This window comes from Neobacillus sp. (assembly GCF_031988165.1).
Classification (GTDB): Bacteria; Bacillota; Bacilli; order Bacillales; family Cytobacillaceae; genus Neobacillus; species Neobacillus rhizosphaerae.
In genome coordinates this window covers 1-57,671 of the sequence record NZ_DALZYO010000037.1, presented here as the reverse complement: position 1 = coordinate 57,671, position 57,671 = coordinate 1, and the positions used below count along the sequence as shown (strand labels likewise).

The window sequence follows — 57,671 nt, the reverse complement described above, 5'->3', positions numbered from 1 at the left end:
CTTAATAATTGAATCACCAGCTGTCCCATTTGATCACCGAGCAGTAAATATGGCTGCAGCTTAGCCTGCGTTTCCCCAGACATTTGCGGCATATTGACCGCATTTTGAATCGACTGTGTTTCAAAAATCTCAATGATTTCCGCACTTACCTCCTGTGCCACCTTTTCCTGTGCTTCTACCGTTGAAGCACCAAGATGCGGGGTCACAATGATATTGGGGTTTTGCAGCAAATCAGGGTCAGAAACTGGCTCTTTTTCAAAAACATCAAGAGCAGCACCAGCTACATGCCCGGCTTGAATTGCCCTCACTAATGATTTTTCGTCAATGACACCGCCGCGAGCACAATTGACAAAGCGAACCCCTTTTTTTGTTTTTCGTAAATAATCATCATTCACAAGTCCGCGTGTATCATTGGTCAGCGGGGTATGAATTGTAATAAAATCGGATTCCGTGGCAATTAAATCAAGGCTTGCTTTTGTGATCCCCAATTTTTTCGCGCGGTCTTCGGTTAAGTAGGGGTCAAACCCTAATATGTTCATACCAAAGCTTTTGGCCCGTTTGGCTACTTCTGTGCCAATTTTACCCATGCCGATGACACCAAGCGTTTTTTTATACAATTCCACCCCCTTAAAGGAGTTACGATCCCATGCCCCAGCGGAAGTTTTTTGATGTGCCTGTGGAATTTTCCGCGCTAATGACAGCATCATAGCCAATGTATGCTCTGTTGCCGCAATTGTATTTGCACCAGGGGCATTAATAACAATAATCCCTTTTCGTGTAGCGGCATTCACATCAATATTATCGACCCCGACACCCGCTCTGGCAATGACTCTCAACTTTTCAGCGGCTTGAAGTAATTCAGCGGTTACCTTTGTTTGACTTCTCAAAATCAAGGCATCGTAATCCCCAATGATATTTTTTAACTCCTCAACAGGAAGTGTCGGCTGCCTTTCAACAACAAAATGGGGGTGCTCCATTAAACTCTTTAAGCCAGTACTACTAATTCCGTCGGTTACAAGTACTTTATACATGGTCCATCCATACCTCCTCAGCTCTTTTCACCGCTTTACCTAACACATTTGTTCCTTGTAAAAATTTCAAGGTCATTTCAATGCTTCCTAATACTTTTATGATGTCAAACGGCGTGCAATACCCCATATGGCCGATTCGGAAAATTTCACCTTTTAATTTTTTCTGTCCGCCACCAACCGTAATGGCAAACTTATCTTTTAACATTTTCTTCATTTGTTTCGAAGGTGCATCCAGCGTTCTTACTGCAGTTACAGTAGGTGACGCATCTTCATCAGATGTTAACAGTGGAATCTCAATCGCCTTCAAGCCTTCTCGGGTCATTGTTTTTAAAAGTTGATGCCGCTTAATGACGTTCTCAAAGCCTTCTTCTTCAAACATATTACAAACCTCTTGGGCCCCGTAAATGAGTGAGACGGCAGGGGTAAATGGTGTCGATTTTTCAGTTTCATATGATGCTAGATAGCGGTTTAAATCAAGATAAAACCGCTGTGCCTTACAGTTTCGAATCACTTCCCTTGCCATGTCGCTTATCGCCACAAAGGCCAATCCGGGAGGCAGCATCAATGCTTTTTGTGATCCGGCAACGAGAATATCGATATTCCATCCCTTCATATCTACTGGAACAGCTCCAATGCAGCTTACTCCGTCAACAATATATAGCGCATTAGTTAATCGCTTCACAACCGCACCTAAATCTTTTATCGGATTAAGGATGGATGTAGAAGTTTCACAATAAGTAGCAAATACGGCTTTTATATCGTTTGGAAGGGACTGCAAAAATTCCTCCAGCTGCTCGGGTTTACACGTGTTCCCCCATTCAATATTCAAGCGGTGGACATTCGCACCAAAGGTCTCGCAAATCGCGGCAAAACGATCTCCGAAAGCACCAGCGACAATGACAACAACATTATCATTTGCTTCGATTACGTTAGCTGCCGCTGCTTCTAAGGCGGAGGTACCACTCCCTGCAAGAACGGTAACAGGATTTTCTGAACCAAAAACGGGCATGAGGCGGGTAGAAACATCTTCTAGTAACTTAGGGAATTCTTGGCTGCGGTGGGCAATCATTGGCTGATTCATCGCAGATTTCACACGATCGGGAATCGGCGTTGGACCTGGGGCGAACAAGTAGTGCTGATCAAGTAACATCAAAATCATCCTCTCTTTTTTTGCTTGGTGTTAGCGACTATAAATAGTCACTTCTTTTTTTATAAAAGAAAACGTCCCTCATAACAGACTTATGGTCCTGTTATGAGGGACGTGAATAAACGCGTGGTGCCACCCTCTTTTGCTGCAGGAAAAATAACAGCAGCCTCAAACAATGTAACGGTTTTAACCGGGCTAACCTACTTAAAGCTTTCAGCAGCCAGTTCAGAAGGGCTGGGCACTATTTTAATCAGAATCTTTTTGGTTAAATTCTAATTAGCATAAATTAAGAATTTGCACCGGTTTGCAGCAGACACCGGCTCTCTGAAGCATTTTCTTAATGCCGTCTTCATCATCACTTTTCATCTATAGCATAACTCAAATTGATTGAAATTTCAAAAAGCAACTAAATATAGGGACTATTCTACAACGATACCTTCAGTATTGTAAAGGGATAAAGAAGAAAAAATTTTTCATAATATATTAAAAAATTTTACCTAAAAATCGTAATTCAAGTGTGACATGGTAGTAAGCGATTTCACAGCAATTTATGAAAATAAATCTATTGTAAAAAAATAAAGAGAATCATATAATGTCTACAACAGAAAAACATTTGTCCTTGTATGGTGGACATTAACAAGAGGGGGATACTAGTGAAAGCAATCTCAATTGGGTTACTAGGTTTAGGCACCGTTGGCTCAGGTGTTGTCAAAATCATAAAAAATCATCAGGATAAATTAATACACCAAGTGGGATGTCCGGTGGTAATCAAAAAAATCCTTGTTCAAGATTTACTTAAGAATAGACCGGTTGATGTGGAAACAGAGCTATTAACATCAAACGCCGACGAGATTCTTTTTGATGAGGAAATAGATGTGGTGATCGAGGTAATGGGCGGAGTTCAGGAAACAAAGAACTATTTGATTAGTGCCCTCCAGCAAGGCAAACATGTAGTGACGGCAAATAAAGATTTGATGGCGCTTCATGGTTCCGAGCTGTTAACGGTTGCTTCAGAGCATGGCTGCGACTTATTTTATGAAGCAAGTGTTGCCGGTGGTATTCCCATCTTAAGAGGGCTTGTTGACGGGCTTGCTTCCGATCGAATTACCCAAATGATGGGGATTGTAAACGGAACAACGAATTATATATTAACCAAAATGAGTGATGAAGGCCGATCCTATGAGGGAGTACTTAAAGAAGCGCAAGAGCTCGGGTTTGCCGAAGCCGATCCAACAGCTGATGTCGAAGGATTAGATGCAGCCCGCAAAATGACGATCCTGGCTACATTAGGATTTTCGATGCACATTGATTTAGATGATGTGAAGGTAAGCGGCATTTCAAACATTACCGAAGAAGATTTACGATACGGAAAACAATTAGGCTATACGATGAAACTCATCGGCTATGCCCATCGTGAGGGAGAAAAAGTCGAGGTAAGTGTTGCACCGACCTTCTTGTCCAACAACCATCCGCTTGCCTCTGTACAAAATGAATACAATGCTGTGTATGTATACGGAGAAGCAGTTGGCGAAACGATGTTCTATGGACCTGGTGCCGGCAGTCTGCCGACTGCAACAGCAGTTGTTTCAGACCTGGTCGGCGTCATGAAAAATCTAAGATTGGGTGTAAATGGCCGAAGTGCTGTGACACCGCAATATCAAAAGCGTTTAAAGGATAACGGTGAAAAGTATTCTAAATACTTCCTAAGAATTCATGTGCAGGACGAGGTGGGTGTTTTTGCTGATATTACCTCTATTTTTGCGAAACATGGCGTCAGCTTTGAAAAAATACTGCAGCTGCCAATCAAGAAAAATGAAACGTCAGAAATCGTTTTAGTAACACACCGAGCGTCGTTAACAAATTATGATCTAATTTTACAAGAATTAAACCACTTGAATGCGGTGAAGGAAGTAAAAAGTGCCTATCGTGTGGTGAGGAAATCGTTATGAGATGGCTAGGATTATTAGAAACCTATAAAGCGTATTTACCAATCAACAATCAAACTCCAAGACTTACACTGAATGAAGGAAATACCCCGCTAGTAAAGCTTGAACGATTGTCTCAAGAATGGGACGTTGAGCTTTATGTGAAAATGGAAGGAGCGAATCCGACAGGATCCTTTAAGGATCGGGGAATGGTCATGGCTGTCGCTAAAGCAGTGGAGGAGGGTAGTAAAACGGTCATTTGTGCCTCAACAGGCAATACTTCCGCATCCGCTGCAGCCTATGCGGCACGGGCCGGGATAAAATGTATCATTGTCATTCCTGAAGGGAAAATTGCGCTCGGCAAACTGGCTCAGGCGATGATGTACGGGGCTGAAATAATCTCGATTGAGGGCAATTTTGACCAAGCGCTGAAAATGGTTCGAAATATTAGTGAAGTAGAACCGATTACACTTGTCAATTCAGTGAATCCGTTCCGGTTAGAAGGGCAAAAAACAGCGGCCTTTGAGGTATGCGACCAGCTAGGGGATGCCCCTGACATTTTAGCAATCCCAGTTGGAAACGCTGGAAATATTAGTGCCTATTGGAAAGGGTTTAAGGAATTTGCTGAGAAAAAGGCTACGAGCTTACCGCGCATGTTTGGCTTTCAAGCTGCAGGGGCTGCTGCCCTTGTTCATAACCGGGTCTTTGAAAATCCAGAAACGATTGCCACGGCCATTCGGATTGGGAATCCGGCAAGCTGGGACCTAGCTGTTTCCGCTGTTCAAGAATCAAAGGGGCTGTTCGATGAAATCACCGATGAAGAAATTGTCGCTGCCTATAAAAAATTAGCTTCAGCTGAAGGTGTTTTTGCCGAACCGGCTTCCTGTGCTTCCATTGCTGGTGTTTTTAAGAGTATCCAAAATGGAAAAATCGAAAAAGGCACGAAAATTGTCTGTGTGCTGACAGGAAACGGTTTGAAGGATCCAGACACAGCTATCCAAAGCAGCCTGGTTAAGCCGTTACATTTACCGAATGATGAAAAAGAAGTGACAGAACATATTCGAGGGGTTGTCGTTAATGCCTCTAATTAACCGCTTCATTATCAAGGTCCCGGCAAGCTCCGCTAATCTTGGACCTGGTTTTGATTCCATGGGACTAGCTGTAAATTTATATTTAACGTTAGAGGTTGAGGAGAGCAGCCACTGGGAATTCTCCTCTACCACAGATGAACTAATGCATCTCCCTACGGATGACACCCATTTTATCGGCCAAATTGCTTTACAAATTGCTGAAAAGTATGGAAAAGTCTTACCTCCTTGTAAGGTGAAAATGGAAAGTGAGATTCCTCTAGCTCGCGGGCTAGGGTCAAGTGCTGCGGCGATTGTTGCTGGGATTGAGCTTGCTGATACGGTGGGAAATTTGGGTCTAACACAAAAAGAGAAGCTTTTTCTCGCTACAGAGCTAGAAGGTCATCCTGATAATGTCGGGGCCTCACTCTTAGGCGGGTTAGTAATTGGCTGTTATTGTAAAAATGAGGTGGATATGCTTTCATTCACGAATCTTCCGTTTGAAATGACTGCGGTCATTCCGCAGGAAATCCTTCTGACGAAGGATTCACGGGATGTACTCCCGACCGCATTTTCCCAAAGTGGAGCCATTCAAGCATCGGCAACAGCCAATCTTTTAGTTGCGGCCCTTTTAAGTGAAAACTGGGACGTAGCAGGCAAAATGATGGAGCGAGACCTTTTCCACCAGCCATACAGGAAACCATTGATCCACGGTTATCAGGAAATCGAAAATATGGCTAAATTGAGCGGTGCATTCGGAGTTGCCTTGAGTGGTGCTGGACCAACCGTCATTTGCTTTACCGAAAAAGGAAAAGGAACAAGGTTGGCTCAGGACTTACAAGCTGCATTTCCAGAAATGACCGTGAGATCACTTCAGATCGACTATACTGGTAGTCGTTTACAAGTAATTGAATCAGAAAACTTTATTAATCCAATCAAGCAGCCATAGCATAGGGCTGTTTTTTTTGTTATTGTCCGAGGGATTATCTAATAGTTACACAAATTAGATGGGGAACTTCGATATATTATAGAGATTATTGGCACCCATTACATAAATTGGCTAAATCAAATCACTAGCACTTTCAATAAATAATTTTGATACAATCGATTGCGTTTTATTAATGTTGTAAACAAGGTAGAAATATCTTTCATCATTGAATCCTTCTAAATTATGCATTTTAAGCATCTTTTTACAGACGTATTCCTTTGCTGCTATTTCTGAAATAATTGAAATCCCAATATCCTGCATCACAAACTGAATTAAACTCTGGCCATCCTCTATATAGGAAATAATATTTAATTGGTCTTTAGCAATATTATTTTTTTTCAAATATCTTTCAAGCATCGAATTCGTTCCTGAATCAGAAGTTCGCATCAAAAAAGGGAACTGTAATATATCCTGGAAGCTCACCGTTCCTGATAAATCTACCTCATTCGAAGTAATAAGTACTAACTTTTCTTTTAATAAGGGAATATAGCGAAGTCTATCATCCTCGTATTTTTCCCCTAAGATACCGATATCAACTGAACCGTTAAGCACCTTCTCGGCAACAGCTTTTGATGAAGATTGGTTAATATGAAACATGACATCAGGATAGTGCCTTCTAAATTGATTGACCATCTTTGGTAACATAAACTGCCCTGGTACAGAACTTGCTGCAATTCGAATCATTCCTCGAAGCTCTGTCATCCCCTGCTTTAAGTCGAGCAATGCCTGATCCTTCATGAGTAGAAGTTTAAGTGCCCATTGATATAACCGTTCCCCAGATGGTGTAAGAATGCTTTCCCGACCAACACGATCAAATAGCTTAATGCCCAGCATTTTTTCCAATGCTTGAATGTGAGAGCTAACGGTTGATTGACTTAGGAAGATATCTTCAGCCGCCTTAGAAAAGCTTTTATGCTCGACCACCTTTGAAAAAACGTAGAGTTGATGTAAATCCATAGGAATCTTCTCCTTATATATTCATATACTCGATTAATAGTGATTGGTAAAATAGATAAATTGAATTTATTTAAGCGTAACACTTTTTTATAATGGAAGAGACCTACCAATTTGAAATGTTTATGACAGTTGTAAAGGAGAGGAATACATGGCATTTCAATCTATTCCTGATTTTATCTATGACGCCGGTCCAACTGGATGCGGGGAATTGATTATGAATTTATTTTTAACCATGAAAAAGATGGAACGCGGGCAAATTATTGAGGTAATTTCCTATGACCCCGGTGCTAGAGAGGACCTGCCTGCTTGGTGCCGAATGCAAAAGCATACTCTTCTTGAACGTAAAGATTTGGGCAAGACAAACCATTACTATATTGAAAAAGGCTAATTTCAGCCTTTTACATAAACAACAAAATAACGGAGGAATGAAAAATGGCTGGCAAATTTTTAGTGAGTTTAACAAATGCAAAGAACGATGCTGACAAAGCAACGGTTGGTTTCGTGGTTGCAAACGCTGCAGTTGCATCAGGACAAGAAACAGTTGTGTTTCTAAATGTTGAAGGCGCTTACCTAGCTTTGAAAGGGTATGCAAATGAGATTCACGAAGAAGGCTTTGCGCCATTAAAGCAGTTAATGGATCAATTTGTTGAAGCAGGCGGAATCCTTTGGGTGTGCAGTCCATGCTATAAAAAGCGCGGCTTAGATGAAGAGAATTTAATCGAAGGTGCAACGATTGTCGGTGGAGCTAAATTAGTTGAGTTCCTTAGCCAAGGTGCTGCATCGATTACTTATTAATTTAGGTGGAAAATATGCAAAATCCTCAGGCGGTATGTGACGGCGGAGATTTAGATTGCGGCTCAGGCCTGCTGCTAATCATAAAAAAAGCAATGGACCCTCTGTTGGGTGGGCAGATTCTTGAAGTCCGCAGTAGGGAAAGAACGGTGGCTGAGGACCTGCCTGCATGGTGCCGAATGGTTAATCATGAATTTCTTGTCTCAGAGCCTGGTGAAAATACAACCAGATATTTTATCAGAAAAGGCTCCTCTCAAGCAGAACTTGAGCAGGATTTACAGGCAGCAAAAGGCTATCAATGGTGTGTTCGTGTTCGTGGGGAAAAGGATCTCTCCGCAAAAATTTATTCTAGAAACCATACTTTTTTAGCGGGACAGCCAGCTGATTTCAGTCCAAAGGTGAATGCGCCAAGTGCCATCGATTATCTGCTTGCCTCGCTTGCCTCTTGTTTGACAGTTGGCTTTAAGGCTCAAGCCTCAAAGCGTAATCTTGAGATTGATAATCTTGAGCTAGCTTTAAAAGGTGGCTTGGATAATGTGTTGTACCATTTGGAATTAGAAGATGAAGGCAGTCCGAAAATGGAACAAATTTCGGGAACCTTTTATGTATCATCGCCCGAATCGGAAGTTGAGCTCGAGGAAATATGGAACAATACTCTTTCACGTTCGCCAATCTATCAAACTCTTAAACAAACAGTAAAAATTGAAATTAAGCTCTCAATTGTATTTTAACAGGGGGTCTTGCAATCGTGAATTTACCTAAGTTTCCAACGACCGTTATTGGCAGCTGGCCGAGGGCGACAGAAGTGAAAAAGGCAATGCGTGACAAACGTGCAGGAAGAATAAGTGAGGAAGAGTTCCAATCAATTGCTGATACAGCAATAATACATTGCTTGAAATGGCAAGAAGAAGCAGGGATTGATATTGTCTCTGATGGAGAACAACGGCGCGATAATTTTATCTCTTTTGTGGCGGAGCATCTAAATAATGTCCGGATGCTGATGGTGTCGGAATTACTTGAATATGTCGAAGATAAAGCTAGCTTTGAGGAGATCCTAGGTACATTAGATGTCCCGGCTTTCTCAATGTCCAATCCGGCAGCTACTGGAAAAATCAGCCGCAAAAAGCCGCTTGCCTTAAATGACTATTTATTTTTAAAAAAGCATACGGACAAAGCTATTAAAATGACATTACCTGGTCCATACCTGTTAACTCGTGCAATGTGGGTAGAAGGACTATCCAAGGAAGCTTACCCGACAAAAGAGGATTTAGCAGTAGATATTATTAAAGTTTTGCGTGAAGAACTGGAAGAGTTAATTGCGGCTGGAGTTGATTTTATTCAATTCGATGAGCCAGTGTTAACGGAGCTTGTTTTCACACAAAAAAATGCGAATCGTACATTCATGTGCGGAGCGTTGACTGCGAAGGCTGACGCGGAAGAAGAAATTGCGTTTGCATTAGATTTGATGAACCAGGTAACAAAAGGGATGTTAGGAAGGGGCACACGAATTGGTGTTCATGTCTGCCGCGGAAACTGGAGCACGCAGGAGCAGGTTCTGCTTCGTGGTCCTTATTATCCGTTAATTCCGTATCTCGCTCATGTAAATGTTGACCAGCTTATCCTTGAATATGCTACCCCACGTGCTGGTGAGATTGATGCGATTCGTGATTTTGGAGGTAAAGAGCTAGGATTTGGAATTGTAAATCCACGAACAGAAACCGTGGAAACGGTGGAAGCAATCGTTGAACGTGTTCAAGATGCTAGAGAATATATAGAGGATGAAAAAATCTTCTTAAATCCAGATTGCGGCTTTGGGACGTTTGCGCAGCGGCCAATGAATAGTGACGAGATTGCTTTTGAAAAATTAAAGGTTATGTCTGAAGCAGCGAAGAAGCTGCGGGAAATGGTTTTGGCATAGTTTGTGATAGAATGGAGGAATTTCAATGGGACATTTGATGAACTTTAAAGTAGAAGGTAAAGGAACTGGAATGCGCCTCGATGGGGTTGCCGGCAAGCATACCATCGCTATTGATGAACCAGTATCGTTTGGCGGAAAGGACTCGGCGATTGATCCGCTATCAACGTTTTTATCCTCACTGATTGCTTGTGAAAATGTAATGGCACAACTAATCGCTAAGGAAATGAAGTTTGACCTTCAGGGAATTACATTTGCTGTGGAAGGAAGCTTAGATTTGGCTGGGCTAATGGGCGACTTAACGGTAAAACCTTATTTCCAGCAAGTCAAAGTCAAAGCGGTTGTAGAAACTTCCGAACCGCAAGAAAGAATTGATGAATTGCAAAAAGCAGTTGACCAAAGGTGCCCTGTTTTTAGAACAATGAAGGATGCCGGAATTCCTGTTGAAAATCAATGGGTGAAAGCAACGGTAAGAGCTTAATAAACGGAGGAGTGATGTTTTTGCATCACTCCTTTTCAATTAAATAGATTGAACCATCTTTTCGGAATTAAGGCATACATCCAGAATCCATGGCCATTTCCCATGCCCAGAATTGGTATTAATGTGACCTGCATTAGGTAATATGATAGAAGGGAGACCTAAGCCTAGAAAGGTTTTTGCATCCTCGTTACTGCAAAAAGGATCATTAGATGAATGGACAAACTGTGTCTCCTCAGCCACTACTGATAACTGATTTTTATTCAAAGGAACCGGATAAAAATTTTTCGCTTCTGAGAGAATAATTTTTGGAGAGGGCGGCGCAACAAGAATAGCTTGTTTGGCGAGCCGTTTGTTTTGGCTAGCGGCGTAATGAAGCCATAATAAGCAGCCCAGACTATGCGTAATAACGGTAAGACTATTATTTTCAGGGGTATTTTCAATGGCAGCAGCTAACTCCTCCATCCACACCTCTTTATTGGGTGAATCGACGTTTGTAAAGGTTGGGTAACTTACATGATAATTTCTAAGTGTTAATTCATGGGCTAACCAAGTTTGCCAATGATCAGGTCCGCTACCCCCTAATCCATGAATAAAAAGAAAACTCTGTTGGTTCATAAAATCACCTCTTTTAATTTTATTATTCCGATAGATTAAATGGGTTTTAATGAATTATATCGTCTTTATAAACGAATGGCAATCGGAGAATACTTTTTTAACACCAAATAATTGAAGCTGATATTTGCAATTGTAATGATAAACACGCAATATTAATGGAATAGGTTAGGTAATGTAGAAAGTAGGGGTATTTTTGTCAGATTTTTTATCAATAGGTATTTCGGAAACATTAGTGGATAAATTACGTGACTATGGTATTGCAAAGCCAACGCCAATTCAAGAGCAAGCAATTCCATTTGTGATGGATGGTAACGATATTATTGCTCAGGCGCAAACCGGAACAGGGAAGACATTTGCGTTTATCCTGCCGATTCTTGAAAAAATTAATCGGAATGCAGGACATGTTCAAGCACTCATCGTTACTCCAACAAGAGAACTAGCTTTGCAAATTACAGAAGAAATTGAAAAATTGATCGCTAATATTGAGGGTGTTGATGTCTTGGCTGTCTATGGCGGGCAGGATGTTGTTAAACAGCTAAAAAAATTAAAGAGGAATCCGCAAATTGTCGTTGGGACACCTGGACGGCTGTTAGATCATATAAGGAGAGAGACGGTTCGATTATCAGAAATTTCCTTCCTTGTTTTGGATGAAGCGGATCAAATGCTTCATATTGGCTTTCTTAATGAAGTGGAAGATATTATCAGAGAAACTCCTGAGAATCGGCAGACGATGTTGTTCTCGGCAACGATTCCGCCAGAAATTCGCAAATTAGCAAAAAAGCATATGCGTGAACCGGAATATATTCAAGTGGAAAAGACACAAGGACCGGCTGACAATGTCAAGCAGATAGCCATTCATACAACTGACCGGGCGAAACAAGCAACGCTCATTCAGTTAGTGGAAACGCATCGGCCTTTTTTAGCGGTAATTTTTTGCCGAACGAAACGAAGAGTAAGCAAACTTTATGATGTACTTAAAGCAAACGGCTTTTCTTGTGACGAATTGCACGGTGATTTGTCACAAGCCAAAAGAGAGCGAGTGATGAAAAGCTTCAGGGATGCGGAAATTCAATTATTGATTGCGACGGATGTGGCAGCTAGAGGGCTTGATGTCGAAGGTGTCACCCATGTCTTTAATTACGATATTCCACAGGATGCTGAAAGCTTTGTTCATCGAATTGGCCGAACGGGCAGGGCGGGAATGACCGGATTGGCCATCACTTTTTACTCTTCTGCAGATCGTCCTATGCTCGATACGATTGAAAAAGAATTAAACATAACGATTCAAAAACAAAACATCGGAAATACAGAAGAGGAAAAAGAGAATACGAGAGACGTCAAAAAAGTGCATCCCAATGTTAAAAAGGAAAAACGTGGGATAGGAAAGGACGAATACAAAAAAACAAGGAGATCCCATAATCGAAATGGTACGGATACAAAAGAAGGCCGGCCTGAGCGAAGAGGGAAATTCCAAAGCATGTCTGAGAAACCAGGCAAACCAAAAGGAAATTCGAGCTCAAAAAGACAAAGCACAAATGCTGCCGCAGAAAACGGAATCAAGCAAAGACCCATTAATGGAAAACAAACGAATTCAAATTCCCAATCCTTATCGTCTAGAAGAAGCAGTACTAAAACAGGAACAGGAAGAAATAAGCAAAGGTAAATAGCATATTTAGAACCACCAAAAGTGTGTCTAAATGAAAGAAAGAATGAGGCTGATTCAAAAGATCGTGAAAAACGACTTTTTGAGGTCAGCTTTTCTTTTTCTGCATTCTTTTTGTCATATTCTTTTGCAACAGCTTTTTGGTGCTTTAGTTTGTTTATTCTATACGATTATTTGAGAAATGGCACCATGCAAGGAGTGAAAAAAACCCCAAGTGAATAATCTTCACATGGGGTAGAATTAGTCGAATTAGCACTTACTAAAAACGATCGAGAGGGGTTTGTTTACTGATCGAACCATTCTAGTCCATTAAATCCTCTAGCTATTTACTGGGGGGGCTCATAAAACTCGCTTCTTCAAAATTTATTTTTAGTGCTTTAAATAAGAATGTATATAAATCTGTTTCCTCTTCAATAATTTTAGATGTTGGTTTTCCATGCCCATGGCCGGCATTTTTTTCAACTCTTAATAGAATTGGTTGGTCCCCTTCCTGTGCAGCTTGTAATGTGGCTGCAAACTTCATCGCATGAAGTGGGACGACACGGTCGTCAGTATCCGCTGTGGTGATAAGCGTAGGTGGATACTTTGTCCCTTCTTTTACATTGTGGAGAGGTGAATATTTGTACATGAATTGAAAATGCGAAGGGTTTAATTCAGCATTTCCGAATTCAGTGGTCCAAAAACGACCTACAGTAAAATGATGAAATCTTAGCATATCTGTTACTGGTACAAGACATAAGGCTGCACCAAATAACTCAGGTCGTTGAGTAATACACGCCCCAACAAGAAGACCGCCGTTACTGCCGCCCATAATTGCTAGTCTTTGTGAACTTGTATATTTTTTCTGAATCAACCAATCAGCAGCAGTAATAAAATCATCAAAAGAGTTTTGCTTCTTTTCAAGGATTCCTGCTAAATGCCATTCGTCCCCAAATTCTCCGCCCCCTCGGATATTAGCTACTGCATAAATTCCACCCGATTGTATCCAAAGTCTTTGCGAAGCGGAAAAGGAGGGGGTTAAAGTGACATTATAGCCGCCATATCCATATAAAAGAACTGGATTATCACCGGTCATGGCCAATCCCTTTTTATGGGTCAGAAACATTGGAATCATCGTTCCATCTTTTGAAGGATAAAAAACTTGAGTAGTTTCATAATCGTTGGCTTCAAATTCAAATTCATTTTCCCAGATTCGTATTAATTGATCTTTTTCAAAATCATAACTCACTATCTTTGTAGGATGAAGAAAGGAAGAATATCCAATATACATTACGGAGTCTGACTTCTTTCCAGATATATCATTAATTGTTATAAAGGATGGTAACGATACATTTTTTTGCGGTATACCATTAAGATCATATATTTTCAACTGATTATATGCATTGTGCGTGTAACTTATAACAAAATGTTGATGAATGATTTTTACGATAGAAATAGGATCATTTTGTTCTGGGATAATCTCTTTCCAATTTTCCTTATTTGGTTTGTTAAGGTCAACAGCAATGACTCTCCCTTTTGGAGCATTATTGTTTGTATACAAATAGAAAGTAGATCCTTCGTTTCCTAAAAACGAATAGTACGCTTCACCATCATTTATAAGAGGGATGAAGGCACCGGGATTTTCAATATCTTGATAGTGAATTCTGCTTTTTGGTTCGGTACCATTCAATACTTTCAAAACCAAGTATCTCTGATCATCCGAATATTGCGGAGTATAAGAAAGCTCTTTTCGATCAGATATTTCGTAAATTAAATTATCATCATCTTGTGTGGAATCAATAGAATGCCAAAAAATACGATTATAGTTACTCTCATCTTCAGGAGCAACAGTTATTGGATTTGGATAGCGATCATAATAAAAGCCAGAATTATCATCTTTCCATGCAATACTACAAAATTTACACCACTTCAAAACTTCAGGGTAATCTAGGCCTGTTTTCAGATTCTTAATTTTTACATCCTGCCAATCACTTCCATTATAAGATATTGCATAAGCCATCATTGAGCCATCATTACTAAAGGTTATATTTGTTAACGCAGCTGTACCTTCCTCATTTAAAGTGTTTGGATTAATAACGATATCTAGTTCATTGGGAATTAATGATTTACCACGATAAAAAACAGGTTGTTTTTGCAAACCTGTATTTAGGTGATAATAAAAAAAGTCTCCTTCCTTTTGAGGTAATGAATATTTAGGATAATTACTTAAGCTGATTAATGTTTCTTTAATTTTTTGTCTCTCAGGGAAAGCATTCAAGTATTGTTTTGTTTTTTCGTTTTGTTCATCTGTCCATTGTTTCGATTCAGGTGAATTTGAATCTTCCAGCCAACGATATGGGTCAGGTACTAACACCCCGTGAAAGTTATCAACCGCATCTTCTTTTTTTGTGAGTATTTCCATTTAAGCCCCTCCATAAATATTCCTATTAAAATTTCGGATTAGAATAAAAAAATAGTTTTTTAAGATTTGAAGAATCTAAAAGATAAGTATTTACATTACTACTTCCATTCTTATTGAAAGTAGTATGCAAGTTTCAAGCCAAAAATTAAACGGATTAAAAAACCCCCCTTCTGATGGTGTGGATTCTTTCCCGACCTCATAATTTTTTCTATTGGGAGTTGAGAACTGTAAAAAAATTTTGAATAATGTATAAATTTCTTTACATAAATTATTCGAAAAATGAAAATATTTTAGACAGAAGGAAGACTAAGGCTAATGTTATATCTTGGCATAATTCTTGCATTCAAATAACAAAACACCGATATTATTCGGAGGAATAGGAGGTGCAATGATGCTCAAAAAATATTTCTAAGAAGAATCACATCAGATTTAAAGGGTGCTTACCTTTTATATTAAAAAATGTAACAGGGGGAAATTTAATGAAAAGATTGAGGTTCTTATTATTAGGATTGGCCATGATACTGGTGATAGCTGCATGTTCTCCATCTAGTAATTCGACAACAACTGGAAGTACTGAGAAAAAAGGAAAAAAAACAGTTGTAATAGCTTTAGGGTCAGATCCTGTTACTTTTAATCCCAATGGAGGAGATGGGGGTTCTGGATATATTACAGCTAATGTAATGAGTTCTTTAGTAAGACAAGATGATGGATATAATATTTTGCCTGATTTAGCAAAGAATTGGGATATTTCTAATGATGGTAAAACTTACACTTTTCATCTAAGAGAAGGAGTTAAATGGCATGATGGAAAGCCATTTACAGCTAAGGATGTTAAGTGGACAATAGATACAATAATAGAGAAAAAGGGATTTATTGTTAACCAATTAGGTTTAGTAAAAGATATTACTACACCAGATGAAAATACTGCAGTTCTGGAACTAAAAGAACCCAATGCTGCTATTTTAAGTGTTCTATCAGGAGCCATAATAATGCCTGCTCATTTATACGAAGGAACGGATTGGATAACTAATCCTACCAATCAGAAACCAGTAGGAACAGGGCCATTTAAATTTGTAGAACATAAACGTGGCGTGAGTGTTACTTTAGAAGCAAACAAGGATTACTTTAAAGGTGCTCCGAAAATAGATGAATTGGTTTTTTCTGTGATTCCAGATGAAAACACGGTAGTGCAATCCTTTTTAAATGGTGAAGTAGATGTAATTGACTATAGTTCTGCCTTAACTCCTGCTGCCGTTCCTCAGCTTGAGAAAACAAAAGGGGTAAAAGTTGTAAAAACATTATCTAATTCACGACAATATATGATTGCTAATATGGCGAAAAAACCTTGGGATGATGTTAGAGTCAGAAAGGCCTTAGCGTATGCAATAGATAGAGATGAGTTGGTTAAAAAAGCGCATAAAGGTTATGCATGGAAGGCTGAAGGCTTTTATACTCCTGCAGTTAAATGGGCTTATAATGATAAAGATTTAATGCCGGAAAGAGATGTTGAAAAAGCAAAGAAATTACTCGACGAGGCCGGATTAAAACCTGATAAAAATGGGGTAAGAATAAAAGACCTTGAGCTATTAATATTCCAATTCCCAGTATTCACTGATATTGCTAAAGTCGTCCAATCAAATCTAAAAGAAATTGGAATTGAAACAAAAATAACCACTCTTGAATATTCAGCATGGGATGAAAAAGTGAGAAGTGGAAAATATGATATTACCATTCTAGGCGGAAACCATGGGATAGATCCTGAGGGATTATTTGTAAGGGTAGGCACTAAAGGTTCAATGAACTTGATGCATTATAGTAATCCTGAACTAGATAAACTTTTAGAAGAGGGATTAAATGTTTCAGATCAAGAAAAGCGGGCAGTTATTTACAAGAAAGTTCAAAAAATTATGTCTGAGGAATTGCCAGTATTGCCTCTTACAGAATGGATGTATCTTTTCGCTATGAAGGATTACATCTCCGGTCACCCAATTGACGATGGAATTGGTAAAGTCGGCGGTGCAGAGTATTCCATTCTAGATACTAAAAAATAATGAATGAAACCAATTCATCAAAGGTAATACCTTGTATTGCCTTTGATGAATAGTAAGAGTGGGGGGGGCAGTTCTTGAAAAACTACATATATAAACGAACAATGACAGGCTTATTGGCCGTAATCATTGTGTTGATCCTAAACTTTTTTATTATTCATTTAGCACCTGGAGATCCTATTAGAATTTTAGCGGGCAGGGATAATCCTTCAGAGGAAATGATTATTGAACTTCAAAAGAAATATGGCTTGGATCAACCAATATATATTCAATTAGTATCCTATTTAAAAAGTACAATTAAAGGCGATTTTGGGCAGTCCATTCTTTATAATGAGCCTGTCATGAATTTAATAGGCCACACGATGGGGCCGTCTTTATTGCTTGCTTTAACTGGAGCTGTATTGGCCTTAGTAGTCGGCACAGGCCTTGGTATCTATGCCGCACAGCATCATGGGTCGAGAAGAGATTCCTTTTTTTCAGCAATAGCTTACCTATTTAATTCGATGCCCTCATTTTGGTTAGGATTAATGTTTATTATGCTTTTTGCCTCTTGGCTAAACATACTTCCTACCTCAGGAATGATGGATTTACGGAGCAATTATACAGGCCTTCCCTATTATGCGGATGTCCTGAAACACTTGATTTTGCCAGTAACCACGCTATCACTAATACAAGTACCTACTTATTTCAAGCTAGCCCAAACTACGGTTTTACAAGTGACATCCGAGGACTTTGTGACTACCTTTAGGGCAACAGGTATGAGTAATAAGAAAATATTTAATAAGTATGTACTTAAAAATGTATTGCTACCTACCGTTACTGTTTTTGGGATATCCCTTGCTTATATTGTGACAGGCTCTGCTTTAATTGAAACGGTTTTTGCCTGGCCGGGAACAGGAAGACTAATGTTAGATGCAATTATGCGGAGAGATTATCCATTGTTGATGGGGATTTATCTTATTATGTCTATTTCAATAGCTGTAATGATGGTAGTAACTGATATCGTCTATGCATTTATTGATCCAAGAATTAGATACAAATAGTTACAAATATATATAGGAGAGGAGGAAGAGATGGCTATGGTTTTAGTTAAAAAGAAAATTCTGTTTAGAAATATGTTTGAAACAATCAGATCGAATAGGTTGCTAAAATATGGATGTATCATATTAGCTTTTATTTTGATAGTAGTAGCTTTTGCTCCTTGGCTTGCAACCTATAATCCTTATAAATTGGAAGGGGAATTATTAGCCCCTCCAAGCAAAGAGCATTGGTTAGGAACTGATGGATTAGGAAGAGATGTATATAGCATGCTCCTTTACGGGGCAAGAACTTCCCTTTTGATTGGTATAGTATCAGCCCTAATCTCAGGCATTATTGGTATTTTGATAGGTGGAGTAGCCGGTTATTTTGGAGGGAAAATAGACCGTATTATCTCAGAGATTATCAATATTTTCCTCATGATCCCCACCTTTTTCCTAATATTAATCATTATTGCCCTCTTTGGGAGTAGCTTATTTAACGTCATGTTAATTATTGGTTTAACATCGTGGCCTAGTAATGCAAGATTGATGAGAGTTCAGGCTATGAGTCTTAAAAAGCGGGTTTTTGTACAAAGTGTAGAGGCAATTGGTGAAAATCACCTGGCAATACTCTTTAAGTATATTATCCCAAATGGGATTTTCCCGGTTATTGCTAATACAACCTTAAGCGTAGCAGGTGCGATATTGACTGAAGCTGGCCTAAGTTTTTTAGGGTTAGGAGATCCAAATTTAATTAGTTGGGGCCAGATGATTTTTGAAGGAAAAGCGTATATGATTTCAGCATGGTGGATTTCGACTTTTTCTGGATTTGCGACTGTTATTCTAGTCGTCAGCTTTTATTTAATAGGTGATGGTTTAAATATTGTGCTTAACCCTAAATTTAAGGCGAAACAATAGGAGGGAAACTGGTGGCGGTTTTAGACATCAAAAACTTAAACGTAGCCTACAAAAGTAGAAACGAAAAAGTCTTCGCTGTTGATAATGTTTCGCTTTCTATATCTGAGGGAGATTCTGTAGGGATAGTAGGTGAGAGCGGATCGGGAAAATCTACTCTGGCAATGGCTATATTAAGACTTTTATCCGAAAATGATACTGAAATAACAGGTGAGATTGATTTTAAAGGCAAAGATTTATTAAAAATGGATATAAATGAGTTTAATAAAATAAGATGGAAAGAACTTGCGGTTGTTTTTCAAAAATCTATGAACGCATTAAGTCCTATTCATAAGATTGGAAGTCAGCTAGAAGATATTTATAGGGTTCATGAACCTAAAATCGCAAAACAAAAATTAAAAGAAAAAATACTTTCTTTGTTTAAATTAGTAAACTTATCTGACAGAGTATATAATCTCTATCCGCATGAATTGTCAGGTGGAATGCTGCAAAGGGTATCAATCGCGCTGAGTCTTATTCATAAGCCCCCATTACTAATATTAGATGAAGCAACAACGGCTTTGGATGTTGTAACACAAGGTCAAATTTTAAGTGAAATTCAAAAATTAGAACAAGATATAAAGATGACTAGAATAATGATTACTCACGATATGTCTGTAGTTGCTAATTCTTGTAAAAAGGTTGTTGTAATGTATGCAGGGAAAATTATGGAAGTCGGCAATGTAGAAGATGTTTTGATCAAGCCTACACATCCTTATACCCAAGGTCTAATGAAATCCTTTCCAACCCTAAAAGGTGAAAAAAAGGAGCTTAGTGGAATAAAAGGATTTTTACCCAATATGTCAGAGAAAAACAAAGGGTGCATTTTTGCCCCAAGATGTAGTTTTGTTCAAGAGGTATGTCATAAGGTGGCACCAAAAGAGTTTGAAATAAAGTCTGGTCACCTTTCTGCCTGTCACTTACATGGGAGTGAAATCAATTGACTGTAAACAAAAATATAGTATTAGAAGTTAATAGTATTAGTAAATGGTTTGAGCAAAGAACTTCAATATTAAATTTAGGTGTGAAAAATTGGGTTAAATCAGTCGATAAAGTTAGCTTTAAATTACATGAAGGAGAAGTTCTAGGAGTCATCGGAGAAAGTGGATGCGGTAAATCAACTCTTGGTAAGGTTCTTATTCAGTTAGAAAGCCAAACTGATGGAGAAATATTATTAAAAGGCGAGTCGGTTTCTGGATTGATCAAAAAGGATAAAAAGTTATTTAAAAGAAATTCACAAATGATATTTCAAAACCCATTTGATACCTTCCCTCCTCGGCACACAATTGCAAAAATAATGATGAGACCGCTTGAAATACATAAAATTGGTTCATCAGAAGAGGAACGGTATGATATTTGCAAAACTACATTGGAAAAAGCCGGGTTAAAACCTGGAGAGGACTTTTTAGCAAGATATCCGCACGAACTATCTGGAGGGCAATTACAAAGAATTTCAATTTTAAGATCCATGCTCCTGCAGCCGTCACTGCTTGTAGCAGATGAACCAATATCGATGCTAGATGTTTCAGTTAGAGCAGATATCATAAATATGCTTATCAAGCTAACAAAGGAAAATAATACAGCAGTAGTTTTTATTAGTCATGATATTGCTGCTGCAAGATATATATCTGACCGTATTGCTGTTATGTATTTAGGAAGAATAGTTGAAATGGGTAATACAGATGAGGTAATACAGAATCCTCAACACCCTTATACTCAAGCATTAATTTCAAATTGCGCATCAATAGACATAAGTGAAAATGAGGAACCTATCGTGATTACTGGAGAACCTCCTACTCCAATAAATCCTGGTCCAGGCTGCTATTTTGCAAGTAGGTGTTTTAAGGCCACGAGCAAATGTTTGGAATCATACCCAGAGTATGTGGAAAAAGAAAATGATCATATTTATAGTTGCCATTATTAAAGTAACGATAAAAAAATCAGCGCCCAATGGGCAGCTGATTTTTTAAATTATCCAATTTTTTTTGGACTGTTCATTGGTATTTACGTAGAGACCCTCCCAAAGTTGGTTCATCTTACTTCTGCCGCTATCGATATCAGGATTGAATTGGATAGCAGTATGCTTCCGGACGTTACGGACGTTTTTTACAGCATGTTGCAGCTGATGGTCGATTGTGCCCGCTCCTTTTCCGGCGTGTTTGGCAATGGATAGGCCTGCGGTTGTTCCTTGGGCCATGGCGATTTTTCCACTCTCGATACCGGTAATATTGCCGGCTACAAAAAGCCCATTGAGAGGGGTTTCCATTGTTTCTGAATGGTGTGGGACATGGCCGCCAAGTTCCGGTATGTATTGAAACGGGCATCCAGCAACAGCGGTCAGTTCCGCGAGCGGATACAAGCCCCCCGCGATACAAACAAAGTCTGCTTCGTAAATCGTTTCAGAACCAGCAACAATATGACCATTCGCTTCAATATCGGCTACTCGTACCCCTTCTACTTGTTCTTTACCGATGATTTCTAAGGCAGCTTTGCGAAGTTGGAGCGGTGTACCATTTACCTTCACGCCATTTTTTGGATAAAAGTTTAACCCAATTTTTCTTATCCAGTCCTGTTTCATGAAATGGCTTCCAAAACGTAATAGCGGTGATGGGGCAAGGTGGGCAGCATTTAACAGCGATTTCATGACCTCTTCAGGCGCGCCCGCTTTTTGGCTGATTGCGTTTTTTTCAGGGAGAACGATGCGATCGACGGTTATCCCTGCCAGCTGTAATTCATTTAAAATTGCAAAGGCTAAAATATTCGCCCCAATAATGATCCCTTTTTTACCGACCTGGACGCGGTGAACATTTGTCATCACTTGAGCAGCCCCAATCGACATCACTCCGGGAAGAGTCCAGCCGGGGAGAGGTATCGGATATTCAGCGGCACCCGTTGCCACTAACACAAATGGTGCCGTCAATGTTCCTGAATTTGTGTACACATGCCAGAGGTCATTTTCTTTTTCTAGATTGTAAACAGAAACACCGCATCGGATTTCGACCGATAATTTCCATGCTTCCTGATGAAGACGTTCTGACTCTTTCATTCCATTCCACCATTCACCGGAAGGCTCTTGATGAAGTTGGCCGAGCAATCTGCCGCCTGGCTTGATAAATTCATCAAGGATGGTTACCTTGAGCCCAAAACTGGCACAGGCAATGGCTCCAGCTAATCCTGCAGGTCCGCCGCCGATCACGATAACCTCACTCATTGCTGCTCCACCATCCTTTTGACGATGTTTGGATGCTGCTTGCCGCTTTCAACAACCATGTTTTTCTTTACAACCGTTAGACAGGCTCTTACGTTCGCTTGATCATTGACCGTTACACGGCATTCCATGCAGTGGCCGATGTTGCAATAAATCCCCCGAGGTGTCCCGGATCCTTCATGAACACGCAGTTTTCTGATGCCATTGACTAAAAGAGCGGCTGCAATTGTTTCACTTTCATATGCCTCATATGTATTTCCGTCAAACTGAAGGGTAATGATTTCTCGGTCATCTAGTTTCCCTAAGATTGGATGGTCAATGATTCTGGTCATTGGTTTTCACCCATCGTTCCAAACGTCACCGGCCGGATAGGGGGCTGGTATTTTAACGGAATTTCACCCAGAGCTGTGTTTGGGATAACATTTTCTATGATTCTGTCCAATGAAGGCCTGCATGTACGACCGCCGCAAAAGCCCATACCCGCCCTTGTTCTTAGTTTTAATTCTCGCGCTGTGCATTTATGTTTATCTGCTGTTGATTGAAGTTGTCCGTAAGTAACTTCTTCACAACGGCAAATAACAAAGTCACTGTTCGCCATTCCCTTTCCTCCTCTAATTTTTCTTATAATAAACTACTATGCAAAAATCGTGCCAACTTAGAGGGGGAGAAGGATTAATTTACGCCGAGACGCTTCAAACGGTTGTATAAAGTGGCCCTGGTAATGCCAAGATGTTTAGCGCACTCCAATTTGTTCCCCTTAACAATGCGCAACGCTCTTTCAATTACTTTTTTCTCGTGCTGATCCATTTCTTCCTGCAGCGATAAAATGGTTTCATCTCTTTCTTCGGGAGCATTGGAAGAAATCATCCTGTTTTTTTCAAGGTCGACGTTGCCAGCGGAAAACGGTAAATACTCCTTTTTAATTACTCCATCTGTCGCAAAAACCACGAGCCGTTCAGCAATATTGCGAAGTTCACGAATATTACCTGGCCAATGGTAATGGAGTAGTTCCTGCATAACATCAGGTGAAAATTCATAAATCGGGCGTTGATAGCGCTGCGAAAAATCATTTAAAAAGAAATGGGTCAATTCAATAATATCCTCCTGCCGCTCTCTTAGCGGAGGAATATGGAGACTGACAACGTTTAAGCGATAATATAAATCTTCACGAAATTGACCTTCTTGCATTAATTCATGCAAATCACGGTTTGTAGCCGCAATCACCCGAAAATCAGCCTTGATTTCCTTTTCGCCGCCGACACGGTAGTATTTCCGCTCCTGTAATACTCGCAGCAGCTTTACTTGCATTTCAAGCGGCATTTCGCCTACTTCATCAAGAAACAAAGTGCCTCCTTTTGCCAGTTCAATTTTCCCCTTTTTTCCTTTTATGTCTGCACCGGAGAAGGCGCCACGCTCATATCCAAATAACTCACTTTCAAATAAAGAGGCCGGTATTGCACCGCAATTAATAGAAATAAAGGGAGCATTCGGCTCTTCGCTACCATCATGAATGGCCTTGGCAAACACTTCTTTTCCAACACCACTTTCGCCTAAAATCAGTACCGTTGATTTAACTGAACACACTTTTCTTGCAAGATGAACCGTTCTTTGAATGGAGGTACTTTTTCCTTTGATGGTATTAAACGGATCGGAAGAGTCCTTATATTTTGCTACTTCTTGCTCTAATCGGTGGACTTCGGTGGTCATGTTAAATAATTTTTCGTTGAGTACAACTTGATTGGTAACATCTGTTTCTGAAACCACTGCGCCGATAATGCGGTTGTTAAAGTAAACGGGGTTAGAATTAATTAATACAAACAGATCTGACCGGGGCTGATGGTACTGACCTGTAATCCTTTTTCCTTTATATAGTGTTTGCAAGATTTCTAGCTTATTAGGATCAAAGAAGTCGGAAATGTGTTGGCCGATAATCTCTTGTTTTTTGACGGAGAAAATTTTTTCAGCACCTTCCGTCCATGTAAGTACTCGTGCAGTGTCATCAATGACCGTAATGGAGGAATCAGTCGTTAGAATGACAGTTTCATAAAATGCCTTCAATTGTTTATAAGCGTTTGTTAGGAAATCGACCATTTGTGCAGCGGTAATACAACCGGAAGGTAGGTCGTTTTTATCAAGAATAACAACCGCAGAATGACAACTAAAAGACTGAATCAGGGTATCGAAGGAATCGTCCTCATTGATAACTTTGCAGGGAATTGCTGCTGTCTCTTCTGAAAATCGATAAAAAAATTCTCCATTATTCTGTTCAATGATGTGTCCTTCAATCGATGTTTTCGTCATTAGTTTCACCGGTGGTAATGAAAATCCCATGACAAACCTCCTTTAGTGTAAAAATTTATAAACACTGTAAAAATAATTATACACAAGATTATAAAATATTTAAAATATTTTTACTATTATATCTTCTACACAAGGATTTTTGTTTGGCACACTACTTGCACTATTAGAAAGTAGACTATCGAACGAAGGGAAGAAGGTTATGTGAGGCATTGCGACGTTTTAGTGATTGGCGGGGGGATTATTGGTTGTTCAATTGCCTATTATGCTTCTAAGTATGGAAGAGATGTAACCATCATTGAAAAAGGGGAATTTGTCAGCGGCACGTCTTCCCGTTGTGACGGTAATATTTTGGCGATTGATAAAGATCCCGGCTTTGACAGTCAGATGTCATTATCCAGCCAGCGGTTAGTTGATGAATTGAGCAAAGACTTGGAACACTCTTTTGAGTATCGGGCCCCGGGAAGCATTCTTGTTTGCGAGTCAGATGAAGAGATGGAAGCGGCCAAGCGATGGGTCGACCGTCAGAAAGCTGCTGGCCTTCCATTCAGAATGCTGGACCGCCAAGATATCCGACTGGAATCTCCCTACTTTGCAGATGACTTGTTAGGGGGATTGGAATGTGCGACAGATTCAACAGTCAATCCCTATCTGCTTGCTTTTTCGCTGCTAGAGGAAGCGAAAAGACAAGGAGCAAAGGCATGGAAGCAAACTGAAGTAAAACAAGTGAAAAAAGAAGAAAATGGTCCATTCACTGTGGATACGTCAAATGGAGTTTTTACTGCCGATCATGTAGTCAATGCGGCTGGCGTATGGGCACCAAGAATCGGAGAGATGATTGACCTTCCAATACCAATCAAACCAAGAAAAGGGCATATTATTGTAGCTTCTAGGCAGCAGCATGTCGGATCGCGCAAAGTCATGGAGTTTGGTTACTTGATTTCTAAATTCGGCGGGGAGCGCCGTGTCGACCCATTAACAGAAAAATACGGAGTAGCCCTTGTTTTCGAACCAACGGAAAGCCAAAACTTTTTGATTGGGAGCAGTCGAGAATTTGTCGGCTTCAACACGAAGGTAAACCATGAGGTCATTAAATGCATCGCTAATCGCGCCATCCGTTTTTATCCAAAAATGGCGGATATGATAGTGATCCGTTCGTATGCGGGCTTAAGGCCGTGGACAGAAGACCATTTACCTATCATTTCCCGTGTTGAGAAAATCCCGAATTATTACATTGCGGCCGGTCATGAAGGGGATGGAATTAGCTTAGCCGCGGTCACGGGGAAAATTATCGAAGAACTGATCAATGAAAAAGAAACTTCTATACCGATTGAACCACTTCGTTTTGATCGGTTTAAAGAAAAGGTGATAAAAGAGTGAAGGCACATAAAGTATTTACAACGATTGATACACATACAGGCGGGAACCCGACGAGGACTGTCATTAGCGGCCTCCCGGAATTGGTGGGAGCAACGATGTCTGAAAAAATGCTCTATATGAAAGCGGAGTATGACTGGATTCGCAAACTGTTAATGAACGAACCGCGTGGCCATGATGTAATGTCTGGAGCCCTGCTCACGGCTCCGTGTCATCCGGAAGCGGATATTGGGGTGATTTACATAGAAACTGGAGGCTATTTGCCGATGTGTGGGCATGACACAATTGGTGTATGCACGGCTTTAGTGGAGTCAGGGCTGATTCACATTCAAGAGCCAGTCACTTCATTAAAATTGGATACACCTGCTGGGCTTGTGGAAGTAAATATTGCAGTGGCAGGAGGAAAAGCAAAAGAGGTGTCATTTTGCAATGTGCCTGCCTTCCTATTAAAAAGCGTTTCCGTTGATGTCGAAGGAATTGGACTCGTAGATGCGGACATTGCCTACGGCGGAAATTTTTACGCGATAATCGATGCTAAATCGCTGGGGTTGGAATTAATACCGGAGAATGCCTCCATGATCATCGAGAAAGCGATCACTATCAGAAACACCATTAATGAAAAAACGGATATTGTTCATCCGACCTATCCATTCATTCGTGGGCTAACCCATGTTGAATTTTTTACCGACCCCACACATAAAGATGCGGATGTAAAAAATACAGTCATTGTCCCTCCAGGTGGTATTGACCGTTCGCCGTGTGGAACTGGTACGTCAGCAAAACTTGCCGTGCTTTATGCCAATCAAGAAATTTCCATTGGCGAAGAATTTGTTCATGAAAGCATTGTCGGCTCTTTATTTCGAGGAACCATACTTGAAACAACCAGTGTGGAGAGTGTAGAGGCAGTGGTGACAAAAATTACGGGTTCCGCTTGGCTAATGGGAATGCACCGGTTCTTTTACCATGAGGAAGATCCGCTTAAAGAAGGATTTCTGCTCATTCCCCCGATGGAACATGAAACGGAGGACGTGAATTGAAGATTCATAAAGTTTACTCAACAACGGATGTACATGTAGCCGGTGAGGCGTTTCGCATTATTCATCACGTGCCATTCATCCATTATCGGAGCCTGGAGCAGCTGTATGAAAAGTTTCCACTAATGTATGAAGAGGAGAAAAACCTTGTATTAAACGAGCCGCGTGGATTCGCTGGACTAAATGGCTGCCTTGCCCTTCCGCCGATTAGCCCTTCAGCGGATGTAGCTGTTCTCTTTTTTAACCATGAGGGAACCGTCCCTGTTCATTACGGCGGCATCGTTGCCGTTATTACCGCTTTACTAGAATGCGGTCATTTGCCATCAAACGAATCAGGTGAATACAAAATCGAAACGGTCACCGGTTTGATTTCTGTTACCGCCGTCATGGAAAAGGAAGAAGTGGTTTCTGTGAAACTGGAAAGTGGTCCGTGTCGAGTAATCCAAACTGATGTCCCATTCTCTCATACACAATTCAATACAAAGTTTTCGCTAGTACAAGCAGACCAACTATATGCGGTGTTTGAGAGGCGCGATTTTCCTTTCGAGATTCGTGTTGAGGATCTGTCTGAATTAAAAAGATGGGGACGGACTGTATTTCAGGGACTTGATTCAGACATCCCCGTAAAAGTTGCTATTTTACTGGATGATTCTGCACTTGGAGAGGAGCGAATTAGATCTGTTACCTTCCGTGATGATCAGTTTATCGTGCGTTCGCCCGGCTTTGGACCGACACTAGCTTGTTATACAAGTTTACTCTCAAAAGGAGCATTGCGTATGGAGCAGGGACTTGTGAATGAAAGTATTTTTGACAGCCGGTTGGCGGTGCAAATAGTTGAACAAACAGAGGATGGTTATCAGATTAAGGTGACAAGCCGCGGTTTCATTACGGGATTGCAAACATTCGTATTAGATCCAACAGATCCTTTAGACGCTGGGTTTTTATTAAAGTAATCAGGAATTTTTTCGAAATAAATCGAATCAAAAAAAAACTTCTTAGCGGCAATTCCGGTAAAGAAAAAACTTTGAGGAGGAAATGAAAATGACAACCATTAGAGGGGCGTATCCCGTTTTGATCACACCAATGACTGTGACACAGGAGATTGACTGGGACGGAGTAAAAAATAATGTAAACTACTTCGTAAATCAAGGGGTCGCAGGCATTGTGATCAACGGCAGTACCGGAGAATTCGTTAGTTTATCAAAAGAAGAAAAATTCCAGATGGTGGAATTGGTCATGAAGGAAGTGAATGGCCGTATTCCTGTTATTGTTGGAACGGCTGCGGAAACAACGAAAGAAACAATTGAGTACTCGAAGCAAGCGGAGGCACATGGTGCTGATTGTGCACTGATCATTAACCCTTACTATTGCAAACCGAAGGAAGAAGAAATTTACTTCCATTTTAAAGAAGTGTCTAATGCGGTGAATGTGCCGATTATGCTCTACAACAACCCTTTTACATCTGGTGTGGATATGAACACAGAGCTGATGCTTAAAATTGGAAAAGAGTGTGAAAGTGTCACTCACATTAAAGAATCTAGCGGGGATATCCGTAAAGCTAGAGATTTGGCGAGACATGGGAAAGGGGAGTTTGAAGTTTTCTGTGGTTCAGAAGAATTGGTCATGGAGTCTTATTTGGTTGGGGCTACGGGCTGGATTTCCGTCGCCGGGAACATTGTACCCAAACTCGTGACTGACATGTTTGACCATTTCCAAAAAGGTGAGCTAAATGAAGCATGGGCAATCAATGATCGTATTTTGCCTCTTTGTAACTTCCTTGAAGGTTCAGGGAAATACGTACAAATCGTCAAGCGTGCAATGGAGTTGAACGGCCAAGCAGGAGGACCATCCCGTTACCCTCGATTAGGGTTAACACCTGATGAAGATCAAAAACTTAAAGACATTTTATCGAGCTTAACGGCCGTTTCGCGAGCATAAAAACACAATATTTCCGTGCCGCGGGGACAATCTCCCGGTACATGGAAAAAGTTTGAAGTTCAAGGGGGAATGAACCATGTTAACAGCAGAGGTAGAACTAAAACCAAAGGTGAAGGCGTTTTTAGAAGGTAAAATTGAACTTTTTATCGACGGCAAATTTATACCGGCTGTAAGTGGAAAAACGTTTGAAACCGTTAATCCGGCAACGGAAGAAGTGCTTGCCTTAGTAAGTGAAGCGCAGGAAGAAGACGTTCATTTAGCTGTAGATGCCGCTCGCCGGGCATTTGAAAAAGGAAGATGGCCTGAACTTAGCGCGGCCGAAAGAGCACGCTTAATTTACAAACTTGCAGATTTGATTGAGGAAAATAAGGAAGAGCTCGCGCAATTAGAAGCTTTGGATAACGGAAAGCCCTACCAAGTGGCACTAGCAGATGATATTCCGGCAACAGTAGAACAATTCCGCTATTATGCTGGCTGGGCAACGAAAATTTTAGGTCAGACAGTTCCGATTTCAAAAGATTATTTAAACTATACAAGGCATGAACCGGTTGGTGTTGTTGGTCAAATTATCCCTTGGAACTTTCCGTTGACCATGGCTTCGTGGAAAATGGGTGCGGCCCTTGCGACAGGCTGTACAATTGTCCTAAAACCTGCCGAGCAAACCCCATTAACTCTATTATATACGGCCCAGCTTTTTCTGGAGGCCGGCTTCCCTGATGGTGTTGTCAACTTCGTCCCTGGATTCGGTCAAACAGCAGGGGCAGCGATTGTTAACCATCACGATGTTGATAAAGTGGCCTTTAGGGGTTCTACGGTTACGGGTAAGTATATTATGCGCCAAGCAGCCGAAACGATTAAAAATATCACGTTAGAACTAGGCGGGAAGTCACCGAACATTATTTTAGAGGATGCAGATGTTGAAGAAGCCATTATTGGGGCCTTTAACGGAATTATGTATAACCATGGACAAAATTGCAGTGCAGGCTCCCGTGTGTTCGTCCATAGAAAACACTATGAACATGTCATTGAGGAACTAGCAAAGCTAGCAAATAAGGTAAAACTGGGTCCAGGAATGGATAAAGAATCCGATATGGGACCGCTTGTTTCGAAAAGACAACTAGAACGTGTCCTTAATTACATCGAAAAAGGAAAAGCAGAAGGAGCAAGGCTGGCTGCTGGGGGCGAAAAAGCATTAGATAAAGGATATTACGTACAGCCTACGGTATTTGCGGATGTCACGGATGAAATGGTGATTGCCAAAGAAGAAATATTTGGTCCAGTTGTGGTCGTCTTGCCGTTTGATACGGTTGAAGAAGTGATTGAGAGAGCAAATAACTCTGCATTTGGACTTGCTGCAGGTGTATGGACAAAAGATATTAAAACAGCTCTCAAAGTATCAAACAAGTTAAAAGCAGGTACAGTCTGGATCAATGATTACAACCTAGAAGATCCTGCCGCAGCCTTCGGTGGTTATAAACAATCTGGCATCGGACGTGAAATGGGCTCCTATGCACTTGACAATTATACAGAAGTGAAGAGTGTTTGGGTAAACCTGAAATAAAATTAAGGCGCTTTAGAACATTTAGTGAATCTTTTCAAAGGTCTAAAACCAAACGGACAGCTTCATAATCATGGAGCTGCCCCTTTTTTCAGTAATGGGGGTGCAGAAATTGGGAAAGTATATTTTCAGTAGACTCGGGTATATGCTGGTCACTTTTTTTGTAATTGCAACTTTTACTTTTTTTCTCATGCAAACATTGCCTGGGTCACCATTTAATGATGAAAGATTATCAGAATCACAGAAAGAAAGATTGAATGAAAGATATGGGTTGGATGAACCTGTCCCTCTTCAATACATTACCTACATGAAAAATATCTTCAAAGGTGATTTTGGTGTTTCGTTTCAATATGATGGACGGTCAGTGTCAAATATTATCGGCGAACGGATTGGGGCATCTGCGGTGTTAGGGACACAATCATTAATAGTTGGGACCATTTTGGGGATTATTCTAGGTATTATTGCTGCACTTAGGCATAATACCTCGATTGATTATGGGGCAATGGTGATTTCGGTTATCGGAATATCGGTACCGAATTTTGTGTTTGCAGGATTACTGCAATATTGGGTAGGTGTTCGTTTGCAATGGCTGCCTGTTGCCTTTTGGGAAGGCTTTGAATACTCAATTTTACCAACGATTTCGTTATCTGTTTTTGTGATTGCAACAATAGCTAGATTTATGCGCACCGAAATGCTTGAAGTATTAGGACAAGATTATATTGTTACGGCACGGGCAAAAGGGTTGAACGGCTTTTCCATAATCATAAGACATAGTTTGCGTAATGCAGCAATCCCGATTGTTACGATATTGGGACCAATGACGGTATCGTTGCTAACTGGAACATTGGTGATTGAGAAAATTTTTAGTGTTCCGGGACTTGGTGAGCAATTCGTTAAATCCATTATGACTAATGACTTTCCTGTGATTATGGGGGTAACCTTGTTTTATAGCATCCTATTTATTGGAATTGTTTTGATTGTTGACATCCTGTACGGAATTATCGACCCAAGGATTAGATTATCAGGAGGGGTCAAATAATGATTATTAAAAATAAAGAGCTTACAGATGAAATGTTTCTACCAGCAAAAAACAGGAGTTCTACCGAGCATATTTCACGTCCTGCGAACACATACTGGAAGGATGTTTGGAGGCGCTTTCGTAAAAATAAAGCCGCATTTACAGGGTTAATTCTCATTACTCTCATATTACTTTTAGCCATATTTGGACCTTATGCAAATCATTACGGCTACGACGAGCAAAATTTATCACGGGCCAATTTACCAGCCAAAATACCAATCTTAGAAAGTTTTCCATGGATAGGTTTTAACGGTGTAGATATTCATGGAGTGGACAAATATAAGGAAAGTAAAGTTTCAGGTTATTACTGGTTTGGTACGGACAATTTAGGAAGAGATTTATGGACACGAATTTGGAAAGGAACGCGCATTTCTTTATATATCGCTTTTTTAGCAGCGATCATTGATTTAATTATCGGTGTTGCCTATGGCGGCATTTCAGCTTACTATGGCGGCCGTATTGATAATATGATGCAAAGGATTATTGAAGTTTTAGTAGGAATTCCACACCTTATAGTTGTTATTCTCCTAATCTTGGTGTTGCAGCCAGGGATCATATCTATTACGTTAGCGATGGTAATAACTGGATGGGTCGGAATGGCACGAATTGTCCGTGGGCAAGTGCTGAAGCTAAAGGAACATGAATATATTCTAGCTTCAAAAACGCTAGGGGCAAAGAATGCGAGGATGATTTGGAAACATTTAATCCCAAATTCAATGGGACCAATTATCATTACAACCATGTTCACTATTCCAACGGCCATTTTTACTGAGGCATTTTTGAGCTTTATCGGTCTTGGGCTTCAGCCGCCCATCGCTTCCTTAGGAACATTAATAAATGATGGATATAAATTATTACGGCTTTATCCGCATATGCTCGCTTTTTCCGCAATCATTATTAGCTTGATTATGATCAGCTTTAACTTGGTAGGCGATGGTCTTAGAGATGCCTTAGACCCCAAAATGCGCAAATAGGAGGCAAGGTTGTGGAAAAAATTTTGGATGTGAAAAATTTACAAGTGTCCTTTGACACATATGCCGGGGAAGTCAAAGCAGTTAGGGGAGTTTCTTTCCATCTTAATAAAGGAGAAACTCTTGCCATTGTTGGAGAATCGGGATCAGGAAAATCGGTTACCTCTAAAAGTTTAATGAAATTAATACCTAATCCTCCAGGACGAATTACAAGTGGTGAAATTCTATTTGACGGGAAAAACCTCGTCACATTAACAGAGAAACAAATGCAAAATATCCGAGGTTCTGACATTTCGATGATTTTTCAAGACCCTATGACTTCCCTAAATCCAACTATGCCTATTGGGAAGCAAATCATGGAAAGTATTATAAAGCATCAAAAACTGCCAAAGAAAAAAGCAAAAGAAAAAACCATTGAGCTACTTGAAATGGTCGGAATCCCCAATGCAGTATTGAGACTTTCTAACTATCCACACCAGTTTTCAGGTGGAATGAGGCAGCGTGTCGTCATTGCAATGGCCATTTCTTGTAATCCCCAAATACTAATCGCAGATGAACCAACAACCGCACTCGACGTGACGATTCAATCTCAGATTTTAGAGCTATTAAAGAATCTTCAGAAAAAAATGGAGACCTCGATCATTTTTATTACTCATGATTTAGGAGTGGTTGCGAATATTGCGGATCGTGTAGCGGTTATGTATGCCGGGAAAATTATTGAAATCGGCACAGTGAATGAAATATTTTATAACCCGCAACATCCATATACTTGGGGCCTTCTTGGCGCGATGCCAAATGTAATTTATCGTGGTGAAGAACTTATTACTATACCAGGAACCCCTCCAGACCTTTTGAATCCGCCAAAGGGTGATGCCTTTGCGGCGCGAAACAAATATGCGATGGAAATAGATTTTCGTTTAGAACCACCGATGTTTAAAGTATCGGACACCCATTATGCTGCAACATGGCTATTGCATGAAAAGGCTCCTAAAGTCATCCTTCCGGAAAGTTTAAAAAAACAAGGTCAGTCTTTGCCTAATGAGAAATCTAGAGAAAGATTATTGAAAAAAACGGATAAAAAAGAAAAGCTCCTCGAAATAAAAAATTTGAAGCAATATTTTCCGATTAGTAAAAAACAATCCGTAAAGGCAGTGGATGGGCTAAGCTTTGATATTTATAAAGGAGAAACCTTTGGCCTTGTCGGAGAATCTGGATGTGGAAAATCGACAACAGGAAGGACCATTAGCCGTATATATAATGCTACAGACGGAGAAATTCTCTACAATAATGAAAGTATTTTTGGAAGAAAATCAGGCAGTGAATTACAAAAACTTAATCAGAAAATCCAAATGATTTTTCAAGACCCGTACTCATCGTTAAATCCCCGTTTGACCGTGGCAGATATTATTGCGGAGGGGATGGATATTCACGAGCTTTATACGAATAAAAAGGAAAGAATGGAAAGAGTATATGAATTGCTTGAAACAGTTGGCTTAAACCGGGAACACGCTAATCGGTATCCTCATGAATTTAGTGGGGGACAGCGTCAGCGTATAGGTATTGCAAGAGCGTTAGCGGTCAATCCGGAATTTATTATTGCAGATGAACCAATCTCTGCTCTTGATGTCTCCATTCAGGCGCAAGTCGTCAATTTACTAAAAAGGCTGCAGAAGGAGAAAGGACTGACATATCTATTTATCGCACATGACCTTTCAATGGTGAAATATATTAGTGATCGGATTGGTGTTATGTATAAAGGAAGAATTGTTGAACTGGCTGAAAGTGATGAGCTTTATCAAAATCCGTTGCATCCTTACACAAAATCGCTCTTATCTGCCATACCAATTCCAGATCCAAATACAGAACGTACCCGCAGGCGAATTATGTTTGATGACAAGCTTTCGCGTAATGGGGAAGAAGAACCTGTACTACGGGAAGTTAAAAAAGGCCACTGGGTGGCATGCACTGAACAGGAATATCGTAAATTCAAAAACAAAGATTCGGAAGTCATATAGATTTACAGTAGATAAAGGAGGAGAGGCTTATTATTAGCAATACGAGTAAATTGATTCTTTCTTCCATGGCTTTGTCGGCAATAGCTTCTTTGATGTTAGATCAAGGGTCATGGACAAAATTTATCTACTATTTGTTTTTCATCTCGCTTCTTTTTCTTATGTTGGGTGGCAGCTTAATCGTTTTAAAAGGGGGAATGTTTAACGGGATCATCTATAGTTTTACTATCTTTTATAGGAAAATCTCAAAAGTGGAAGAGTATGTTTCCCAGCAAACTGGCAACTTGCAAGGACCTCCGGTTAAAAAAACTAGCCATTTTTCTATCACTTACTCTCTGCTAATTTCCGGAGGGATTATGTTTCTTTTTACCCTTATTGCTTCAATCTAATAAACAGCGCCTGGGGTTTTTTATACCCCTGGCGCTTTATTATAATACCAGAATATATATCATTGGACTTTGAGAATTGGACGCCCAGCAGCTAGTGTACTTCGCGCTTCTCCCTACGATAAGTCAACATCGGATCGTTTCGCTCTCCGTGTTTCCTTTATCTCAGTCGAAGCGCTCCAGTCCATACGCTGCTAAACGGGCGCTTGCGCTTTTCCTATTTACCTTCAATATAGGTCCATTTATAGCTGTAGGTTGAATTAGGGTGTGAAAGAATTCCTTTTACATATGGCTTGACAAGGTAGGCGTCACTTGCTTGATACATAGGTGAAATTGCCGTATCTTTTTCGATTAGAATTCGCTCTGCTTCTTGTAAATCGGCAAAACGTCTGGCTATATCAGAAAAATCAACTTGCGCTTTTTTTACTAGCTGATCAAATTCAGCATTTTTATAGCTTTGCCAGTTGTATGGTCCGTCGGAAAGGTGAATAGACATAAAATCACTTGGGTCGGCAATATCACTTCGCCATCCGGAATGGCTCATATCATACTCTTGCTTTCCTTCTAATGCGAGCTTTTGTTTGTTCGGCTGCTGATTAATTTTAATCGTTAGACCAGGTAAGTTTTTCTCGAGCTGGTTTTTAATATATTCTGCAACGGACTTTCGCTGCCCGTCATCATAGCTTAAGAATTCAAGTTCAATCTTGTCAGTCCTCAATTCCTGTAGTCCTTTTTTCCAATATTCTTTAGCTTTTTCAATACCTTCAGCATTAAAGTTGCCGTATTTGCTTCTGAAATCTTTTCCGTCCGAAGACGTTACCATTTTCTCAGGAATTAAAAAGTAGGCGGGAAGTGATCCATTTTTAAGAATTTTCTCAGCGGCTTCCTTCTTGTCCCATCCCATATCAATTGCTTTTCGGATATTGGGATTGCTTAAATACTTATTCTTTAGGTTAAAGCGGATAAAATAGATTTCTCTTTTCATCGTTGTATGGAAGTCTGGATGATTATGATATAAATCAACAAATTCAGATGACAAATTTGTGACATCTACAGCATTGGAATCATAAAGGTTTACACCTGAAGAAACATCCTTTACCACTTTATAGTTAATTTTTTCAAGCTTTACATTTTGAGCATCCCAATAGGTTGAATTTTTCTTAAGTACCCAGCCTTCTTCGTGTTTCCATGAATCAAGTACAAATGGTCCATTATAAATTAAGTTTTCTGGCTCTAAAGCATATTTGTCGCTCTGCGATTTAATATACTCTTCATTTTGAGGGTAGAAAACAACATTTGTTAATGTTTCAAGGAAATATGGAATGGCATTATTTAGCTTTACTTCTAGCGTGTAGTCATCAAGGGCTTTTACACCTAGGGCATCGACCTTTCCATAAAGTTTATTGTCTTTGTCCTGGATTTCAGTTGCATTTACTATATTATCTAATTCATATGCGTGCGGTGAAAGAGTATCTGGGTGAAGTACTCTTTGCCATGCAAAGACAAAGTCATGCGCAGTTACAGGTGTTCCATTACTCCATTTTGCATCTTTTCGCAAATGGAAGGAATAAGTTTTGCCATCCTTACTTACTTCATGGTCTATTGCCATTCCAGGGGTAAGCTTCTGATCAGGATTAGCTCGGTATAGACCTTCCATAATATTCATCATCATGGTTGCCGATAACCCATCAATGATTCCATTTGTTTTTAATGTTGGAATTTCATTAGAGGCATATAAATTTAGAGTTTGGGATTCAGGATTTGACGTTTGACCTTTTTCTTTTCCATTTGATGCTGCCGGCTGAGACGTATCCTTGGTTTTTCCATAACAGCCTGCCAGTCCAAAAGCAATGATAAGAGAAAACAGTATCGCTAAAGCAACTTTCTTTTTCATCAATTGCATTCCTCCTTTTTTGAAATATTCAGATATTTACTTTGCAAGAAGTATGCCAAGCTTTGTTATATAAGGAATCCAAAGAACTTTTTTAAATTTGACTTGTAAATTAAATATTTGAAAGTAATTAGGAAGCAGTAGTAAATTGGTGTACAAATATTTTGACAATAGTTGTCTAAATATTTTGAAAGTGTATAACAAAATGAGACGATCCTAAATCCTAATTCCTTCTATTTAATTTGAACCGTGAGATATTTTTCATGGCACAAAAATTGCATAATATAGCCTGAAATAAAAATGTGAGGTGGATACCAATGGAGCGAATTAGAAAGCTGAGAGAAAGGTTTCATGATTTAGGTGTGGACGGGATGATGATTATCAATCCATGGAACAGATTATACATGTCCGGCTTTACAGGAAGCAATGGTGTTATTCTCATCTCGGAAACTGAAGCAAAACTTATTACCGATTATCGCTATATTGAGCAGGCCCAAAACCAAACTGAGGATTATGATATTGTTTTACACGCTGGACATACAGGTCATAAAGGGAAAATCTTCGAAGAAGTCGCTGTACAAGTAAAAGAAATGAAGATTAGCAAGCTTGGTTTTGAACAAGAACATTTATCGTTTGGATTATTTAGCAGAAATAAAGACCGTCTTTCGAAAGAATTAATTCCTACAAGCGGTGTTGTTGAAAAACTCCGAATGATTAAATCAAAAGATGAAATTGAGAAATTAAGGGCCGCAGCAGATGTTACTGATAAAGCGTTCCTCCATGTCTTAAACTTTGTCCGATCCGGTATATCTGAATTGGATGTAGCGGAAGAACTTGAATTGTTTATTAGGAGGCACGGTTGTACAACCACGGGTTTTTCTCCGATTGTAGTCTCAGGATTTCGTGCCTCATTGCCGCATGGCCGTGCAAGTGAAAAAGTAATTGAAAAAGGGGAAATGATAACAATTGATTTCGGTGCCAATTATCAAGGCTATTGGGCAGATATTTCAAGAGTCATTGCGGTTGGAGAACCTGCACCTGAATTAAGGAAACTCCATGATATTGTTCTTACCTCTTTCGAAACTTGTGTTGCTGGCTTAAGACCAGGGCTAACCGATCAAGAGGTCGATGCTCTAATGAGGAAAAATATTATAAAGCACGGTTTTAACGATCGTTCTGGTACCGGAACGGGACATGGAATAGGACTGGAAGTACATGAAGACCCATTTTTCTCTGTTGTAAAAGACAAAGTATTAGAAGAAAACATGGTGATAACAGTCGAACCTGGCATCTATTTAAATGGCCTTGGCGGAGCCAGGGTTGAGGACGTTATCCTCATCACAGAAAATGGACGTGAAGTTTTGACACCCTCGACTAAGGAATTAGTAATTTTATAGTGGTAACTTGTAATAACCTTAAATCTCATTCGGAGGTTTTTAATAAGAATAACTTCGCTATGTCTAAAGTCCACGAGACTTACATAAAAAATAAGACAGAGTATTCTTAGAAATATAAAGAAAGTAGAGAAAAATTTGGAGGGAGAAAGAATATGAACTTTACTAAAATGTACACTACAGTTGATATGCATGTATACGGTGAGCCATTACGTATTATTACCGGAGGTTTGCCAGAAATAAAAGGCAGCACTCAATTGGAAAGACGAGCATACTGCATGGAGCATTTGGATCATCTACGAGAGATTCTTATGTATGAACCACGGGGGCACCATGGCATGTACGGTTGTATCATAACACCTCCTGCAAGTCCGCATGCCGATTTCGGAGTCTTGTTTATGCATAATGAAGGATGGAGCACCATGTGCGGCCATGGAATCGTTGCTGTTGTAACATATGGAATTGAAACGGGTATGTTCGATATGACAAATGGCAAACAAAAGTTTGTCATTGATAGCCCTGCGGGAGAGGTCATTGCCTATGCCAAATACAATGGAAACCAAGTGGAATCCGTTTCATTTGAAAATGTTCCTTCCTTTGTTTTTAAAAAGGATATTCCGGTGAAAATTGACGGACATGAATTTCAGGTAGATATTGCTTTTGGCGGAGCTTTTTATGCAGTAGTGAACAGTAAGGAAGTTGGTTTAAAAGTGAATTTCAATGATTTACCTGCTATTCAAACATGGGGTGGGAAAATCAAACAATATATTGAAAGCAATATGGAAGTGAAGCACCCGCTTGAACATGATTTAAAAGGAATATATGGTGTTATATTTTCCGATGAGCCAAAGGGAGAAGGCGCTGACTTACGGAATGTGACCATCTTCGCAGATGAGCAAGTCGATCGATCCCCATGTGGAACAGGAACGTCAGCCAGACTAGCTACATTAGTAGAACAAGGAGTTTTAAAAGAAGGTAAGTGTTTTGTCCATGAGTGTATTACCGAGGGGCAATTCATTGGTGAAGTGCTGTCGAGGACAAAGGTAGACAAGTTTGAAGCCATTGTTCCAAAGGTTACGGGCCAGGCGTTTATCACAGGATTCCACCAATTTGTTTTCGATCCAAGAGACCCATTGAAACAAGGGTTCTTATTGGCTTGAGTTTTTGTAAAGTGAATGGCCCAGTTCCAGAAAAACAGAGAGGGATGGGGAAATATGCTGGTTATTAATGCGGAAGAACAGAAGAGTTTAATAGATATGAATGATGTGGTTGATCATGCGGCTAGTGCTCTAAAGGAGTTTTCGGCGTCAAGAACGGTGACCCCAATCCGAGCGGCATTGCCATTCTTTGATGCTCAAAATATAGCGTTAGTGATGCCTTCAGTAGCTGAAGGGCTTGGAACAGTTGGGCTAAAAGTCGTAACAGTAGCTCCAAATAATACAAAAATAGGAAAGAAAACAATAAATGGACTTGTCGTGCTATCAGACTTTGAAACAGGAGAGCCGCTTGCACTTTTGGAAGGGTCATATCTAACGATGGTCAGAACTGGCGCTTTGACTGGTGTAGCGACAAAATATTTAGCAAGGCAAGATTCAAAAACATTATCTGTTATTGGCACAGGGGGACAAAGTGAAGGGTTGGTAGAATCTGTACTCGCTGTTCGGGATATTGAAAGAATTATCGTTTCTAACCGAACTGTACAAAAAGCTGTCGAGTTTGCTGAATACATTACCAAGAAGTTCAATAAGAATGTTCAAGTATATTCAGACCCAAATGAAGCAGTTTGTGAAGCGGATATTATTGTCACTGCAACAAACTCTTCTTCTCCTGTTTTTTCAGAATCATTACAAGCGGGCGTTCACGTGAATGCAATAGGTTCGTTCAAACCAACAATGCAAGAACTTCCGTCCCATGCCATTTCCACAGCTGATAAAGTAGTGGTGGAATCAAAAGAAGCAGCATTAGAGGAGACAGGTGACTTGCAAATCCCGATTAAAGAAGGGGTTTATAAGGAAAGTGATATTTATGCGGAGCTTGGTCAAATCGTTAGTGGAGAATTAAGCGGAAGAGAAAGCAAACAAGAAATAACGATTTTTAAATCAGTAGGTCTAGCTGTTGTTGATATTGTAGTAGCTAAATATGTTTACGAAAAAGCAATTCAAAATGGGGTTGGGACTAGAATTCGCTTGTAGGTTGCAAATATCCGTATCAATAGAGGAGTGTTTATATGAGCAAGCAGTTTCAAATACGATTGAATGCATTAGTTCAGCATTTGAAAGAACGGCAAGTGGACATAGCAATTGTAAATTCGCCTAAAAATGTATTTTACTATACAGGTTTTAACTCTGAACCATTTGAGCGTTTTATGGCTTTAGTCATTGATTTACGCAATGAAACCAATTATTTATTTGTCCCTGCACTTGATCAAGAGGATGCAGAGAAAAGCTCGTATGTAAAACGGATTGTTCCAATCTCAGATGAATTAAATCCTTATAAAGTGTTAAAAGAAACGATTGGAGAAGGCGTTAAATCGATTGGATTAGAAACAAAAAATGTTAGTTTATTTCAACAAGAACAGCTCAATCACTTCTTTTCACGTTTTAGCTATCAAAATGTTGGAGAATTTATTTCCGGCCAGCGAATGAGGAAGACTGCTGATGAGTGCAGCAAGGTCCAATATGCGGTTCAAGTAATTGAAAAAGTACTAAGCGAAGGAATCAAAAGTGTTAAAGAGGGCATGACTGAGCTGGAATTAACAGCAGAATTTGAATATTTAATGAGAAAGTTCGGTGCAGAGGGACCCTCGTTTTCAACGACGGTTTTATCCGGGGAAAAATCATCGATGCCGCATGGCAGCCCTGATGGAAAGAAAATGAAAAAAGGTGATTTCTTATTAATTGACATGGGCGTGATCGTGGATGGATACTGCTCCGACATCACACGCACATTCGTAATAGGAGAGGAAACAGCAGAACAGAGGCGGATTTATGAAATCGTCCGGGAAGCAACACGTAAAGGAGTTCTAGCAGCAAAAGCAGGTGTCATGATTGGGAAGGTTGATACCGCCGCCCGTAATGTAATCAAAGCAAATGGTTATGGCCAGTACTTTAATAACCGTGTTGGCCATGGTTTAGGAATGGAAGTGCATGAAGAACCGTCAATCCATGAAAAAAATGAATTGACGTTAGAACCAGGATTTTTGTTTACCATTGAACCAGGTATTTATATTCCTGGATTCGGCGGTGTACGCATCGAAGAAAATGTATATATCGGAGAAGATGGAGAAGCAAAAGTGCTAACAACCTTTCCAACAGAGTTAATTAGGCTGGGATAATAATGACGGTGAGCCGGATTTAATTGTAATTTAGGGAAATGAAAAAAATAACAAAAGAAGGCCCGTCATTTTTATTATGACGGGCCTTCTTTTTCTATCATCATTTCGTATGGAGACTAGGGGGATCGAACCCCTGACCTCTTGCATGCCATGGAAAAGGTATGCCTAAGTTTTATGTTGTCATGATGTGTTGAATCGTTGGTAATTAAGGATTTTTGACAACTTGTTATTGTTGATTATTGTTATTAATTTGTGGCTGTTGACGAAATTCGTCAACAGTTCGTCAACAAAAATCATTGTGAATTATATTCTCTAGCTATCCTTTTTGAAGGAGGGATTTTTGGACTTTAGGCTGTTTATCATCGTCTCTGCAATTACCCTATGTAAACTTCTCAATTCCTCTTCTGTCGGTTTCCTTTTGGGCACTATTAATCGAATTTCGCCATGTTTTCCAGGTATATTTATAGTGAAGTAATCGGACATTTTTACACACCCCAAAAATCCTCATAATCAACAATATATCCAGCTTCTTTCAAAACCTTTATGATCTTCATAGCATTTTTCATGGATGGCTCATGCTCTGCTGGATGACACAACCTACTGATCGTGCTTTTACTGACTCCGCTTTTTTCTGCTAGCACTTGCTGAGATATTGAATTTTTATCAATAAAGCTGCCGAATCTTGACCTTTGTTTTCCTAATCCTTGATCAAGCATATTATCCCCTCCCTAATACCTTACTTTTCGATAACCATGTCCGAAAATCCTACAAATAAAATTTTTTTCACTTGTAGGAAACATGGACAACCAGTCCGTCATAGGCTTTATCAAGGCAGCTATCAAAGCTGCTATCAAAAATCTACTTTAGTTTTTATCAAGTTACCTACCAATGTATCACTATCAATGTAATGACGCCCTAAGTTCAACATAGACCGTGATTTTAAAATCTGTTTAGAGGGAGGCGGAGCCGGAAGGCCTGGAGAGGGGGTCCGGGGGAGATAAACAATTTAGTTATCAGAATATTACGAGGAGTGTTCAACATGAAAAAACTATTTGCTCATACAGAAACGATTGATTTTAAAACCTTTTGTGAAGGAGGTTCACCAGAATACGTAGCAGCTAAACAAAAGCTTAAAAAAGCCTATCAACAACAACAACAACATAACAGCCTAAAATCGCAATCGCTTGCGAATTCAAGAAACCATACCGCTCAATCCAAATTTGGATTGGGGTCTGAACGTCAATCAAAAAGCCAAACGTTTGGCGATCTAAAAAACAATAATTATCGTCGCAACTTAACCGCCTATTCCCTCTTCATAAACCCTCTCGCACTCTTCGACGTTCATTTCATGCTTGCAGCTGGTGCCGTTCTACTTGTCGCTTTAATCGAAAAGAAGTTAGCAGAAAACGGAATTATAAATATTGCTGCTGTCCTTTCTGGAGCCTTACAAATTGGATTTCCGCTTGTTGCGTTAGGATCCATTATTATTCTAATTTCAAAGTTAGGTGTGTTCTTATAACTCCCTAGATTGAAACTAGGGGGCTGAATTAAATTCAGACCCTATCAAAAAGGAGTGTTTTTATAACGAATCGTGAATTTCACGATTCGTAAATTATCCGATTCGCGAGGTGATTCCATGATTAAAGAATGGCTTGCTAAACAGAAAATGAAAGCCTCTGTCCTCCAGGTATTCCGAAATGCTGACATTGGGATTAGTTACTCATATGGAAATAACGCTGGAAAGGTATACCCTAAGATTCGACAAGTAAAATTCGATTATGAGCATAAAACCGCTATTTGCTACTTCTCACTTCCTACTGGACTGGATCCAAAAGAGATTAAGAAAAAGGAATATTGTTTTCATCAAGTATTCGGTAAAAATATTGAGATAAAAGGTGAGGTAAAGGAATTTTACCTCACCGTATACGCTCATAGGCTTCCATCTGAGCTTACTTATAACTTTGAGCTATATTCCCCTTCCTTTGAAGGAATGGCACTCCCTATCGTTGCAGGAGTAGACCTAAACGGCAAACTAATAGTATTTGACCTGGTAAAGAATCCTCATTTACTAATTGCTGGTGAAACTGGTTCGGGAAAGTCCACACAACTTAGAAGCATTATAACCACTCTTATTCAAGCTGTACCACCCGAACGACTAGAATTGTATCTATGTGACTTGAAACGCTCTGAATTCCACGTTTTTAGACAGGTTAAGCACGTTCAAGGGGTATATGTCTCCCCAAGTGAAATGATGCCTGTATTCCAGTCGCTACAAAGGGAAATGAAGCGTAGAGGCGATATACTAGACGAGAATGAAGTTTCCCATGTTGACGATCTAAAAGAAAAGCTGCCCTATAAAATTGTTTGCATTGATGAGGTTGCATTATTACAAAGTGAAAAGAAAATCATGGACCTGGTGGAAGAGATAAGCGCGATAGGAAGAGCCTTAGGAGTTTTTATTATTCTATCCATGCAGCGGCCAGATAGGAAAGTGCTGGACGGAAAGTTAAAAAACAATTTAACTGTCCGCATGGGCTTTATGTGCGCCGATTTAATTAACTCTCGTATCATTGGCACCCCAGGTAGTGAAAAGATAAAAAAGGAAGGTAGAATGTTACTTAAAACAAAGGATTACGATTTAAAGGAAATTCAAGCCCCTTTTCTAAGCATTGACAAAGCCAAAAAGCTTTTGGAGGGGTACAGGTGCCCAAAAGAATATAAACATTCAAAATCGCCTGTAGATGTATTGAATCTAAAAGAAAACAAAGAGACTGGTATTTTCGAGGTGTTAGACTAATGAAAAAGAGAGATTTAGCCATTTTAAACGACCTTATTCGGTTTAGATGCCTGACAAGGGATGATATATCGAATTACATTTCAACGGCCTAAAACAGCCTGTAACGTCCTGTAATACTGTATTAAAACGATTAAGAAGAGACGGACATATTGAAGTGAGTACCAAGCAGCAACCCTATGTTTATTTTGCTTCACCATCACCAATCAAGAAGGATTCTACAAAGATTCCGCACTTTCTAAAGATAGTGGAGTTTTATAAAGGACTCCTAAAATTTGAGGAGCCACGGTCTTTTATTGTTGAACCTAAATACGGCAAAGGCTACATGGAACCAGATGCCTTCATGATCTGGAAGCGCGCGCCGTTTTTTGTGGAAATTCAGCGTTCTATCTATTCGGATAAGGTGATGAAAGAGAAGGTAAGCCGCTATGAAAGTTATTTTATGAATAATGAATGGAAGAAAGAATCTTGGCAACCGGAAAACAAAAAAGTGTTCCCCACAGTCCTTATGCTGACGGATACGAGATACAACTTAGAAAGCCCTTATGTTCGTTTTATCCAGGTGCAAAATATTCAGCAACTGGTGAACATGTATGAGCCTAAAAAGGAGATTGTAAATAATGGTCCTTTAAAACTGAAAGCATAAAAAAGGGAGTCGGTATTACCGACCCCTTTCCTTGACCATTACACATGCTTAGCTTTTTGTTTATTAACATAGTTTGTCGAGAAAACTTTTAAGCGGTCCACTTCTAGTTCCGTTTCATCCAAAAATTTGTCGAGTTTATCTAATCGCTCCATCTCACGCTTATAGATACGATTCATTTTTTTAATATCCTTTTCTATACCAAGGTCTTTCTTTTTGCCTAACATTTACAACACCTCTTAAAATAGTCTAGCTATTCTCTGATCAAGAACCTGGAATTCTGTAATATGTTTATATTGAATTTGAGCTATTTGACGACCATCCAAAATAACCGGTGCTGGATGAATAACAATGTTTTGATCTACACTCTTTGTAGGAGCAGTAACATTTTGAACATGATAAATGTTAGTATTAGACATTCTATTAGCTGCTGCATTAGCTGCACTTATGCTTTGACTAACCCCTGCTGCAAAACTATCCGGCATTCCAAAACTAGCCATTCTATTAGCTGCTGCTTTGATTAGACCACTGTTTTGATTAATCCCTTCTGCAACCCCTGCTGGGATCCATTTACCTACTTGATCACGCATGACACGACTCGGGCTGTGAATTCCAAGAAAATCTTTCATTCCTTCGGGGATTAACTTAGCAATGCTTTTAATTTTCTCTTTTACAGCACCAACCATAGAGCCTATTCCATTGATAAGACCGTTAACGATATCTTTTCCAATCTGCACCAAGTCAATGCCTTTAAAGGTGGAAACGATATTTTCCATTATGTTTTTTGCCGTCTGTTTAATTGTTTCCCATGCGCCTTTCCAGTCACCAGTAAAAATCTTTACGAAAACTTGGATGATACCCAAAATTAAATCAATAGCATTTTTTATACTTGTTTTAATCAATGCCCAAGCAACTTGAACAACTCCGGAAATAATTGGCCAAACACTCTGAAAAACCCCCTGGATAAACCCCATAACCATTTGGATATTAGACCAAACCATTCCGAAATAAGTTTGCACAATGGTCATAATTCCTTTTCCGTTTTCAGACCAAAAAGCTTGGATTTTTGATAGTATTTCTCCAAAAAACGTCATCACATTGGACATGACTGACTGGACGATATTCCAGATAAAATCTAATGCAACAGAAAAGGCATTTTTAATAGATTCCCATATTCCTTGAACCTTTGTTCGGAAAGCCTCGTTGTTCTTATATAACCCTACAAAAGCAGCCGTTAGCCCTGCTATAGCTGCTACAGTAATTCCGATTGGACCCGTAATAACTGTTAAGGCAGGAGCTAACCATGCGACCAATCCACCAGCTTCAGCAATTGCTATAGAAAGCCCTCCAAAGGCACCAACAATAGTACCAATGCTTGAAATAAATGTACCGGCAACAACAAGTAACGGTCCAATAGCTGCCGCTATGCCAGCTGTTGCTAGAATTACTTTTTGCGAGCTTGCACTTAATTTGGCGAATTTATCAATCCACGGTTGTAGTTTATTTAAAAATTTCATTGTGATTGGGATTAAAATATTGCCTAGCGTAATGCCTATATCTTTTAATTTATTCACCATAATTTTCATTTGGGAGGCAGTTGTTTTATACCGTTGAGATGCCTCATTTGTTAAAGCGTTGTTTTCTTTCCACCCATTTGTACCAACTTCAAGTGATCTCGTAAAAACAGCACTTGCTCCAGATGCTCTCATTAAAGCATCGCGCACCCGAATTTCTCCAAGTCCCATATCGCCAAGTACAGCTGCAACATTTCCTCCACCTTGCTTAATACTATCCAAACCTTTGATAAATGCGATAATTGCTTCGCTTGGGTCTTTTTTAAATGACTCAGCAAATTGTTTTGATGATATCCCTGCTACTTTGGCAAATTGCTTGAGTGCTGTTCCACCACTTAATGATGCGGTGTTCATTTCTAACATAACCCTTGAAAAAGCAGTACCGCCACTTTCTGCTTCAATTCCCACTGAACTAAGTGCACCAGCAAACGAAAGTACTTTAGCTTCACTCATTCCCACTTGGTGTCCGGCACCCGCAAGACGTAATCCCATTTGGACAATTTCGCTCTCTGTGGTGGCTAAATTATTACCAAGAGCAACAATTGTTGACCCTAGTCTATCAAAGTTTTTTTGTGGCATTTGCGTGATATTCGCAAATCGCGCTAAAGCTGTTGCTGCATCATCGCTAGTCATGTTTGTAGCCACGCCTAAATCCACCATAGTCCGAGTAAAGCCTAATATATTTTCTTTTTGTATTCCTAGCTGCCCTGCTGCCTCCGCTACACCGGCAATTTCCGTAGCAGTCGCTGGAATTTCTTTAGCCATTTTTCTAATACCGGATTCAAGTTTCTTAAATTCTACTTCCGTTCCATCTACTGTTTTGCGGACACCAGCAAAGGCTGATTCAAAATCTACAGCAGTTTTAAAAGCGGCAACACCAGCTGCAACAATAGGCGCTGTCACTTTCATAGATAAGTCTTTTCCGATGTTTTTCATCTTATCGCCGACGGCTTTCATTTTATCGCCAACTACTTGTAATTGCCGGCCCGTCTGATACCAACCACTAGATTGTGTGCGGATTCGCTGATTTATCTCGTCCAGTTCCGAATTCATACGAGCCATAGATGCTTGAGCATTATTATAAGCAACTAACATTCGCTGAGTAGCTGCATCATCTTCTCCTCTTGTAGCTTTTAACTGTTCGTAACGATTTTTCAGTTGTTCTACTTTCTGCCCTTGTACTTGTATAGACTGTTCTAAATACCTCGATTTAGCCTTTAAGCCGTCCATTGTGTTTCCGAAATTTTTAATGCCGGCACCAGTCAGTCTGAACTCTGATTGAGCGATTTTCAGACGATTATTGACGTCTTGTAGACCTCTTTTAAACTCAGCGTTGGTTAAGGTCAAATCAATATGCAAGGATCCAACATCTTCTGCCATGTATCACCTCACCTCCTAAAGTACGTCATCGATAAATCCAGTTTTTTCGGCACTTGTTTCAGACATCAACTCAAAATAAAAACCAATGTCCATTTCGTCTATTTCGTGGAGTTTATAGCCGTTTTTCATTAAATCTCGATATAAATCTTTTATCGTTTCGTAGGGGGTCTTTTGGCTTTTTTTGAGTTTGAGACACCTTCTACACCTTTCGTTGCCTGGTTGACGACTTCACTAAATACTTCCTGCAACTTTGGGAACATTCCTGCTAATTCTAGTCCATCCCATACATCATCCGGTGTAAATTGACTTCCAAAGGCTTCGCAAACAAACTCGATTAATTCATCCATCATTCCGACATTTATAGATTCGCCATGCAGTTTATCATTCATTTCAAGGGCTTTTCGAAAAATACGACCTTTAATAGCTGGGGCAAAAAACTTTTCTTCTTTATCGTTGATCAATAATGTAAGTTCCATTTTTGAACATCTCCTAATAAATTTTTATTTAAAAAAGGGAGTCTACTAGAGACTCCAAAAAAGGAATGATAGTGTTTAAGATGAATGAAAGAAAAAACTGGCCTTACTAAAACAAAAGAAGATATATATTAAATCCATATGGATCTAATAACAAATAAGTGGTGTTTATGCCTTCTTGATTCGAGTAAATCCTTTGTAGCTCGACACGTTACCACCAGCAAATACGCTACCCTTAATACAAATTTGACCACTCTTAAACTTGAAATCTCTTGATTCTTGGATATCAAGTCCTGAGAAGATAGGCATTTCATAAGCCAATGCCCGACCATATGCCATAAAGAACTCACCAGACGTAGCATCAGCAAATTTTTTCGCCGCACTATTAATGATGAACGGTACTTCGAAAGAATCTTGGCTGCTAATTGTACCAGCGTTGCCAGTAGCATCAAGTTTGATCTTGTAGTAACGATCACCGCTTGCAGTACGTAATTTTGAAAAATCCGAAAGTGTTTGCTTATTTAGGATTAAGGAGCAATTACCTTCCACAGACTCATCTCCACCATAACCAAATACGATTTTATCAAGTGTATCTGCATCAATCGCTGTAATGGTTAGATCAGATGTAGTTGGGATAACATTAGCTGGTGCTTTGAAAATACCAACAAGGCTGTTTGCTCCGCCGGTACCGACTAAGATTTGTTGAGCTAATTTCTTTCGGATTGCTGTTCTAGCTGCACCTAATGCAAAGGTTAGGTAATAATCTCCGCCAAGTTTCGCGACCTGTTCACTTACCTCGAAATAAGTAGTTATCTCAGCCTTATTGATTTGAACAAAATCTGTTTTAGGATCACTTTCGTAATAATCTGCACCTTCAGTGGTGTAATCAGCATCACCACTAGAAACGATAAATCCAGATTTGTAAGCCTCTCCGCCTTGTAATGGAATAGATTTAACTTGATCTACCAGGGAACTTACTTCGTTAAACCCTTGGTTTAATTGGTTACTAGAATGAGTCGGTGTAACTACCTTTCCGGATCCAATCGTAAGGGCCCGTATTTCCGATTCATTAATATCGAAAGATACGGCTTTACCGCTTGTGAATTGGTTAGCGCGTTGCTCAAATTGTTCCCTGTTCTCGGCTGACCGTTGATTTGATTGTTGATTTTGATAGCCGAAACCATAGGTTGCAATTGGATTTAATTGACCTTGTGGAGTGTATCTGACCTCATGTTCCTGACTATCTCGAATTTCCTCTAATTCTTCGTTGAGCTCGTCTAGTTGAAGGCTAATTTGACGAATTTCAACCTCACTATTGCTGGCTTTTCCTCGTTTTATTAGGTCCTTTTTTTCCTTTTTAATCTCGTTGATTCTAGTTGCTGGATCTGTATTACCCATGATTTTTTCACCTGCCAATTTAAAGTTGTTTTTTTACTCGTTTTTGAGTTCTCCAACTCTACTGACCAGTAAGCATTATCCAATGCCAGGTTACATTATCCAATGTGAACATCGATCACGAGCGTATTTATGAAAATCTCCTTTGGGAGAAAATCACCGTAATTATTTTTTGTTATTAGCTTTCCATTCAAGAAACTCTGCATATTCCAGATGTTCCTCATATTTTTTAATAGCTTCGTTTACACTATCTAAAGAGAAAGTGTGTTGCATACCTTTTAACGAACCTAAAATATGTTTTATTTCTACAACTGACATATCTTTGTGAAAAGGGAGTTTAAGAAATAAATTATCTTTCATTTCTTCTTCACGTTTTAAATCTCGATCAATAGCACTGCGTAAAATATCCGATGTTGAAAATTTCTTACCGAATTCTTCGTTAAGTTTTTCGGCAATTCCTTCTATTTTCTCTGCAATCTCTTCTGGAACCCTGACTGTTAATACTTTATCTGCCAAAGTAATCACTCCTGACTCTATTAATTGTATTTATTATATACTTTGTATACAAAGAATACAATAGCAATCCACAAGGAATAAAAGTCGATTTCAAACTTTTTCGAAAAACCTTGGACGATTTTCAATTTTCTTGGCCTATGTCACAAATGCGTCCCCTCTCCGGTCCCTCAGCTATTTGTGCATTTTTTTAACCCCGGGGGTAGTTACCACTTGTTTTTTTCTTCTTCACGCTCTCTTAGCTCCACAATTCTTTTATCCAGTTCATATTTCTTTTTATTTAGATTTAATTGCTCTTCATCCATTTGCCGTTGGTGCTGCTGATCAGAGAACAAATTAAAGTACTTGCCCAGCTGCTCGAGTGCCTTCATCTTGTCGTTAAGCTTTAGTGACACGCTGCCATCCTTATTAATCTTTAATTCTTGTATCAGTGTCCCATCAATCTGTGTAGTGTCCTTTAACTTAATATGGCCGTTGTCATACTCTAAGAAGTCCGTGATATCTGCGAATGCAATGTCAATGTACTTTTGGATGACTGCCATTCCATCCAAGTACATTTGTTTATGCTGCTTAGCTTTTAATCTTTCTATTTCCCTTTTTATACAAGGGTTTACAAGGTGTTTATATCCTTCTGAATTTGCAGTGTCATAAGAGCAGTTATAGGCCTTCTGATAAGCTTTTGTGGCACTGTAGTACTTGATGTAATAAGTACAGAATAGCTTTTGTTTGTCCGTTAATTTATTTGTTCTTTTTCGTTTTCTAGTCACATGGATTCAACTCCTAGAAGAAAGGCAAGCTTTACAATTGCACGGTTTCTATATTTGGTATAAGCAACTGGTGAAATTGAAGGGTTAAAGCGTTCCTTATACACATTGGAGTCACTTATGTAGTCGCTATCTGGTTGTAAATATCTCTCGGTAATAAGGAACTTTTCTTGGTCAGGTAGTTCATTTACTGCTGCTTCAACCCTTTTACATTTTTTAATGAATTTTTCATGCTGCTCACTAGAATAAAATGCCGATTCACTTTCAAGAGCCAGAACGGATTTAACTATTCTGTATTGTTCAAGGCATTTACTCACAGCTGCATGAATCCTTTTCTTATCTGCAGTGGTTAAAATATTTACTAGTTCCATTCCTTTCACCTCTATGCTAGAATTTAGATGAAAAAGAATAGTTCGATTTTAGTACCTTCACTAAGAAATAGTGGAGGTTTCTTTCTTTTCTCTTTCTGCTGCTTTACTTTCCGAAATTTTATATAGCTTCATATGTCCAGTGTTTAGATAAATTTTTTCTAAATCATTCTCGATGTTATTTAGTGAAAGAATATTGTTAATTATGTCGAACGCTACTTCTTCACGGGAGTAAAATTCATCGTTTACCAAAACGTCTACTAACTCCATTAATTTTGCCTTTGTCTCTGCTAAATTTGATAGTGTACTAAGATTCATTGAATTTCCTCCTAATATTTATTCAGACCTTATTTCTTCCAGGTACCTTTGAAATGCTGGTATAAACGCGAGAATGTTTCCGTTATTGTCTTTCGGTAAATTAGCAAAATGGTAATATACAATATCCTCAAATTCCTCATGATCCGTTAATTCTTCGATTCTTTCAATTTCCTTCAAAAGAACTTCATGATTTTTTTCGGAGACCATCATATGTTGCTTATGATATTTATTAAAGAAATGTTGATTATAAATTTTTAAAAAGAGACTGCCTTGGATTGGCAAATCCAAGTATATTTTTTTCTTTATCATTTCTTTACTCTTTATATACTGGGTATCGTCTTGTAGACCTCTAGAGGTATCGTTTTGTAGACTTCTAGAAGTATCGTTTTGTAGACTAGTGGAAGAATATTTTTCGATTTGCCATTCATCATAATTTTTGTTAAATGAAAGTATTTTCGACTTTCTTCCGCCACCCTTTTGAATTTCCAAAAGGACTTTATTTTCTATTAGTCCTTTTAAACTTTCGCTAACCCTAGTCCTTGTTAAATTAGTTGTTGACTCTAAGAACCCCAATGAAAATTCATGCTCTTCCCTTTGATATCCATATGTGTATCGCCAAACAACTAAAATGATTTTTAATTGATTTGTTGTAAATTTATATCTCTGGATCGCCTCTAATGATTGGTTGGAAATCTTAGTAAACCATTCATTGTTTTGTATGCCTGACATTCACCTCACCTTTTTCTTCTTTTCCTCTCCCAAGGAGGCGTTTTGCTGCCTGACCAAATTTCGACTTTCCCATCATTTACACCAGCATATAAATTCCGACCGGGATGCCCGCTCCATTGGAGATAAGTCTTTTCATCAATTCTTCCTGACATAAAAGAGCACTCTTTGCATTCATGGTAATCGCCCTGATCCTCAGTGTACTGTTCCCATTCAGTTTCAATTTCTCTCGAGCAAAGATTGCATTTGATACCCATAACTTGTTTTGGAAATTTCACTTTCATCACCGCCCTTACATCTGTTTAGCTAGTTAATGTCTACATTAATGCCGAAATTGTAGACATTAACCCCGAAAATGATTACATTAATCACTTTTGGTGGTACGCTTCCCAATTAATTATTTGGTTTACTGCTTCATCCCTGGATAGATCACCAGTTGCATATTCAAAAGCAATCTTGACATATTCATCAGCTTCAAAAATCCCGCGTTCCTCTTTTGGCATTCCAGTGAATTGCTTGATTGCATTAAATATCTCGTTCTCCAAAAAGCTAATTGTTTTAAAATCAACACTGCCTTTCGGAAATAGATTGGCCGTGTGAAATGCGATTTTCAGCATTTCAAGTAATTGCCCAACAACTAGTTGTTTAATCTCTTCTTCAATCATTCCGATTCCTGCCTTTCAAATTAGTTTTTAATACCAAGTCCCGTTGGATACATAGTGCCACCAGTCACCATTGCCGTAATAAACATTCAAGCATTTTTCTTCTTGATTTCTTTCAACCTTCACGATGTTGGAAAGAGTGTACTTTGCTCGCTTTTCTAAACCCATGCTGCGGTTATGGTCAGCGTAAACTTTTAGAAGCAGTTGGTACTCTTGATTGGTCAGATGTTTAGCCACGGGTAATTTTTTCATTTTTATGCCTCCTCACAAACATTTTCGTATTCCTGCTTTGCTATCCACGCATCCAGAGTAACTTTACGAAACATAATTCGATTACCGATACGATAATGCGGGATTGACTTTTGACGTACCATTTCACGCAATTTGAATTCGGATGCTCCGATGTAAGGAGCTGCTTCTTTTACTGTCATTCGTTCCATGTTTTTCACCACCATAATTTTTTTGTTGATACATCAACATTGTTGATACATCAAATATAATATGTTTATGTTGCTGTGTCAACATACATTTATTTATTTTTTTGTATATATTGTTGATTCACCAACAAAAGGGTATTATGTTATTGAAAGGAGGTAGGTTATTTTGGATGTTGTTGAATTTGGTATCTATATAAAAGAACTTAGAAAAAATGCTGGCTTAACGCTTTCTAAGCTTTCAGAAGTTTCTGGGGTATCCCATCCTTATCTATCACAAATTGAAAACGGGAAATTAAAAAAATATCCATCATCGGAAATTCTCATAAAAATCGCTAAACACCTTAATATTCACTATGCACATTTGTTAAAAAAGGTTGGGTATATTGATGAAGGCACTATAATGGTTGATGGTGAATTGTTAGTGTCTGAGGAAGAATATGAAGCATTTAAAAAAACTAGAGATGAAAGATATGAAAATGAAGAAGATGAAGAAAATCTATTTGATCTATTCAATTATCTTGAAATTAAAGATATTACTTACAAAGGAGATTATGTAACCGATAATCAACGTAAATTGATAGTATCTTACTTAGATGCACTATTTTCTAAAACGGATAAGGAGGATTAATATTTCATGGCAAGTATGCAAAAACGCGGCGAGAACTCCTGGTTGCTTGTTGTAGAATCTGGATATAATGCCAAAGGCGATAGGGCACGAAGGACAAAAACAGTGAGGGTGGAGGATAAGGCTTTATTAAAAACAAAGAAAAAATTACAAGACTATTTAGATGGGGAATTATACAAGTTTAGAATTGAGGTAGAAGCAGGGGAGTATATTTCCCCTGAAAAAATGTTGTTCTCTGCATTTGTTGAGGAATGGAGAAAGAAATATCTAATTAAGGAGTTTTCTCAAACAACTATAAATCAATATAATTCATTATTAAAAAATCATATATTACCGGCTTTTGGCCATATAAGAATAGATAAATTTAATACAATGCAAATTATCAACCTATTTTCACAGTTGAGGGAGAAAGGTTCTAGAAAAGATGGACGAGGGGAAACATTATCCGACAGAACGATATCACATGTTTATAGGGTTTTAAAAAAGTTATTCGATAAAGCGGAAGAATGGAATGTGATTAAAGATAACCCAATTAAAAAGGTATCAAAACCTAAGTTCGAGGAAAAGGAAATGGAGTATTATGAAGGGGAAGAGGCAAGGTTTGTAATTTTAGCCTTAGAAAAAGAAGAGATAATGTGGAAGTTATTCTTTTTGGGAGCAATGTTAGGCGGTCTTAGACGCGGTGAATTAATCGCATTACAATGGTCTGATATTGATTTTGAAACTTTATGTATTTCAATCGATAAAAACATTCCTCTAACGGAAAATGGTGAACCGATTATAAAAAAACCAAAAACTAAAAAATCTATTCGTATTGTAGATATGCCGGAATGGTATATGGAGGACCTAAAAAGATACAAGCTCGCTTGGAAACAAACAAAACTTTGTCTAGGAAACCACTGGGAAGGCGGAGATAAGGAGTATATTTTTCATGGAGGAAAAGGGAAGCCTTTATTTCATACAACACCAACAACAAAATGGAGAAGGTTTATTGATAAAAATAACTTAAAATATATTCGTCTTCATGATCTACGTCATACAATGGTAACTTTATTAATTGAAGCTGGGACCAACATGAAAGCAATACAAAAAAGAGCTGGACATTCCAGCGTGAAAGTTACCTCAGATATTTATGGGCATATAACAAAAAAGGTCAGCCGGGCAACAGCAGACCAGTTTAATAAATTTGATCCAAATCGTTTCGTCAACAATTCGTCAACAATCGATAAAAACGGATCATAATTTAAAGTAATGAAAAAAGAAAAAACCCTTATAGCACAAGGGTTTTTCTTTATGGAGACTAGGGGGATCGAACCCCTGACCTCTTGCATGCCATGCAAGCACTCTCCCAGCTGAGCTAAGCCCCCAATATGATTGGTACAAGAGAAATTATATCTGCATTATAAAATTCTTGCAAGAGAAAATTTTAAGATAGGGGACAAAATTTTCGCCATTAGCTTATACTTTCTATTTCCACCTTTTGTACCCCGTCTAAATTTGATACAGTTGCATAAACTTCAGTTGTCTTTTCTCGATAATCAACTGCCACTAATATTTGAACTAAATGATCCCCGTTATCTAAATCTTTTATCTTGAGCCTACGTATAATATATTTTTTCTCTATTAAAAAAGAAATAGCTGTATCGATTTGCGCTTGATCTCTTATAAATAGCTGAAGCATAATTTCTTTTTCCCGTAATTGTTTAGGACCCAATATTTTCATTAAAAAGGGTATTAATTCTACACTAATAATAAGTAATGCTACACCGGCAAAGGCTTCTACATAAAAGCCGGCACCTACTGCAATACCAATGCCTGCTGCTCCCCAAATCATCGCAGCCGTTGTCAACCCGGAAATGCTGTCATTCCCTCTTCTTAAAATGACCCCAGCCCCTAAAAAGCCAATGCCTGAGACAATTTGAGCTGCAAGTCGAAGTGGATCCATGGTGATTTTTACTTGATCTGAATTAGGAAACATATAAGCTGATTGAATCGATACAATCGTCAGCAAACAGCTTACAACGGAAATGACGAGACTTGTCTTTAGTCCAACAGGCTTTCTCTTTAATTCACGTTCAAGACCAATGATTAGGCCAAATGCTGCTGATAGTCCTAGTTTGATTAATATATCAACATCGATACTGCTCATATCAATTCACGTCCATTTTTAAGTTTATTGACTGAAGTTTTGATAAACTGATAGAAAATATTTTAGGATTAAATTAAACTGATGGAAGCCCTACATTGATTCTACACATAAAGGAGACTCTAATGGAAGAACCAAAAATAAATCCTTACGCCGCATTAGCTGTTGGTGTCATTGCCGTATCGGCCTCAGCTATTTTTGTAAAGCTTAGTACGGCACCCTCTGGGGTAATCGCTTTTTACCGTCTGTTTTTTTCTGTCCTATTCATGCTACCCCTATTTTTAACTAAACATGTTTCAGAACTGCGTCTGATTACGAAAAAAGACTGGCTATTTTCCGCAATTGCCGGGATATTATTAGCTTTTCATTTTATTCTGTGGTTTGAATCTCTAAACTACACTTCGGTTGCAAGTTCTACAGTCCTGGTCACATTACAGCCATTATTTGCTTTTGTGGGCACCTATATCTTCTTTAAGGAGAAATTGTCCAGTACAGCAATCATTAGTGGGATTATTGCAGTGGCTGGGAGTGTCGTTATTAGTTGGGGGGACTTCCGAATTAGTGGAACAGCATTATTTGGAGATGCCCTTGCCCTAATTGCTTGCGCATTTGTCACAGCTTATTTATTATTCGGTCAAAATGTTCGAAAAAGACTATCTCTTATTACATATACATTTGTTGTTTATTTTATGAGTTCAGTAACCCTTTTAATTTATTCACTGGCGGTAAATCAGCCATTATTTCCATATCCATCAAAGGATTGGATTTATTTTATTCTGCTTGCCCTTATCCCTACCTTACTTGGACACACCTTGTTCAATTGGTCTTTAAAATGGCTCAGCACCTCGAGCATTTCAATGGCTATATTATTCGAGCCAGTTGGAGCTGCGATTCTCGCCTACTTTTTATTAGATGAATTTGTTATTTGGACACAGCTTGTGGGCGGAGGAATTGTAATTGGTGGAATCCTGCTTTTTGTTATGGATGAAAGGAAAAGATTGAAAGTAAATAATAGTGTAAAGGAACAATGATTGTTAGAGAGCATATATTTCCCTAAAAGAAGATGAATGCAGATTGCAATATACATTTTGAAAAAACTTTTAAAATTATATTGCAATCATAATTTTTTCGTGTTATATTAATTCTCGTCCTCTTCGAGAGAGTCAAATAACGAAAAAAAGAAATAAAAAAATGTTATTGACATTATGAAGATGGATATGATAAATTAAAGAAGTCGCTTTTGAGCGGCGGAAGAAAATAGACTTAGACGAGTACTTATAAAATCGATAAGATTTAATGAGGAAAATCAAAATTGCTCTTTGAAAACTAAACAAACAAAAACGTCAACAAACAAAAAAATTATTAGTTTCA

58 protein-coding genes, 1 tRNA gene and 1 pseudogene (1 of these 60 running past the window's edge) are annotated in these 57,671 nt (G+C 39.1%); 34 read left to right on the top strand and 26 right to left on the bottom strand.

Going from position 1 to position 57,671, the window contains the following annotated elements; genetic code table 11:
• Positions 1-1,031, bottom strand: the 5' portion of a protein-coding gene (gene serA, locus RTR43_RS19860) for a phosphoglycerate dehydrogenase (protein WP_312474288.1). Its footprint begins 613 nt before the window's first position; only the first 1,031 of its 1,644 coding nucleotides appear in the window; its start codon is at positions 1,029-1,031; the stop codon falls past the left edge of the window.
• Complete coding sequence (locus tag RTR43_RS19855) at positions 1,024-2,181, bottom strand: pyridoxal-phosphate-dependent aminotransferase family protein (RefSeq protein ID WP_312474286.1); 1,158 nt, start codon at positions 2,179-2,181, stop codon at positions 1,024-1,026. Before RTR43_RS19855 ends, serA begins: the two co-directional genes overlap by 8 nt.
• 111 nt (positions 2,182-2,292) lie before the next feature.
• Here RTR43_RS19855 and RTR43_RS19850 point away from each other — a divergent pair, with 111 nt between their 5' ends.
• From RTR43_RS19850 to thrB, 4 genes are all read left to right on the top strand, one after another.
• Positions 2,293-2,454: a hypothetical protein gene (locus RTR43_RS19850; protein ID WP_312474284.1), complete on the top strand. Its 162-nt coding sequence runs from the start codon at positions 2,293-2,295 to the stop codon at positions 2,452-2,454.
• A 347-nt stretch (positions 2,455-2,801) separates the two neighbouring features.
• On the top strand, positions 2,802-4,127 hold the full coding sequence (locus tag RTR43_RS19845; RefSeq protein WP_312474281.1) for a homoserine dehydrogenase: 1,326 nt from the start codon (positions 2,802-2,804) through the stop codon (positions 4,125-4,127).
• Positions 4,124-5,194, top strand: coding sequence for a threonine synthase (thrC, locus tag RTR43_RS19840; protein ID WP_312474278.1), 1,071 nt, complete (start codon positions 4,124-4,126; stop codon positions 5,192-5,194). The genes RTR43_RS19845 and thrC overlap by 4 nt, the downstream gene beginning before the upstream one ends.
• Positions 5,181-6,119 carry a homoserine kinase gene (gene thrB / locus RTR43_RS19835; RefSeq protein WP_312474276.1) on the top strand — a complete coding sequence of 313 codons (939 nt, stop codon included), beginning with the start codon at positions 5,181-5,183 and terminating at the stop codon, positions 6,117-6,119. The genes thrC and thrB overlap by 14 nt, the downstream gene beginning before the upstream one ends.
• A 111-nt stretch (positions 6,120-6,230) precedes the next feature.
• On the opposite strand, the gene RTR43_RS19830 is transcribed toward thrB, so the two are convergent.
• Positions 6,231-7,115, bottom strand: a complete 885-nt coding sequence (locus RTR43_RS19830) for a selenium metabolism-associated LysR family transcriptional regulator (RefSeq protein WP_312474275.1) — start codon at positions 7,113-7,115, stop codon at positions 6,231-6,233.
• Between the two features lie 148 nt (positions 7,116-7,263).
• On the opposite strand from RTR43_RS19830, the gene RTR43_RS19825 reads away from it, so the two are divergent.
• Genes RTR43_RS19825 through RTR43_RS19805 form a run of 5 tightly spaced genes read left to right on the top strand, consistent with a single transcriptional unit; the run spans position 7,264 to position 10,303 of the window.
• Positions 7,264-7,503 (top strand): sulfurtransferase TusA family protein, encoded by a 240-nt coding sequence (locus RTR43_RS19825; RefSeq protein ID WP_312474274.1) that lies wholly within the window; start codon positions 7,264-7,266, stop codon positions 7,501-7,503.
• Between the two features lie 44 nt (positions 7,504-7,547).
• Positions 7,548-7,910, top strand: coding sequence for a DsrE family protein (locus RTR43_RS19820; RefSeq protein ID WP_312474272.1), 363 nt, complete (start codon positions 7,548-7,550; stop codon positions 7,908-7,910).
• 14 nt (positions 7,911-7,924) lie between these two features.
• Positions 7,925-8,638: a sulfurtransferase TusA family protein gene (locus RTR43_RS19815; protein WP_312474270.1), complete on the top strand. Its 714-nt coding sequence runs from the start codon at positions 7,925-7,927 to the stop codon at positions 8,636-8,638.
• A gap of 17 nt (positions 8,639-8,655) precedes the next feature.
• Positions 8,656-9,825: a cobalamin-independent methionine synthase II family protein gene (locus RTR43_RS19810; protein ID WP_312474267.1), complete on the top strand. Its 1,170-nt coding sequence runs from the start codon at positions 8,656-8,658 to the stop codon at positions 9,823-9,825.
• 25 nt (positions 9,826-9,850) lie between these two features.
• Complete coding sequence (locus tag RTR43_RS19805) at positions 9,851-10,303, top strand: OsmC family protein (protein ID WP_312474265.1); 453 nt, start codon at positions 9,851-9,853, stop codon at positions 10,301-10,303.
• Positions 10,304-10,342: 39 nt separating this feature from the next.
• Here RTR43_RS19805 and RTR43_RS19800 read toward each other — a convergent pair whose 3' ends face one another.
• Positions 10,343-10,918 (bottom strand): RBBP9/YdeN family alpha/beta hydrolase, encoded by a 576-nt coding sequence (locus RTR43_RS19800; RefSeq protein ID WP_312474262.1) that lies wholly within the window; start codon positions 10,916-10,918, stop codon positions 10,343-10,345.
• A gap of 193 nt (positions 10,919-11,111) precedes the next feature.
• Here RTR43_RS19800 and RTR43_RS19795 point away from each other — a divergent pair, with 193 nt between their 5' ends.
• On the top strand, positions 11,112-12,581 hold the full coding sequence (locus tag RTR43_RS19795) for a DEAD/DEAH box helicase (RefSeq protein WP_312474259.1): 1,470 nt from the start codon (positions 11,112-11,114) through the stop codon (positions 12,579-12,581).
• A 322-nt stretch (positions 12,582-12,903) separates the two neighbouring features.
• Here the strand turns inward: RTR43_RS19795 and RTR43_RS19790 are convergent, their stop codons facing one another.
• Entirely contained in the window at positions 12,904-14,982 is a 2,079-nt protein-coding gene (locus tag RTR43_RS19790) for a prolyl oligopeptidase family serine peptidase (RefSeq protein ID WP_312474256.1), read from the bottom strand.
• A gap of 479 nt (positions 14,983-15,461) precedes the next feature.
• On the opposite strand from RTR43_RS19790, the gene RTR43_RS19785 reads away from it, so the two are divergent.
• From RTR43_RS19785 to RTR43_RS19765, 5 genes are all read left to right on the top strand, one after another.
• Positions 15,462-17,033, top strand: a complete 1,572-nt coding sequence (locus RTR43_RS19785; protein WP_312474253.1) for an ABC transporter substrate-binding protein — start codon at positions 15,462-15,464, stop codon at positions 17,031-17,033.
• Positions 17,034-17,107: 74 nt separating this feature from the next.
• On the top strand, positions 17,108-18,073 hold the full coding sequence (locus RTR43_RS19780; RefSeq protein WP_312474251.1) for an ABC transporter permease: 966 nt from the start codon (positions 17,108-17,110) through the stop codon (positions 18,071-18,073).
• A gap of 30 nt (positions 18,074-18,103) precedes the next feature.
• Positions 18,104-18,967 (top strand): ABC transporter permease, encoded by an 864-nt coding sequence (locus RTR43_RS19775; protein ID WP_312474247.1) that lies wholly within the window; start codon positions 18,104-18,106, stop codon positions 18,965-18,967.
• 11 nt (positions 18,968-18,978) lie between these two features.
• Entirely contained in the window at positions 18,979-19,947 is a 969-nt protein-coding gene (locus tag RTR43_RS19770; protein WP_312474244.1) for an ABC transporter ATP-binding protein, read from the top strand.
• Positions 19,944-20,927 (top strand): ABC transporter ATP-binding protein, encoded by a 984-nt coding sequence (locus RTR43_RS19765; RefSeq protein WP_312474240.1) that lies wholly within the window; start codon positions 19,944-19,946, stop codon positions 20,925-20,927. The genes RTR43_RS19770 and RTR43_RS19765 overlap by 4 nt, the downstream gene beginning before the upstream one ends.
• Before the next feature lie 42 nt (positions 20,928-20,969).
• On the opposite strand, the gene RTR43_RS19760 is transcribed toward RTR43_RS19765, so the two are convergent.
• From RTR43_RS19760 to RTR43_RS19745, 4 genes are all read right to left on the bottom strand, one after another.
• The gene (locus RTR43_RS19760) at positions 20,970-22,214 is read right to left on the bottom strand and encodes an NAD(P)/FAD-dependent oxidoreductase (protein ID WP_312474238.1); all 1,245 of its coding nucleotides are present in this window, start codon (positions 22,212-22,214) and stop codon (positions 20,970-20,972) included.
• Positions 22,211-22,543: a (2Fe-2S)-binding protein gene (locus RTR43_RS19755; protein ID WP_312474236.1), complete on the bottom strand. Its 333-nt coding sequence runs from the start codon at positions 22,541-22,543 to the stop codon at positions 22,211-22,213. Before RTR43_RS19755 ends, RTR43_RS19760 begins: the two co-directional genes overlap by 4 nt.
• The gene (locus RTR43_RS19750) at positions 22,540-22,809 is read right to left on the bottom strand and encodes a (2Fe-2S)-binding protein (protein WP_312474234.1); all 270 of its coding nucleotides are present in this window, start codon (positions 22,807-22,809) and stop codon (positions 22,540-22,542) included. The genes RTR43_RS19755 and RTR43_RS19750 overlap by 4 nt, the downstream gene beginning before the upstream one ends.
• A gap of 74 nt (positions 22,810-22,883) precedes the next feature.
• Positions 22,884-24,542 (bottom strand): sigma-54 interaction domain-containing protein, encoded by a 1,659-nt coding sequence (locus RTR43_RS19745; protein ID WP_312474232.1) that lies wholly within the window; start codon positions 24,540-24,542, stop codon positions 22,884-22,886.
• A gap of 171 nt (positions 24,543-24,713) precedes the next feature.
• Between RTR43_RS19745 and RTR43_RS19740 the strand changes: the two genes are divergently transcribed.
• From RTR43_RS19740 to RTR43_RS25665, 9 genes are all read left to right on the top strand, one after another.
• Positions 24,714-25,889 carry an NAD(P)/FAD-dependent oxidoreductase gene (locus tag RTR43_RS19740; protein ID WP_312474229.1) on the top strand — a complete coding sequence of 392 codons (1,176 nt, stop codon included), beginning with the start codon at positions 24,714-24,716 and terminating at the stop codon, positions 25,887-25,889.
• Positions 25,886-26,923, top strand: coding sequence for a proline racemase family protein (locus tag RTR43_RS19735; RefSeq protein ID WP_312474225.1), 1,038 nt, complete (start codon positions 25,886-25,888; stop codon positions 26,921-26,923). The genes RTR43_RS19740 and RTR43_RS19735 overlap by 4 nt, the downstream gene beginning before the upstream one ends.
• Entirely contained in the window at positions 26,920-27,873 is a 954-nt protein-coding gene (locus RTR43_RS19730) for a proline racemase family protein (protein WP_312474222.1), read from the top strand. The genes RTR43_RS19735 and RTR43_RS19730 overlap by 4 nt, the downstream gene beginning before the upstream one ends.
• An 88-nt stretch (positions 27,874-27,961) precedes the next feature.
• Complete coding sequence (gene dapA, locus RTR43_RS19725) at positions 27,962-28,858, top strand: 4-hydroxy-tetrahydrodipicolinate synthase (RefSeq protein WP_312474220.1); 897 nt, start codon at positions 27,962-27,964, stop codon at positions 28,856-28,858.
• Positions 28,859-28,934: 76 nt separating this feature from the next.
• On the top strand, positions 28,935-30,419 hold the full coding sequence (locus RTR43_RS19720) for an aldehyde dehydrogenase family protein (protein WP_312474216.1): 1,485 nt from the start codon (positions 28,935-28,937) through the stop codon (positions 30,417-30,419).
• Between the two features lie 109 nt (positions 30,420-30,528).
• The gene (gene opp3b, locus RTR43_RS19715; protein ID WP_312474214.1) at positions 30,529-31,455 is read left to right on the top strand and encodes an oligopeptide ABC transporter permease; all 927 of its coding nucleotides are present in this window, start codon (positions 30,529-30,531) and stop codon (positions 31,453-31,455) included.
• Positions 31,455-32,468 (top strand): oligopeptide ABC transporter permease, encoded by a 1,014-nt coding sequence (opp3C, locus tag RTR43_RS19710; protein WP_312474211.1) that lies wholly within the window; start codon positions 31,455-31,457, stop codon positions 32,466-32,468. Before opp3b ends, opp3C begins: the two co-directional genes overlap by 1 nt.
• Before the next feature lie 11 nt (positions 32,469-32,479).
• Positions 32,480-34,480 (top strand): ABC transporter ATP-binding protein, encoded by a 2,001-nt coding sequence (locus RTR43_RS19705; protein ID WP_312474208.1) that lies wholly within the window; start codon positions 32,480-32,482, stop codon positions 34,478-34,480.
• 65 nt (positions 34,481-34,545) lie between these two features.
• Positions 34,546-34,866, top strand: coding sequence for a DUF3899 domain-containing protein (locus RTR43_RS25665; RefSeq protein WP_396954602.1), 321 nt, complete (start codon positions 34,546-34,548; stop codon positions 34,864-34,866).
• A 214-nt stretch (positions 34,867-35,080) separates the two neighbouring features.
• Here RTR43_RS25665 and RTR43_RS19700 read toward each other — a convergent pair whose 3' ends face one another.
• Positions 35,081-36,757, bottom strand: coding sequence for a peptide ABC transporter substrate-binding protein (locus RTR43_RS19700; protein WP_312474292.1), 1,677 nt, complete (start codon positions 36,755-36,757; stop codon positions 35,081-35,083).
• A 314-nt stretch (positions 36,758-37,071) separates the two neighbouring features.
• Between RTR43_RS19700 and RTR43_RS19695 the strand changes: the two genes are divergently transcribed.
• The 4 genes from RTR43_RS19695 (at position 37,072) to RTR43_RS19680 (ending at position 41,482) form a co-directional block, all read left to right on the top strand.
• Entirely contained in the window at positions 37,072-38,151 is a 1,080-nt protein-coding gene (locus RTR43_RS19695) for a M24 family metallopeptidase (RefSeq protein WP_312474203.1), read from the top strand.
• A gap of 152 nt (positions 38,152-38,303) precedes the next feature.
• Positions 38,304-39,308: a proline racemase family protein gene (locus tag RTR43_RS19690; RefSeq protein ID WP_312474200.1), complete on the top strand. Its 1,005-nt coding sequence runs from the start codon at positions 38,304-38,306 to the stop codon at positions 39,306-39,308.
• Positions 39,309-39,362: 54 nt separating this feature from the next.
• A complete protein-coding gene (locus RTR43_RS19685) occupies positions 39,363-40,340 on the top strand; it encodes an ornithine cyclodeaminase family protein (protein WP_312474197.1) in 978 nt (325 codons plus the stop codon).
• Positions 40,341-40,375: 35 nt separating this feature from the next.
• Entirely contained in the window at positions 40,376-41,482 is a 1,107-nt protein-coding gene (locus tag RTR43_RS19680) for a M24 family metallopeptidase (RefSeq protein WP_312474195.1), read from the top strand.
• A gap of 485 nt (positions 41,483-41,967) precedes the next feature.
• Here the strand turns inward: RTR43_RS19680 and RTR43_RS19675 are convergent, their stop codons facing one another.
• On the bottom strand, positions 41,968-42,198 hold the full coding sequence (locus tag RTR43_RS19675; RefSeq protein ID WP_312474192.1) for a helix-turn-helix transcriptional regulator: 231 nt from the start codon (positions 42,196-42,198) through the stop codon (positions 41,968-41,970).
• 323 nt (positions 42,199-42,521) lie between these two features.
• Here RTR43_RS19675 and RTR43_RS19670 point away from each other — a divergent pair, with 323 nt between their 5' ends.
• From RTR43_RS19670 to RTR43_RS19660, 3 genes and pseudogenes are all read left to right on the top strand, one after another.
• On the top strand, positions 42,522-43,001 hold the full coding sequence (locus tag RTR43_RS19670; RefSeq protein WP_312474189.1) for a hypothetical protein: 480 nt from the start codon (positions 42,522-42,524) through the stop codon (positions 42,999-43,001).
• 117 nt (positions 43,002-43,118) lie between these two features.
• Positions 43,119-44,279, top strand: coding sequence for an FtsK/SpoIIIE domain-containing protein (locus tag RTR43_RS19665; RefSeq protein WP_312474185.1), 1,161 nt, complete (start codon positions 43,119-43,121; stop codon positions 44,277-44,279).
• A pseudogene (locus RTR43_RS19660) lies at positions 44,279-44,922 on the top strand (replication-relaxation family protein). Before RTR43_RS19665 ends, RTR43_RS19660 begins: the two are co-directional and overlap by 1 nt.
• Before the next feature lie 38 nt (positions 44,923-44,960).
• Here the strand turns inward: RTR43_RS19660 and RTR43_RS19655 are convergent.
• The 13 genes from RTR43_RS19655 to RTR43_RS19595 form a co-directional block, all read right to left on the bottom strand.
• Positions 44,961-45,146: a hypothetical protein gene (locus RTR43_RS19655; protein ID WP_312474182.1), complete on the bottom strand. Its 186-nt coding sequence runs from the start codon at positions 45,144-45,146 to the stop codon at positions 44,961-44,963.
• A gap of 12 nt (positions 45,147-45,158) precedes the next feature.
• The gene (locus tag RTR43_RS19650; RefSeq protein WP_312474180.1) at positions 45,159-47,873 is read right to left on the bottom strand and encodes a phage tail tape measure protein; all 2,715 of its coding nucleotides are present in this window, start codon (positions 47,871-47,873) and stop codon (positions 45,159-45,161) included.
• Between the two features lie 149 nt (positions 47,874-48,022).
• A complete protein-coding gene (gene gpG, locus RTR43_RS19645; protein ID WP_312474177.1) occupies positions 48,023-48,349 on the bottom strand; it encodes a phage tail assembly chaperone G in 327 nt (108 codons plus the stop codon).
• Between the two features lie 165 nt (positions 48,350-48,514).
• The gene (locus RTR43_RS19640) at positions 48,515-49,744 is read right to left on the bottom strand and encodes a phage major capsid protein (RefSeq protein ID WP_312474174.1); all 1,230 of its coding nucleotides are present in this window, start codon (positions 49,742-49,744) and stop codon (positions 48,515-48,517) included.
• 162 nt (positions 49,745-49,906) lie between these two features.
• The gene (locus RTR43_RS19635; RefSeq protein WP_312474172.1) at positions 49,907-50,257 is read right to left on the bottom strand and encodes a hypothetical protein; all 351 of its coding nucleotides are present in this window, start codon (positions 50,255-50,257) and stop codon (positions 49,907-49,909) included.
• Between the two features lie 203 nt (positions 50,258-50,460).
• Positions 50,461-51,021, bottom strand: a complete 561-nt coding sequence (locus RTR43_RS19630; RefSeq protein ID WP_312474169.1) for a terminase small subunit — start codon at positions 51,019-51,021, stop codon at positions 50,461-50,463.
• Positions 51,018-51,389 carry a hypothetical protein gene (locus tag RTR43_RS19625; RefSeq protein ID WP_312474167.1) on the bottom strand — a complete coding sequence of 124 codons (372 nt, stop codon included), beginning with the start codon at positions 51,387-51,389 and terminating at the stop codon, positions 51,018-51,020. Before RTR43_RS19625 ends, RTR43_RS19630 begins: the two co-directional genes overlap by 4 nt.
• Before the next feature lie 60 nt (positions 51,390-51,449).
• A complete protein-coding gene (locus tag RTR43_RS19620; protein ID WP_312474165.1) occupies positions 51,450-51,704 on the bottom strand; it encodes a hypothetical protein in 255 nt (84 codons plus the stop codon).
• A gap of 18 nt (positions 51,705-51,722) precedes the next feature.
• Positions 51,723-52,433: a replication protein gene (locus RTR43_RS19615; RefSeq protein WP_312474162.1), complete on the bottom strand. Its 711-nt coding sequence runs from the start codon at positions 52,431-52,433 to the stop codon at positions 51,723-51,725.
• Positions 52,434-52,438: 5 nt separating this feature from the next.
• A complete protein-coding gene (locus tag RTR43_RS19610; protein WP_312474158.1) occupies positions 52,439-52,708 on the bottom strand; it encodes a hypothetical protein in 270 nt (89 codons plus the stop codon).
• Positions 52,709-52,798: 90 nt separating this feature from the next.
• The gene (locus RTR43_RS19605) at positions 52,799-53,095 is read right to left on the bottom strand and encodes a hypothetical protein (protein WP_312474156.1); all 297 of its coding nucleotides are present in this window, start codon (positions 53,093-53,095) and stop codon (positions 52,799-52,801) included.
• Between the two features lie 27 nt (positions 53,096-53,122).
• Positions 53,123-53,344: a hypothetical protein gene (locus tag RTR43_RS19600; protein WP_312474154.1), complete on the bottom strand. Its 222-nt coding sequence runs from the start codon at positions 53,342-53,344 to the stop codon at positions 53,123-53,125.
• 2 nt (positions 53,345-53,346) lie between these two features.
• On the bottom strand, positions 53,347-53,532 hold the full coding sequence (locus RTR43_RS19595; protein WP_312474151.1) for a helix-turn-helix domain-containing protein: 186 nt from the start codon (positions 53,530-53,532) through the stop codon (positions 53,347-53,349).
• A 163-nt stretch (positions 53,533-53,695) separates the two neighbouring features.
• Between RTR43_RS19595 and RTR43_RS19590 the strand changes: the two genes are divergently transcribed.
• Together RTR43_RS19590 and RTR43_RS19585 are read left to right on the top strand one after the other, a co-directional pair.
• Entirely contained in the window at positions 53,696-54,157 is a 462-nt protein-coding gene (locus RTR43_RS19590; RefSeq protein ID WP_312474149.1) for a helix-turn-helix domain-containing protein, read from the top strand.
• 6 nt (positions 54,158-54,163) lie between these two features.
• Positions 54,164-55,396, top strand: a complete 1,233-nt coding sequence (locus RTR43_RS19585; RefSeq protein WP_312474146.1) for a tyrosine-type recombinase/integrase — start codon at positions 54,164-54,166, stop codon at positions 55,394-55,396.
• Between the two features lie 52 nt (positions 55,397-55,448).
• Here the strand turns inward: RTR43_RS19585 and RTR43_RS19580 are convergent.
• Together RTR43_RS19580 and RTR43_RS19575 are read right to left on the bottom strand one after the other, a co-directional pair.
• Positions 55,449-55,521: transfer RNA gene (locus tag RTR43_RS19580), tRNA-Ala, on the bottom strand.
• 86 nt (positions 55,522-55,607) lie between these two features.
• On the bottom strand, positions 55,608-56,303 hold the full coding sequence (locus tag RTR43_RS19575; protein WP_312474144.1) for an MgtC/SapB family protein: 696 nt from the start codon (positions 56,301-56,303) through the stop codon (positions 55,608-55,610).
• Positions 56,304-56,425: 122 nt separating this feature from the next.
• Between RTR43_RS19575 and RTR43_RS19570 the strand changes: the two genes are divergently transcribed.
• The gene (locus tag RTR43_RS19570; RefSeq protein ID WP_312474142.1) at positions 56,426-57,331 is read left to right on the top strand and encodes a DMT family transporter; all 906 of its coding nucleotides are present in this window, start codon (positions 56,426-56,428) and stop codon (positions 57,329-57,331) included.
• The last annotated feature ends 340 nt before the right edge of the window (positions 57,332-57,671 follow it).

Bases quoted from the DNA above. Each gene is read 5' to 3' on its own strand.
- RTR43_RS19855 (WP_312474286.1), bottom strand. From the start codon at position 2,181: ATGTTACTTGATCAGCACTACTTGTTCGCCCCAGGTCCAACGCCGATT.
- RTR43_RS19845 (WP_312474281.1), top strand. From the start codon at position 2,802: ATGGTGGACATTAACAAGAGGGGGATACTAGTGAAAGCAATCTCAATT.
- thrC (WP_312474278.1), top strand. From the start codon at position 4,124: ATGAGATGGCTAGGATTATTAGAAACCTATAAAGCGTATTTACCAATC.
- thrB (WP_312474276.1), top strand. From the start codon at position 5,181: ATGCCTCTAATTAACCGCTTCATTATCAAGGTCCCGGCAAGCTCCGCT.
- RTR43_RS19830 (WP_312474275.1), bottom strand. From the start codon at position 7,115: ATGGATTTACATCAACTCTACGTTTTTTCAAAGGTGGTCGAGCATAAA.
- RTR43_RS19825 (WP_312474274.1), top strand. From the start codon at position 7,264: ATGGCATTTCAATCTATTCCTGATTTTATCTATGACGCCGGTCCAACT.
- RTR43_RS19820 (WP_312474272.1), top strand. From the start codon at position 7,548: ATGGCTGGCAAATTTTTAGTGAGTTTAACAAATGCAAAGAACGATGCT.
- RTR43_RS19815 (WP_312474270.1), top strand. From the start codon at position 7,925: ATGCAAAATCCTCAGGCGGTATGTGACGGCGGAGATTTAGATTGCGGC.
- RTR43_RS19805 (WP_312474265.1), top strand. From the start codon at position 9,851: ATGGGACATTTGATGAACTTTAAAGTAGAAGGTAAAGGAACTGGAATG.
- RTR43_RS19800 (WP_312474262.1), bottom strand. From the start codon at position 10,918: ATGAACCAACAGAGTTTTCTTTTTATTCATGGATTAGGGGGTAGCGGA.
- RTR43_RS19790 (WP_312474256.1), bottom strand. From the start codon at position 14,982: ATGGAAATACTCACAAAAAAAGAAGATGCGGTTGATAACTTTCACGGG.
- RTR43_RS19785 (WP_312474253.1), top strand. From the start codon at position 15,462: ATGAAAAGATTGAGGTTCTTATTATTAGGATTGGCCATGATACTGGTG.
- RTR43_RS19775 (WP_312474247.1), top strand. From the start codon at position 18,104: ATGGCTATGGTTTTAGTTAAAAAGAAAATTCTGTTTAGAAATATGTTT.
- RTR43_RS19760 (WP_312474238.1), bottom strand. From the start codon at position 22,214: ATGAGTGAGGTTATCGTGATCGGCGGCGGACCTGCAGGATTAGCTGGA.
- RTR43_RS19755 (WP_312474236.1), bottom strand. From the start codon at position 22,543: ATGACCAGAATCATTGACCATCCAATCTTAGGGAAACTAGATGACCGA.
- RTR43_RS19750 (WP_312474234.1), bottom strand. From the start codon at position 22,809: ATGGCGAACAGTGACTTTGTTATTTGCCGTTGTGAAGAAGTTACTTAC.
- RTR43_RS19745 (WP_312474232.1), bottom strand. From the start codon at position 24,542: ATGGGATTTTCATTACCACCGGTGAAACTAATGACGAAAACATCGATT.
- dapA (WP_312474220.1), top strand. From the start codon at position 27,962: ATGACAACCATTAGAGGGGCGTATCCCGTTTTGATCACACCAATGACT.
- RTR43_RS19720 (WP_312474216.1), top strand. From the start codon at position 28,935: ATGTTAACAGCAGAGGTAGAACTAAAACCAAAGGTGAAGGCGTTTTTA.
- opp3C (WP_312474211.1), top strand. From the start codon at position 31,455: ATGATTATTAAAAATAAAGAGCTTACAGATGAAATGTTTCTACCAGCA.
- RTR43_RS25665 (WP_396954602.1), top strand. From the start codon at position 34,546: ATGGCTTTGTCGGCAATAGCTTCTTTGATGTTAGATCAAGGGTCATGG.
- RTR43_RS19700 (WP_312474292.1), bottom strand. From the start codon at position 36,757: ATGAAAAAGAAAGTTGCTTTAGCGATACTGTTTTCTCTTATCATTGCT.
- RTR43_RS19695 (WP_312474203.1), top strand. From the start codon at position 37,072: ATGGAGCGAATTAGAAAGCTGAGAGAAAGGTTTCATGATTTAGGTGTG.
- RTR43_RS19690 (WP_312474200.1), top strand. From the start codon at position 38,304: ATGAACTTTACTAAAATGTACACTACAGTTGATATGCATGTATACGGT.
- RTR43_RS19685 (WP_312474197.1), top strand. From the start codon at position 39,363: ATGCTGGTTATTAATGCGGAAGAACAGAAGAGTTTAATAGATATGAAT.
- RTR43_RS19680 (WP_312474195.1), top strand. From the start codon at position 40,376: ATGAGCAAGCAGTTTCAAATACGATTGAATGCATTAGTTCAGCATTTG.
- RTR43_RS19675 (WP_312474192.1), bottom strand. From the start codon at position 42,198: ATGCTTGATCAAGGATTAGGAAAACAAAGGTCAAGATTCGGCAGCTTT.
- RTR43_RS19670 (WP_312474189.1), top strand. From the start codon at position 42,522: ATGAAAAAACTATTTGCTCATACAGAAACGATTGATTTTAAAACCTTT.
- RTR43_RS19665 (WP_312474185.1), top strand. From the start codon at position 43,119: ATGATTAAAGAATGGCTTGCTAAACAGAAAATGAAAGCCTCTGTCCTC.
- RTR43_RS19655 (WP_312474182.1), bottom strand. From the start codon at position 45,146: ATGTTAGGCAAAAAGAAAGACCTTGGTATAGAAAAGGATATTAAAAAA.
- RTR43_RS19650 (WP_312474180.1), bottom strand. From the start codon at position 47,873: ATGGCAGAAGATGTTGGATCCTTGCATATTGATTTGACCTTAACCAAC.
- gpG (WP_312474177.1), bottom strand. From the start codon at position 48,349: ATGGAACTTACATTATTGATCAACGATAAAGAAGAAAAGTTTTTTGCC.
- RTR43_RS19640 (WP_312474174.1), bottom strand. From the start codon at position 49,744: ATGGGTAATACAGATCCAGCAACTAGAATCAACGAGATTAAAAAGGAA.
- RTR43_RS19625 (WP_312474167.1), bottom strand. From the start codon at position 51,389: ATGGAACTAGTAAATATTTTAACCACTGCAGATAAGAAAAGGATTCAT.
- RTR43_RS19620 (WP_312474165.1), bottom strand. From the start codon at position 51,704: ATGAATCTTAGTACACTATCAAATTTAGCAGAGACAAAGGCAAAATTA.
- RTR43_RS19615 (WP_312474162.1), bottom strand. From the start codon at position 52,433: ATGTCAGGCATACAAAACAATGAATGGTTTACTAAGATTTCCAACCAA.
- RTR43_RS19605 (WP_312474156.1), bottom strand. From the start codon at position 53,095: ATGATTGAAGAAGAGATTAAACAACTAGTTGTTGGGCAATTACTTGAA.
- RTR43_RS19600 (WP_312474154.1), bottom strand. From the start codon at position 53,344: ATGAAAAAATTACCCGTGGCTAAACATCTGACCAATCAAGAGTACCAA.
- RTR43_RS19595 (WP_312474151.1), bottom strand. From the start codon at position 53,532: ATGGAACGAATGACAGTAAAAGAAGCAGCTCCTTACATCGGAGCATCC.
- RTR43_RS19585 (WP_312474146.1), top strand. From the start codon at position 54,164: ATGGCAAGTATGCAAAAACGCGGCGAGAACTCCTGGTTGCTTGTTGTA.
- RTR43_RS19575 (WP_312474144.1), bottom strand. From the start codon at position 56,303: ATGAGCAGTATCGATGTTGATATATTAATCAAACTAGGACTATCAGCA.
- RTR43_RS19570 (WP_312474142.1), top strand. From the start codon at position 56,426: ATGGAAGAACCAAAAATAAATCCTTACGCCGCATTAGCTGTTGGTGTC.